Here is a 57,671-nt window from a genome sequence, read left to right as displayed (position 1 = left end):
TGAGTGATACCTGCAAGGCGCGGGTGATCGATGCCGACCAGAAAAACGAATATGTGAAGCGGGGCAATCGCCGAAAAATCCGCTCTCAGGTCGCGATTTACGACTATCTCAAACGTATCGAGTCAAACAATGGACAATAGTCTCTATGCCGCCGTCGATCTCGGCTCCAACAGTTTTCACATGGTGATCGCCCATCTGAGCGAAGGGCGTTTTCGCATCGTCGATCGCATCAAGGAGCGGGTGCGTCTGGCCGAGGGGATGGACGAGCAGAAGCGCATGAGCCCGGAGGCGATGGAACGCGGCCTCGCCTGTCTGTCACTCTTTGCCGAACGGCTCACCAATATCAAACCGGATCAAATTCGTATTGCCGGTACCTACACATTGCGCCGCGCCAGTAACGCCCGTGAATTCGTCAGCGAAGCAGCCAAGGTACTCAACCACCCCATCGAGATCATCAGCGGCCAGGAAGAGGCGCGCCTCATCTATCAGGGGGTCGCCCATACCCAGCATATTGAAGGTCAGGTACTGGTGATCGACATTGGTGGCGGCAGCACTGAGCTCATCATCGGTGAAGGGTTTGAACACAAGGCCCTCACCAGCCGCAAGATGGGCTGCGTCAGCTTTACCCAGAGCTTCTTTGCCAGCGGCAAGCTGAGCGACAAGCACTTCACCAATGCCGTGCTGGAGGCGCAGCACCAGCTCGCCCCCATCGTCAACCAGTACCGCAAGCTGGGCTGGCAGAGCTGTCTTGGCAGCTCAGGCTCGATCCGCACCGTGCGCGACGTGCTGCAGGGTGAGGGGCTGACTGACGGCAGTATTACGCTGGAGGGGCTGGAGCGCCTCAAGGCCCTGATGATCGAACATAAACGGGTCGATAACCTCAAACTGGTCGGGCTCACCGAGGAGCGTCAGGAGGTGTTTGCCGCCGCGGTCGCCATCCTGCTCGGCCTGTTTACCTCGCTGCCCATCGAGCGGCTCGACTACTCTGACGGAGCCCTGCGTGAAGGATTGCTGTATGAGTTCGAGGAGCGCTTGCAGCACCACGATATCCGCGAACGGACGGCGCAAGCCCTCGGCACCCACTACCGGATGGACCGCAAACAAGCCGCCCGGGTGGAGCAGAGCGTGCTGACCCTGTTTGATGCCCTGCAAGAGCCTTGGCAGATGGAGATAGAGCCCTATCGCGCCATCCTCGGCTGGGCGGCGCGGCTGCACGAAATTGGCCTTGCCATCAACTACAGCGGCATCCACCGCCACTCCGCCTATATCCTGCAACACACCGACCTGCCCGGCTTCAACCAGGACGATCAGGCATTGCTGGCCGCGCTGGTACGCTTCCAGCGCAAGGGGCTAAAACTCGCCGAGCTACCGCCCCTGCCCAACCACGACCTGCAGACGGTGCTGCGCTGCATCCGCATTTTGCGCCTAGCGGTAGCCGCGCACCACAAGCGCCAGGACAACCTGCTGCCAGAGTGGAAAGTCGCGGTACAAGGGGATCAGCTGGTAGTAACCCTGCCGATCGACTGGTGCGAGGAGAACCGTCTCCTGATGCAGAATCTGGAGAAGGAGCACCGTTATTGCCAAGAGCAGGGCTGGCCTCTGTTGTTCCAGCTCGGCTGAACCGCAAAGAGAGATATAAAAAAGGCAGCCCGTGGGCTGCCTTTTGCATTCTCAGGTTGTGGTTTACTGCAGTTCGGGCAGCAGCAACTTGGCAATCTCGAAGTAGATGATAAGACCTGTACCATCCACCAGCGTCGCGATAAAGGGAGCCGATACGACCGCAGGGTCGATACGGAAGCGGCGCAGCACCATGGGGATCACCGACGCCACGGTGGCACTCCAGAGCACGATGGCGATGATGGTCAGAGTAACTACCATGCCAATCTGGGGACCCACCCCCAGACTCCAGGCTCGCACCCAGGCCGCCAGCGCAATGGCCGCCGAGATGAGCAGACCGGTAGAGAGCTCCTTCTTCAGCACGGTGCCGAGGTTGCGCAGACTCACCTCCCCTACCGCCATGGCGCGTACTATGGTAGTGGTGATCTGGGTACCGCTGTTACCGCCGGTACCGATCAGCAGAGGGATAAAGAATGCCAGGGCAATGGCCGCTTCCAACTGCTCCTCGAAAGCCCGCAGCACGGTGCCGGTATAGGCTTCGGCCACAAACAGAATGAGCAACCAGCCCACCCGCTTGCGCCACAACTGCCAGGGCGTTGCCTGCAGATAGGGGGTATCCAGCGGCGATGACCCCCCCTGCATCTCGGCATCCTCGGTGGATTCGAGCTCCAGAATATCGGCGGCATCATCAACGTGGAAAATACCGACCAGCCGCCCCTGATCCTCAACCGGCAATACCGACAGGTCGCGGTCGATCAGTAGGCGCGCCGCCAGCTCCTGATCCGCACGGGCGTTGATCCGCACCGTTTCACGGTCCATCAGAGTTGCGACGCTGGCCAGCGGGTCAGCGATCAGCAGAGTCTTGAGCGAGATGCTCCCCTGCAGACGCCCATCCGCGTTGACCACATAGATGTGGCGAAACAGCTGGGCATTGTCCCAGGCATCGTGGATCAGCTGTTTGGCCTTGCCCACGGTATCCTGTTCGCTCACGGCCAGGTATTCATGACGCATGTTGGCCCCGACCGACTCGGTAGGCCAGTCGAGCAGGGAGTAGTACATGGCCTGAGCCTGGGTCGGAAAACGCGCCAACAGCATGGTGCGATCCTGACGGCCGAGCTTGCGCAGGATAGCCACCATCTCGCGACGGGGAATGGCTTCTTGCAAGACACTGACGATACTGCCATGCATGCGCTGCAACAGGCGTCCCGCACTCTCTGCCGAGAGAGAGGCGATAAGTTCAGCCCCCTGCGGCACAGGCAAGGTATCAAAGATGCAGTTGAGCTCTTCCGGACGCAGGGTCAGCAGTTGATCGGCGCGCTGAACCGGATCCAGATTGTGTTCCAACCAGCCTTGCAGGCTGGCGAGATCGAGCAGTTGATGACGGTTGAGAATGGTGTGTGTTTTCTTCATCACAAATAATCCCATGTGATTTCAGGCGAGCCTGAGCGCGAGCGGAGATCCGTTCGCCATCTGAAAGAAAACAGCAATTTGATTGACGAGTAATAGGCAGGAAATGACGCCGTTCGGCGTGTCATCATCCCCACGTACCAGCTTTAGCACTGCATAACGTATCCGGCATGCCGGAAGCCACTTGGGTTTACACCTTAATCCGATGAAAACTGTCCTGATCTTGGGCGTCTCTGGACGTCGTGAGATCAGTGGCCTGTGTTTATACAGGAGCCTCGCCTAACGAGATGCTGCAATTAAACTTGCACAACGCTCTGTTGTGCGGGCGGCATGATTATCCAATCCCACAGGGAGGTCAACCCCGCCTCAACCAGGAAACAGGGTATGGCAACAGCTTGTTACAATTGTCGGAACATATCAGGGGAACTCTGCCGGGGATGCATAGCAAAAAGGCCCCATAGGGGCCTTTTCTTAGCGAATATAGTCAAATAGCGTCAGACGACTTATTTTGCTGAACGAGAGCTGCGAGGCACTCAATGCCGCATCCTCTTTTGACAGTGCTGAAATTACCTCATAGAGATCGGCTTCCGACACCTTGGCTCTCGCCTCGGCATTGAGGGTGCTCAACCCCTCGTTGGAACCCATCACCTGCTCCAGACTGTTCATCCGGCCACCCAGTTCACCCAGCCCATGATCAATGTTCAAACGGGCATTTTTCATATGAACGGTGGCATCGGCCACTTTTTGCTCAAAACTCTCGGCTGAAATATTGGGATCACGCAGAGCCGTAATGAAGTCTGACATCCCGTTCAACACGTTGTCATTCTTGGGAGGATTGAGAGCAAACTGCTGTGCTGCACCACCTGCAGGCTGATCCAGTGTCAGTTCGAGACCATTGAACGGTATTTTGGTACCGGGAGTGTAATTACCTGTCTGCAGGGTATTGCCACCCGCATCCTTGATATCATAGGTATCGGGCGGGCCAATTGTGGTGGAGACTGTGTAGGTGTTGCTGGGCAGTGCCGGGTCGTAACTGGATTTATAGAAATTATCAAAATCCCCCTGATCCCCGACCCCGACCTTGATATTCGCACTGGTGGCACTGGCGGTTCTTCTGGTTGCTACGATTTCAAACAGATCTTGTCCGGAGTCATTGGCAGCAATTTGCACTGTGGGCGATACCTGAATATTTCGCTGGCCAGGATCTCCCTGATAAATGTATTTACCGTTGGCATCTTTCACATAGGGCTGGGTCTTGCTCTGATTGCCCCCGAAAATAAATTCACCCGATGAGTTCTTGCTGTTCATCAGGTCAAACATTTGCTGCTGCAACCCTTCCAGTTCGCTGGCAATGGCCTTTCGGTCATCCAGGCTAATGGCACCATTATTGGATTTCTGGATCAGGGTCTGAGCACTGAGCATCGCAGTATTGAGAGAGTCCAATACTGTCTCTTCATGTCCCAGGCTGTTCTGCAGCAAACTGCCATTCACACTGTACTGTTTGAACAACTCAATCTCTTTGGTCAATGCCATCTTCTGGCTCATGCCTGCTGGATCTTCACCAGCAGTCTGAAACTTGTTGCCGGTTTGCAACTGCTGATAGGCCTTGTCCAGCCGCTCGTTGGTATTGGTCAGGGAGTAAAGATTCCGATCGTAGATCATGTTGGTGGTGATGCGCATGACGTTACCTCACGGACGAAAGCAATGTATCGAAGATGGTTTTGGCCGTACTGACCACCTGGGCGGATGCCGCATAAGATTGTTGGAAACGGATCAGATTGGCCGCCTCCTCCTCCAGATTGACCCCGGAGACGCTCTCATAGATCCCGGTACTCTGGATCAGCTTGGATTCATTGGCTTTAAGCTGAGTTTTTGCCTGGCTCGTATTGTTGCCCACTTCCATCACCAAGCCTGAGTAAGCCTGGTTGAAAGTCATCTTGTCGTTGGTCGTTCCCCCGTTGGTACTCTTGCGCACCAGATCCTTGTTTTGCAACTCCGCCATAGCCAAGCCATTACTGTTGTCAGCAAAACCATTGGTATTGTAACTGAGCTGGAAGCTGTCGGTTTGTACTACTGTGCCGGTAATACTGAACTCGTAGCCCGGGCTCTGTTTAGGGTTGCTATAGACCGCGGGTCCGCTCGGAAAGGGGCTGACGATAGATGCCATCAAATTCTGCCCTTTGCTGGCTGCCGGAGCGATTCCTATCAAGGTAGTCCCATCACCGGCATATACCTCATAGTTGCCGTTGTTGCCGATCTTGACGATCTGGGGCGCGGCGGGATCCAGGCTATTGGTACCAAAACCGGAACCCGTTCCGGTATTGAAGACACCATCCAGTTTAATGTCCGCACTGCCGATGTTGTTGGTTGTCTTCTGCACTTTAAGCGGTGCAGCCAGGGCCAGGTCTTCCGGCCGGGTGATCTGCTGAGCAAGCCCGGCAGCAGCCCCCTTTGCCGGTTGCAGTAGCAGCTTGTCTCCTGCCGCCGGTGTGCCGGTAAGATCGATCGAGATCCCGTGACCAGCCAGTTCAAACGTCGCTGGCGGCGTGGTGCCTGTTGCCACAGAAGTTCGATTTCCTGCTTTGTCCAGCGAGAACACCTCATATCCGGTCGCACTGCTAAAGCGTACTTCATAATCGAAAGGGGTCACTGAGCTTCCTTTGCCTGCGACGAAGCTGACATTCGCCCCGACCGACCCCGTGTTGTCGCCATAAGGCAATCCCTTGCTGGTTGGCAGGGTGAAAATATCGCTGCCCAACTCGTTGTCCAGATCCATCCCGAGACGGTTTTGCTGATTCATGGCATCTGCCATCGCAACGGCCAACTGCCCCAGCTCACGCTTGGTCGGCTCCAGGTCGGTACGCGCCTTGAACAACCCTCCTATGGCTCCCCCAAACGTATCGTGATCAATGAGAGCCTGATTGTCGCCAAGGGTCAGTTGCAACTCCTGATCACGGGAATCAGGGTCTCCTGCCACCACCTTGAACTGGGCAACGCCTCCATCCAGGATCAGCGAATGACCAGTACTCATATTGACCAGCATGCTACCGTTGGGTTGAGCAACGGTGCGAATATCCATCTTCTCGGAAAGCTGTCTTATTGCCTCGTCACGCTGATCAAACAACATCAGGTTCTCTTCGGGTGATCCCTGAGTGCGAATGATCGCCTGGTTGAGATCATTGATACTGGTCAACAAGCTGTTGACCTGCTTGGTTTCATCTTCAATACGGGTATTGAGGGTATCGCTGTGCTTGTCGAGCTGGGCCGATAGTGTGTGAAATCGGTTTACCATACCACTCAACTCCGTCATCACTACCTTGCGGCCCCCGATCTCGGCGGGCGATTCATTTGCCGAATGAAAGGACTTGAAATAAGAGGTAATGGTCTCACCCACACTGTTGCTGGTGTCTCCCAGCAGGCGATCCACATCGGCCAGCTGTTCGTAATGGGTCAGAGATGCGTAAAAGGCAGAGGTATCGCGACGCACCTCTCCCTGCATATAGCTGTTGATCACTCGCTCGGTCTTGATATCACCGGTACCAAGACCGATGGCATTGGTATACACCAGCGTACGCTCGCGCACATAGCCCTGGCTATTGACGTTCACGATGTTGTTACTGGTGCTCTGCAACAGACGCTGCTGGGCCAGCACGCCCGATGATCCAATTCCAAGCAGATCGCTTGCCATATTTACAGCTCCATCTCGTTGTATCGGGCAATGGCATCACTGCGCAATACCTGTTTCAGTTTTCTGGCGTAGTGCGGATCGGTGGCATAACCTGCCTGTTGCAATGCCTCGAAGTAGCGATCCGGACTGTCCACCTTGGCCAGGGCCCCCTTGTAGCGCGAACCCGAGGTGAGAAAGTCCACATAGTCATTGAAGCTCTCTTCAAACGAGCCATACGAACGAAATGCCGCTTTCTGGCGGGATGCGACGCCCTCTTCATATTCCAGGGTGCTGACGACCGCCCTGGGGCCCTCCCAGCGAGGGTCGGCCTTGATGCCAAACAGGTTATGAGTCATCTGCCCCTCTCCATCCTTGATCACCCGCTTGCCCCAACCACTTTCCAATGCCGCCTGAGCCACCAGCACCGCCGGACTCAATCCCAACTTGTCCGCAGCCTTCTTGGCTAACGGCATCAGGTGCTGCACAAACGCTTCCGGACTATCAAACTGTGCGCTCCCCTCCCCATGACTACGATGGTGAGCCACAGGCACCATTGGCGGTACACTACGGTGGGCGCGCGTGGGCATGACGAGCGGGGTTTTCCCCTTTTCCATCTCTTTTTCAGCAAAATCTTTGCCAACTTTTGATGCTGAGATCAAATCAGTGGCTGCCGTCGTGGGTGGTTCGTAGGGTTTATAAACTCGTTCCGTACGCTGCGGCATCTTCAGCACCCGACCATCCTGGTGGACAAATGTCTCCGGTGAGAGCTGCCTGGCCACCATGTCAGCCAATCCAAGCCCCCCCTTGCTGGACATGTCTGCCACTCTCTGTTCATCCAGCATCCCTTCATAGAACTGGGTATAGCTACTGTTCATCGGGTTGTCCTGAGTCAATACCCCGTTGGCCTGACGCATGCTCTGAAACAGCATCTGGGTAAAGATTGACTCGAACTGGCGCGCAGCTCCCTGCAGTGCCTCGGCCTGCCCCTCTTTGCTGTGGCTCATCTGGCGCAGACGGTCCAGGTTCTTGATATCCTGTACCACCCCGAGATTAATGCCGCTGTTGGTGTCAAACTCCGCCATTTTGTTTACCTCATTGCCACCCGTGGCAATCACTTGCCGCCAGTTACAATATGACCAGTTGCCCCTCGATAGCGCCGGCCTGCTGCAGCGCCTCAAGAATAGCCATCAAATCACCGGGGGCGACGCCAACCTGATTGACCGCCCGGACCAGATCGTCCAGGGTCGCACCGGTATCAAACTTGAACATCCGCCCAGGCTCCTGCTGGACATTGATGGTCGAGTTGTTGGTGACCGTGGTCTCGCCCCCCGCCAGCGGGTTGGGTTGAGAGACCTGCTGGTTTTCGGCGATGGTCACCGTCAAACCACCGTGACTGATAGCAGCCGGTTTGAGCTTCACCTGACTGCCGATAACGATGGTGCCTGTACGAGAGTTGACGATGATCTTGGCCGCCTCGTTGGCCGGGTCCACCTCCAGGTTCTCGATAGTCGCCAGATAGGAGACACGCTGGCCCGGATCCCGCGGGGCATAGACCTTGACCGAGGTGGCATCCAGAGCCTGAGCGGTATTGGGCCCCACCAGATCGTTGACTACGTCAGCCAGCCGACGCGCAGTAGTAAAGTCGGGGCGGTTGAGGTTGAAGGTGATCGTATCTCCCTGACTAAATGAGTTGGGCACCTCTCGCTCTACGGTTGCACCATTGGCAATCCGGCCGACGGTCGGAGTATTGACCACTACCTTGGAGCCATCAGCCCCCTCGGCACCCAGCCCGCCTACCACCAGGCTGCCCTGTGCGACTGCATAGACCCGCCCATCCAGCCCTTTCAGGAAACTCTGCAGCAGCGTACCACCGCGCAGGCTCTTGGCCTCACCGATGGCAGAGACAGTGACGTCGATAGTCTGGCCCGGCTTGGCAAACGGCGGCAAATCCGCATGGATCGCCACCGGCGCCACATCCTTGATCTTGGGTTTGATGTTGTCCGGGACCTTGATGCCGAAGTTGTTGAGCATGGTGCGGAAGGTCTGCTCGGTAAAGGCGTTGTTCTTCTCGCCGGTACCTGGCAGGCCCACGACCAGACCGTAACCGATCAACTGGTTGCTACGCACCCCCTCCACTGAGCTGATGTCCTTTATCCGAGCGGCATTCGCCAGCCCCAAGGGCAGCAGACAGCAGAGCAGAGTCAAGAGACGGAGTGACTTCATAACATCTCCTAGAGCGGCCACCAGGGACCATTGAAAAAGCTGGTAAGCCATCCCTGTTCCTGGGTATTGGCCAGATCGCCGGTACCACCGTAATAAATGCGGGCATTGGCGACTTTCTGGGATGACACACTGTTATCCGAGGTGACATCCTCCGGTCTAATCAGGCCGGTGATACGGATATACTCATTGCCATTGTTGAGCATGATCCACTTCTCACCTCGTACCAGCAGATTGCCATTGGGCAGTACCTTGGCCACACTGACCGAAATATTGCCCTGCAAACTGTTGCTTTGATCTGCTTTTGCCTGCCCCTTGAACGCACTGTTTTGACCGATGGATGCGGAGAGATCATAGGGGCTGGCCGTAACCGGTACGCTCCCCAGCGTCACTGGTTCCAGATTAAACTTGTTGTCCTTGCCACTCTGGGTATTGGCCTTCTTCGATGCAGATGTTGATTCCGACAACTCGATGGTGATGATGTCACCCACCTTGTGCGCCTTGATGTCCGAGTAGATGCCATTAACCTGATCCGGTTGAAAAATAGCACCCGTCGGTCTCACCGAGACCGGTTCCGACTCCCCGTATACGGGGGAAAACTCGGGGTCATCAGGCCTGGGTGTATTGGGAGTACTGCTACACCCCCCCAACACCAGCAACCCCAGCATCCATACGCTTTTCATCATGGCTCTCCCCATTAGGTCCGCTGGATCAGGAAGGACATCATGCCATCCACCGCTGAGAGGACTTTGGAGTTCATCTCGTAGACTCGCTGAGCCTGGATAAGATTCACCAGCTCTTCGGTGACGTTAACGTTGGAGCTCTCCAGCATCCCTTGCTTAATGACTCCCATACCATCCGCCCCCGCAGTCCCCTGAATGGCGGCACCGCTGGACTGGGTTTCCAGAAACATGTTCTCACCCATCGGCTGCAGGCCACTGGCATTAACAAAGTCTGACAGGGTGATCTGTCCGACCACCTGAGAGGCACCATCCCCCTTGAGCTGTACCGAGACCTGACCATCAGTGCCGACAGTGACACTCTGGGCATTTTCCGGAATCTGGATTTCTGGCTGCAGAGGATAGCCGTTACCCGGTGTCACTATGGTGCCTTCACTGTTAAGGGTGAATTGCCCATTACGGGTATAGGCAAGGCTGCCGTCGGGCAATTGGATTTCAAAGTAGCCACGGCCACTGATCATCAGATCCAGCGAATTGTCAGTCGTCTGTACGTTGCCCTGGCTGTGGTTTTTCTGGGTGGCCACGACCTTGGCTCCAGCACCGAGCATCAAGCCGGAGGGGAGCTCGGTATCGGCCGACGAACGGCCACCGGGCTGATTAATGTTCTGATAAAGCAAATCTTCAAAAATGGCCCGCGATTTCTTGAAACCAACGGTGCTGGCGTTCGCCAGGTTGTTCGATGTGACCGAAATATTGGTCTGCTGAGCATCCAACCCGGTCTTGCTGATCCAGAGTGCAGGATTCATAGGTAACTCCTCGATTAGCTGATACGCAGCAACTGGGTTTGGGCCTCGTCATTCTCTTCGGCCGTTTTCATCATCTTGACCTGGGTTTCAAACTGTCGTTGTAACCTGATCAGGTTGGTCATCTCATCCACCACATTGACGTTGCTCCCCTCCAGGGAGCCGGCAATCAGGCCAACATTGGCCGAGGCGGGTTCATTCTGGCCATCCTTGCGCCGGAACAGACCATCTTGCCCCTTCTCTACCGCATCTGCAGCCGGGTTAACCAGCTTGATCCGCTGAAAATCTTCCGACAAGTTCGCAGCTGCCCCTTCAGGACGACCACTGATAGTGCCATCCCGATTGATTTCGAGTTTCTCCATCGGCATTGGCAGCACGATGGGTTGACCACCGTCATCCACGACGTTCAGACCGGTCGAGGTTTGCAGGTTACCAGTCGCATTGACCTGCAGATTTCCCATACGGGTATAGGCCTCCCCCCCCTTGGGATCTTGCACTGCAATCCAGCCGGGACCATCCACCGCCACGTCAAGATCCCGCCCCGTGGTCATCAACATGCCATGCTGCAAGTTCTGGCCGGGACGTTCCGTCATGGCAAATACCCGACTGGGCAGCCCCTCACCAAAAGCCTGCATGCTGCGGGCCTGCTCGAAATCTGATTTAAAGCCGGTGGTATTGGCATTGGCGAGGTTATTACCGCGAACAGCCAGGCTGTTCATGTTCTCTTTGGCCCCGGACATGGCGATATAAAGCAGGTGATCCATGGGATTCTCCGTCAAACAGATGACTCTGACAGCAGAGCTGCAATTTGGATGCCAACAGAAGGGGGAATGCCGCACCATTCGGCAGCAGAGATCTATAAAAAAACGGGGCACCCAAGGTGCCCCGTTGCCGGAGAGGAATTAACGGATCTGCAAGATGGTCTGCTGCAGCGAACTATTTACCTCCAGAGAGCGGGAGTTGGCCTGGAAGTTACGCTGGGCAGTGATCAGGTCAACCAGTTCGGAGGTCAAATCCACGTTGGATTGCTCCAGCGCCGACGATTTGATGGTACCGAAGGTGCCGGAGTTGGGCGTTCCCGGCAATGCATCGCCAGAGAGCAGGGATTGCCGCCAGGAGGTATCTCCTATCTGGGTCAACCCTTGTGAGTTGGCAAACTTTGCCATGGCCACCATGGCCACCTTGATGGTTGTCGCGTTACTGTAAGTCGCGGACACAATGCCATCCGGCGTGATCTCGACTTTGGTCAAACGGCCGACTGTGGAACCATCCTGTGACAACTTGTTGACTTCGAACGGTGAGGCATATTGGGTTATTGTGCCCAACGAAATCTCAAAGGTCTGAGTGGGATCAGCACCATTAGTGATGATGCCTGCGCCGCCTGCCCCCAACGCCACTGTTTGAATTGTTGCAGGGGTAGTTGGGGTGATCATTTTACCATCGGCACCAAAGGTAAAACGAGCAGCTAACGGTACAGGATTCACACCTGTTGCCATCTGGGTTTGAACCCCGCTATCAATATCAATAGGCTTGTCGCCCTCATATAAATACATACGCCATGCTGTAGGATCTGCCGGTTTGGTAGGATCCGCATCGCTTGCTTCTTTGACGAAATACTGGGTGATGGTATGGGGTTCACCTAAAGAGTCGTACACCACAACAGACGTGGAAGACGAGTAAGTTTTCGAGTCTTTTGGATCAAAACTCGACAGACTGCCAACCACAGGAGGCACCGCAAGAGGATCCGGCATTGTTCCCGCCGACAAGGGGGTCGCCTTGGAAGGCAAATTGAAGCTCGCTTCAACCTTGCTGGTCTTTATAGGCTCACCCGCTCGATCCGGTATCTGGATCGGCTTGGTCGCATTGATACTCACAGCTTTCGGCGTACCGTCAGCATTAATTTCATAACCTTGCAGATAATGGCCCTGATTGTTAACCATATAACTGTTTTCATTGAGCTTGAACGCGCCAGCCCGAGTATAGGTGCGATCCAGGTTAGTCAAGCTGTCAGAGGTCACAAAGAAGCCATTCCCCTGAATAGCCAAATCCAGCGCGTTATTGGTAAATTGCAGAGCCCCCTGATGAAACTGCTGAGCCACCGCACCGGTCGCCACACCGTTACCAACCTGGGTCTTGGCATTGACAAAAATGGAGTTGGCGTAGACATCCGCAAACTCGGCACGGGACTCTTTAAAGCCCGTAGTATTAACGTTCGCAATGTTGTTAGCGGTGACGTTCAAGTCTTTTTGTGCCGCGTTAACACCGCTCAAGGCATTGTTAAATGACATATCCAGCTCCTTAGATCGATGCTGTCGACGTGGTTTTTGACGGAGTAACCGTCTGGTTTGCATTGGTTCCTGATATTTGAAGGACGGAACTCAGCAGGGTACTGCCCAATCCCTTCAAGTTGAGCAGTGTGGGGTTTGTTGCATTCCCCAAGGCAACGCTATCGACCTTGCCATAAGCGTATGTAGGGATAGTTTCCGCCTTGCCATCCACACTGCCACTGGCCTTGAGCACATATTTTCCAGGTTTGACCCGGTTACCTGCCTTGTCAGTGCCATCCCAGGCGATTTCCACATTGCCCTTCTGCTCTCCTTCCAGGCTAAATTCCTTGATAACCTGGCCAGCTTCATCTTCCACGGTAATCTTTATTCCCGCATATTTATTGGCAGTGCCAACCTGCACTACGCCTGAGATAGGGCCCTCCTTGTCCAGATAGCCAACATTGCTGGGCAAGAGCACATTCTGGCCAACCAGAGAAGAGGCTTGCAGAGCCTGGCTGGAGATCATTTGCTCATTGAGCTTGCCCATCTGGGTAGACAGACTGTTGATCCCCTCCGAGGTCGACATGGAAGCCATCTGGGAGAGCATCTGGGCATTGTCCACCGGCTTGAAGGGATCCTGATATGACAGTTGCATGGTCAGCAGTTTCATAAACGAAGCCTGATCCAGCTCTTTCTTCGGCGTAGTGGTGGTGCCAGTAGTCTGGGCCGTGGTACGGCCAATGCCGTTCACACTGTTGGTGGTATCGACCATGTTGCATCCCTCCTATCAGGATTTGCCAAGCTGAAGCGTCTGCTGCAGCATCTTCTTGGCCGAATCTGCAACCTGTACGTTGGTCTGGTAGCTGCGCGAGGCATTGATCATGTCAGCCATCTCTTCAACCATGTTGACATTTGGTTTGAAGATAAAGCCATCCTTGTCCGCCATCGGGTGGTTAGGGTTGTACTCCTTGAGCAGTGGAGCCTTGCTTTCGACAATGCCCTTCACCTCAACGCCGACCGACCCCTGTTTATCTGACATGGCTTGATCGAGCTGAGCGGCAAAAATTGGCCGCCTGGCGTGGTAAGTGTTTTCCACGCTGGAGCTGACGCTGTCCGCGTTGGCCATATTGCTGGCAACCGTGTTGAGACGCACAGACTGCGCACTCATGGCCGAGCCGGCAATATCAAAGACCTTGAACAAACTCATCACTGCTCTCCTTTCAGGGCTTTAAGCAAGCCACTGATCTTGCGGTTCATAAATTCCAGGGAGGTTTGGTACTCCAGACTGTTGCGCAAGAACTCGCTCCGCTCCTGCTGCACATCCACCGTGTTGCCATCACCCGTATCGGGCTGCAACGGATTGCGGTATTGGACAGTACCGGGGGCATCCATATTCAAGGCAAAGTGCTTTTCACTGGTTGTTACCAGGCCAAAACCCTGTTTATGCTGGGCATCCTGCAACGCCTGTGCAAAGTTGATATCTCTTGCTTTAAAACCTGGCGTGTCCGCATTGGCGATATTACTGGACAACACCTCGGCACGCTTGGCGCGAACACCCAGCGTGTATTGATGGATACCAAATGCCTTGTCAAATGAAAAAGCCATAGCACACCTCCTGCTTGGTATATTTTGCCTGCAAGAGATGTGCCAGACGATTTACAAGACTCTGCTGGCTGTCGAGTCCAGGTATGCTCAACCTTGTGGACGGAATGAAAAGCTCTGCAGTGCGGTATATAGGAACATGGCACAATGCCATCATGAATGGAGCCGAAAAGAGAGAAGGAGGCGCAGTGCCTCCCCTCTTATAAACAGTGTCAACAATCCCGACACCCTCGAATACTAAGGGCTACAACGCTATTTGACCTTGTAAACAATTCCGGGATTGCAGCGTATCATCTCGAATCTGTCGGTCAGTCCCGCAAGTGATTCTGAGGCTCCCAGCATCAAGTACCCACCAGGATTGAGGCTGGAGGCAAACTGGTTGAGGATTTTTGACTTCACTTCCGGTGCAAAATAGATAAGCACATTACGGCAAAAAATGATGTCAAATTTACCGAGCAGACTATAGCTTTCCAGCAGATTAAGCGGCCGGAAGGTGGTCAATTTTCTGACTCGCTCTACCACCCGCATTTTGTTATCACCATAGGGCTCAAAAAACATCTTCTTGCGCTCTGGCGACAATCCGCGGGCCAATGCCAGACTGTCATATACCCCTTCCTTACACTGATTCAGCATAGTAGTCGATATGTCTGTCCCGACAATCTGCACCCCACCAGGCAAGGTACCCGGTTTCTTCATCTGCTGCTCCAGCGCAGTCATGGCGATAGAATAGGGCTCCTGCCCCGAAGACGAAGCGGCAGACCAAATCTTGACAGGACGACCACTTTTACCCAGTTCAGGAAAAATCTTGTCGGTCAACAGCTGGAACGGATAGGTATCGCGAAACCAGAGTGTTTCATTAGTGGTCATCGCATCAACAACCGCCATTTTCAGGTCACGCTCACGCACACTCATTGCACGGGTGACCAGTTCAGACAGACTCTCGATGCCAAACTGCGCCATCAACGGTGAGAGACGGCTCTTCACCAGATACTGTTTGTTATCACCCAGCACGATTCCGCTCTGTACCGCAAGAAAGTTGCTGAACTGTTTGTATAAGTCGTCCGAAAGTGTCTTCATGCAGCTGTTCTTCTTTAATTAGAGTGCGTTTTGTACGGCTTTGGCCAATTCATCAGGCTGGAATTTGGCAATAAAGTTGTTTGCACCAACTTTTTGCACCATTGCCTGGTTAAATACACCACTGAGCGAGGTATGCAGAATAACATGCAAATCTTTGAGATTGGGATTATTCCGGATCTCGGCAGTGAAGGTATAGCCATCCATCTCAGGCATTTCGATATCAGAAATCACCAGCGCAATCTGATCCTTGATAGGGCCATTTTTGGTCATCTCCAGCAACATATTCAATGCCTCGCGGCCATCTTTTGCCAGCACACATTCGACACCGATTGCCTCAAGCGCACGCTGTACCTGTTTGCGTGCAACAGACGAGTCATCAGCAACCAGCACAGGACGCCCCAAGGTCGGATGCTCGACACTGGCTTCCACCAGCTCTTGACTGACCTCGGTAGAAACAGGAGAGATTTCGTTGAGAATGCGCTCAACGTCGAGGATCTCGACCAACTCACCATCAACCTCGGTAACCGCCGTCATATAGTTGATACGGCCGGCCCCCTTGGGGGGAGGCAGAATAGACTCCCAATTCATATTGATAATGCGTTCCACAGAGTGAACCAAAAAACCCTGAATAGAACGGTTGTACTCGGAGATGATAATGAAGCACTTGCTCAAATCTTCAATTGGACGCTTGCCCATCGCCATGCTGAGGTCGATGACCGAGATAGTCTGGCCTCGAATATGAGCAACCCCGCGAATACAGGAGTTCAACTTGGGCATCACGGTCAACGGGGGACACTGCAACACTTCACGCACTTTGAATACGTTGATGCCAAATCTTTGACGTCCATTAAGACGAAACAACAACAATTCCAGCCGGTTTTGCCCCACTAGCTGGGTACGTTGGTTGACCGAGTCCAGGATACTGGCCATAAACACTCCCTAAAAACGCTTGGCATTAATCATGCATGCGTGATGGATTGCGTCAGACTATCGATGTGACAACAAACAGATTCTGAAGCAATCATAGTTAAATATGGTGATATGCGTGAACAACTTATCGACCGACGAGCGAAAATGATTAACCGACTTTTACTCATCAGCCTCTTTTTTGGCTGCATATCTTCCAGCTATGCCTCGGAGGTCACAACCTATCTGAGGGAGCGGGCAGAAGAGTTCGTTTATAGCCAACTCGATCTGCAGCTGGATGCCAGAGCAGAGGTCACAGCTGCGACTCTTGATGAGAGACTCCCACTGACCCGTTGCGAAGATCTGTTGACCATCAGCTTACCAGCAAAAATGGAAATTCGCCGTAATACAACAGTTTACATTAAGTGTGAAGAAGACAAACCCTGGGATGTCTACTTACCTGTAAGGGTCAGTATTCAAAAACCCTTTGTTACCGTCACGGCTCCGATAGCCAAAGGGGATCTGCTGAGTGAAAGCCAGCTGGTAGTAGCGTTTCAGGATCAAACCCTGATCCGCGGCGACTACCTGACTGACACAGCCCCTCTTATCGGAGTCCGCAGCAAGCGGGAGATCAAACCGGGACAGCCCATCCGTTTGAGCCAAGTTTGCGTGGTATGTAAAGGGGATCAGGTCACCCTGACTGCCGAGAACAGCAATTTCCAGATCAAAACCATGGCCCGAGCCTTGCAAGATGGCAGTTTCGGAGAGATCATCAAACTCGTCAATATTCGCTCCGGCAAAACGGTGGAAGGTAAAGTCACAGCTGTCGGTGCCGCATCGGTCACTTTTTGATATCCGGAGCCTGAACAATTTTTTCTAAAGTTTTGACCTGCCGCACCGATAAACAGGTAAGCAAACCTTAAAGCAGACGAAGGTAACTAAAATGGCCATCAACAATATCAACAACTTGGCGAATAATCGGTTGCAAAATACCGCTAATAGCCAGGGGACAGGCAGCAAGTCAGTCACCTCATCGCCCGAAAACAAAGCGACCACTGTCAAGCTGGACTCAGTCTCCTTGACCAGTGAGGCGCAACAATTGCAAAAAATGCAACAGAACCTCAATACCGCCTCAACCGGCAACGAGAGCAAGGTTGAACGACTGAAGAAAGCCGTCGCGAGTGGCGAATATCAGGTTAACAGCGACGCTGTGGCCAAGAAGATGTTCAGTTTCGAGGCCAATCTGGACAAAGTTCTGGGATGATGGATTTACCTTCGTTACTGCACACCCAAGATGATTACCTCAGCCAGATGCAATGCATTCTGGAAGAGGAATTCAGCTTGCTCGAACAGCATCAGGCACTGGCCCTGCCTGCACTGACCGAGCGCAAACAGCAGCTGCTTGCTGCGATAGAAACGCTGGACAAGACCCTCGCAGAGATGCCGGAACTGGCACTGCAGCTGGCAGCCTATCCAGACGAGATGGCGCAGCTTCGTGCAAAACTGGATGCCTGCCAGGCACAAAATGATATCAACGGTCGATTGCTTGAATTGAGCATCGTCTCAAACCGTCGTCTGGCAACCTTTCTGAGTCAACTGCGCGATCGCAACAGCCTGACCTATGACGCCAAGGGTAATACTCGCTCTGGCACCCGCTCCTACGGTATCAAGGCCTGACATCTCTTATCAGGCCTTGCATTTTTGCTCGCAGTTTTAAAGCACCAGTCGCAACAACTCTCGCCCATCCTCACACGCATTGACGCGCAGTATCCCGTCCTCATAGCTCCCGTAACTGGCAGGCAACTCGCCGCGCGGGAAACAGATCGACCCCGGGTTCATCAAGATCCGTTCCCCCTGCCACTCCAGCACCGGCACATGGGTGTGGCCGCTCAGGAACAGACTACCCGGCGGTAGCTGTACCTCGTCCGGGCGATAAAGATGGCCATGGCTGACAAACCAGCGCCGCTCATCGACCAGCAACTGGTTGTAGGGGGCTGTGATGGGAAAGCGCAACAGCATCTGATCCACTTCGGAATCGCAATTGCCCCGCACCGCGATGATCTGTGGCGCCAGCTCGTTGAGCCGATCGGCCACCGCAGCCGGGTTATATCCCTCCGGCAGAGGATTACGCGGGCCATGGTTGAGCAGATCGCCGAGCAGCAGATAGTGATCCGGCTGCCAGGGCTCAAGTTGGGTCAGCACCCGCTCCAGCGCAATGATGCTGCCGTGGATGTCGGAAATGATGGCAAGTTTCATGAAATGCTCCTCACTGCGGGCTGAAATAGAGATCCTTGGTGGCAATCGTCCCTTTCAAATTCTGGCTGGGCAGTCCCCGCAGGGTGGGGTCAACCAGTCTCATCTGATTGTAATGATACACGGGGAGGATCGGCGCCTCCTCAAGCAGCAACTGTTCGGCATGCCGGTAGAGTTCAACCCGGCTCGCGCTGTCCAGCGTATTGGCAGCCTGCTCCAGCAACAGATCAAAGTCGGGATTGCAGTAGCCGCTCTCGTTGCGCAGATCCTGACAACGGAAGCTGCCCAACATGGCAGACGGCTCCACGTAATCGCCAAACAGGAAGCTTCTGGCCACCTGGAAATCACCGCTATCCTTGGCCACCTGATAGGCACCCCACTCCAGACTGTTGAGGGTGACCTGTACCCCCAGCTTCTGCCACATGGCGGCAATGGCCATCGCCATCTGCTTGTGGGTTTCTGCGCTGTTGTAGGTAATGCTCAGCTTGAGTGGATTGGCACTGTTATACCCTGCCGCTGACAGCAACGCTGCCGCTTTGGCCTGGCGGGTTAGCATATCTTCAAGCGCCACAGGCAATATCACCCGGGGGTAACCCGGCATCTCCGGCAACAGCGACCATGCTGCCTGTTCATCCTGCCCGCTCACCGATCCAATGAGCTGCTGTCGATCAACCGCCATGGAGAGCGCCTGACGCACCCGCACATCCTGCAGTTCGGGGCGCTTCAAATTGAACGCATAGAGATAGGTACCAAACAGCGGCAAGCCCCAGAGCCGCTCCGGAGATTCGCGCTTCATCTTCTGGTAATAGCCGAGGGAGACCTTGTTGGTGAGCTGGATTTCACCAGCCTCATAGCGCAGCCGTTCGGCATGTTGCGAAGTGATCGGCAGATAGGTGACCCGTCCGATACGGGTGTGAAGGTCATCCCAGTAGTGGATATTGCGCTCGGCTTCTATCCGCTCGTTTGGCGTCCAACTTGTCAGCCGGTAAGCACCATTGCTCACCAGCTTGCCGGGCTCGGTCCACTGTTTGCCAAATTTAGCTATCGCCTTCTGATTGACCGGCACAAAGGGGCGCTGACTGATGAGCTGCAGGAAATAGGGAGCCGGCCGCTCCAGGGTGATTTTCAAAATCTGATCACTTTGCGCTTCAATGCCCAGATTGCCGAGCTCCAGCGCACCGGCATAGATGGATTGCGCATTGTTGATCCCCGTCGCCAGCAGCAATCCGGCAGAAGGGGAGTTGATGGCCGGATCGAGCAGACGGCGCCAGGCATAGACGAAATCAGCGGCCACCAGCGGCTCGCCATTGGACCATTTCAGTTGAGGGCGCAGGAAGAATCGCCACTCCAGCCCATCGTCACTCACCTCCCAGCGCTGGGCCTGAGCAGGAACGATATTCCCCTGCCCATCATCACTGACCAGCCCTTCAAACAGATCGACCAGTACCGCCTCCCCCGGAAAACCGGATCGCACCAGCGCCGGATCCAGTGACTCCGGCTCGGCACCGTTGCCCTTGACCAGGGTTTGCCGATCGGCAAGCAGAGGCTGCTGCTCAACGGTGGTGGCATGGGCCAGGGGCCCAGCCAGCACGGCAAGCAATAGCGGGGAGAGCCAGCGTTGCGCCAGCTTGGGGAAGAAACCATACCTCATGACAAAACCTCGAATAACACCACTGCAGGAGGGGAAGGCCGACGGCGCGCCTGATGAATGCCTGATGCCGCTCTTGTTATCCCCGAAAACGCCCCGTATTGTATCGGGCTTGCCCGGGAGATGGAGTCTTTCGGGTTAATTTTTTCAGGAGTTTTTATGGGTTATGAGTGGCTGGCCCTCGCGTCGGCCAGTTTATGGGCAGTTGCAGCGCTAATTTCGGTCAAACCGGCCCGTCATCTCGGCGCATTTGCCTACAGCCGCTGGCGCATGTTTCTGGTCAGCCTGATGCTCGGCACCATGAGTCTGCTCACCGGTGGCTGGCAAACCCTCACCGCAAACGCCCTGCCCCTGCTCGCCATCTCGGGGCTGGTCGGCATCTTCGTGGGCGATACGGCGCTGTTTGCCTGCATGAACCGGTTGGGGCCAAGACGCAGTGCCCTGCTTTTTTCCTGCCATGCGCTGTTTTCCGCCCTGCTTGGGCTCTGGCTCTTTAATGAACAGCTGACGGGCTGGCGACTGCTGGGGGCCATGCTGGTCTTTGCCGGCGTGATGCTGGCGATCCTGTTTGGCAGACGCAGTAGCAGCAACGAGTGGGAGCAGATCCGTGGCAATCTGGCGCTGGGAGTTGGCCTTGGCCTGACGGCGGCACTGTGTCAGAGCGTGGGAGCCATCATCGCCAAGCCAGTGATGATGAGTGGTGAGGTGGACGCGGTGAGTGCATCGGGTATCCGGATGGGCAGTGCCCTGCTGGCCCACTGCGTCCTGCGGCTGGGGCGCTTGCCGCTCGCCATGCCGCTCAAACCGGTGAGTCGCCAGATCCTCTCCATGATTGCCACCAACGGTTTTCTGGCGATGGGACTGGGGATGACGCTGATCCTGATGGCGTTGCGGCAAGGCGAGGTGGGCATGGTGGCGATTCTCTCCTCCACCACTCCGGTACTGCTGCTGCCGCTGTTGTGGTGGCACTCGGGGGAGCGGCCATCCGTTGCCGCCTGGGCGGGGGCACTGATTGCCACCCTGGGTACGGCACTGGTGCTGGGTTTCAGCACTCATTGACACCCGGCACCATCCCAGCTCAGAACAGGGCAATCTCCTCAGCGGTCAACTCACGGTATTCACCGGGAGCTAGCGCCTCATCCAGCGTCAGGCCACCAATTCGCTCGCGATGCAGTCCCACCACCTTGTTTCCGATGGAGGCAAACATTCGCTTGACCTGATGGTACTTGCCTTCATGAATGGTCAGCCTGGCCTCACACTCCCCGAGGATTTCAAGCTGGGCTGGACGGGTTTTGTCGGTCTCATTGCGCAGGTAGACCCCTTCGGCGAACAACTCGATCGCATCCTGGCTCACCGGATCGGCCAGCCATACATGATAGGTTTTGGCACATTCACGGCGCGGCGAGGTGATGCGGTGGGACCATTGACCATCGTCGGTCACCAGCACCAGCCCGGTGGTATCGAGGTCAAGGCGCCCCACTACATGCAGCTTGCCCATGGCCGGCTCATCCATCAGGAAGAAGACTGTCGGATGATCCGGATCCTCGTTGGAGCAGACGTAACCTTCTGGCTTGTGCAACATGAAATAGCGGTTGCGCTGCTCCAATGTCAGCAATACGCCGTCAAACTCGACCTGACTCTGCTCATTGATATGAAAGGCGGGCTGCTTGACAACAATACCATCCACCATGACCTCTCCCTGACGGATCAGTTTGCCAGCCAGCGAACGGGTCAAATCGGAACAATCGCACAGAAATTTATCAAGCCGCATGCACAACCTCGGAGTCCAACAAGTAAAGGGGCGTCATTATATCGGGCGGAGGAGACAACGCCACTGTTAAGGAGCTGCCAATTATGACGAACCAACCATCCGATGTTACACTTCTCGGGTGCGAGCCATTCGCACGATACACATAATAATAAGAGTCAGGAAGCCCTCATGAAGTCTCAAGCATCCTACCCCGTCATTCCCGTCAACCAGCTGAAACCCGGCATGTATGTGATTGCTATTGCCAGCCAGACAGGTGGGATGGAGATCGCCCGGATGGGCATGGTGACCAACGTGGCACAAATTGCCAATCTGGTACGTCAGGGGGTGCTCACGGTACGCATCGATCTGGCCCGCAGCAAGCTGGGCAGTGCCGAGAGTGACGCCGTTACCTCCCCCAACCTCAATGCCAACAGCGCCCAGATGGGACGCCGTGCCAGTGCCAACGGAGAAGGTGGGGAACTGAAGATCCGCCGCCTTTACCAAGAGGCACGCGAGCTGCAAGGCAAGTTCATTCGCCACCTCAAGGCGGGTGAGCCCATCGACATTACCCCATTGGCCCAAGTCGCCGAAGAGATGGTGGACACCATGTTCACCCACGGCGATGCCATGCTCTGCCTGGCCCGTATTCGTGCCAAGGATGCTTACCTGATGGAGCACTCCATGAACGTGGCCATTCTGCTGGCCAACTTCGGCCGTTATCTGGGGCTGGAACGCAGCGTGCTCAAGGAGTTGACTCTGGGAGGGCTGTTGCACGACGTGGGCAAGATCATGACGCCGGACGAGGTGCTCAACAAACCGGGCAAGCTGACCGACGAGGAGTTTGCCATTATGCGCCAGCATGTGGTGCATAGCTACGACATTCTCCGCAATACCCCCGGCATCACCCCAACCATGCTGGAGGTAGCCGCAAACCACCACGAGCGGCTCGACGGTACCGGCTACCCGCAGCGGCTGAAGGGGGATGAACTCTCCCTCTATACCCGCATGAGCGGTATTGTCGATGTCTATGACGCAGTGACTGCCGACAGAGTCTACAAGGCTGGCATGCAACCCACCCAGGCCTTCCGCATTCTGCTAAAGGGAGTCAATCAGCACTTTGATGCAGAACTGGTGACCAAGTTCATCAAGTGCATGGGGGTCTATCCGGTGGGAACGCTGGTACAGCTTTCAAACCAGCGGTTGGCCATCGTGATGCAGCGCAACGAGCAGCAGCCGCTCAAGCCGGTAGTCAAGGTGATCTATCACGCTACCCAGCGACACTACCTCGATGTGCAGTGGCTGGATCTGGCCAGATCGAGTGTAAAGGAGAGCATCGAGTGCACGGTCGACCCCAAAGAGTTTGGTATCAACCTCACCAACTTCTTCTAACTCTGTCCTCACGACTGGCGCTGACTATCGAGCCAGTGCCGGATCAAAAACTCCTCATCCAGCGGCGAGAGATCAAAACGCAGGCTGGCCTCTTCAATGGCGGCGATATCGTGCTGGTGATGCTCGCTGAGCCAAAGCACCGCACGACGTAAATCTTCACCATGGGGGAGCAGCAGATGGTCGCTCATGGGATACCTCCAGTAGGCTGCAAGGCGACCAGCGAATGTAGCCACCTCTTTCTAGTCTAGTCGGTCAATCCCTATCACCCGCGCCTCTTCACCCTCCCCCCTCAATCACTGTAATCAGCTTGTCACCGGGATCAGCAACCGAAAGCGCGCTGCCAATCCTGATCAAACTTCGTCAGCGCCGCATCCACCGCCGGCACTCTCAACAGCTGTTCGGCCACGTCGAGCGGCAGAGTGATGGACTGGCAGCCCGCCAGCAGGCAGTCGAGCGCCTGACGGGGCGTGCGGAACGACGCCGCCAGCACCTTGCTACCCGAAACATGCAGCGCAAGCAGCTGTTGCAACTCCTGCACGGTGGCAATGCCATCGCCACCCTGGGCATCCAGCCGGTTAACGTAGGGCGCGACATATTCCGCTCCCGCCACCGCCGCCAGCCAACCCTGCAGCGGGGTATAGACAGCGGTGCCCAGAGTCGGCACGCCGTTGGCGGTCAGGCTCTTGATGGCCGCCAGCCCCTCTGCGCATACCGGGATTTTGATCACCAGATCCGGGTCCAGTTCACGCAGGGCAAACGCCTCACGCACCATCTCGGTTTCGGTTTTGGCCATCACCTGGGCAAACAGGCGCGCCTTGGGCCCTAGTACGTCGCGCAGGGCGGGCAGCAGCTCACAGAGCGGCAATCCCCCGGCGGCGGTAATGGAAGGATTGGTGGTGACACCGGCCAACGGCAGGATCCGTGACCAGCGACGCACTGCCGCCACATCGGCGGTATCGAGATACAGCTCCATCTCTAACTCCTTAACGGGATGTTCAATATGTCGCCATTCTAGCGATAAAACATCTGCAAACAGCTTGATCGAAATCAAATCAACTTTCGAATGAAAGCAAATAGAATGCAAATACAAAAGGAGGCGGTATGATTTTCGACCTGCAACGATATTCAACTCACGACGGCCCCGGCATTCGCACCCTGGTGTTTCTCAAGGGGTGCTCGCTGGCCTGTCTGTGGTGTCAAAACCCGGAAAGCCGCTCTCCCAAGCCGGACATACTACTCGACCGGCGCCAGTGCATCGAGGGATGCCAGCTATGCAGCCAGGCGTGTCCGGCAATCTTGCGTGACAGCGAGGGCATCCAGCTCAGCCGTTCTGCCCTCAAGGCCGATGATATGGAACGGCTGCGCGGCCTCTGCCCCAGCGAAGCGCTGCAGGTGTGTGGTCGGGATGACACCCTGGACACCCTGATGGACACCATCTTGCGGGATCGTCCCTTCTTCGAGCGCAGCGGCGGTGGCGTCACCCTCTCCGGTGGCGAACCGTTTATGCAGCCCGAATTTGCTGCCAACCTGCTGGCCCGCTGCAAGGCAGAAGGGCTGCACACCGCGGTCGAGAGCTGCCTCCATGTGCCCTGGCACCAGATTGAGCCAAGCCTTCCCTCACTGGATCTGGTGCTGGCGGATCTCAAACACGTTGATAAAGAACGTTTCTTCCACTGGACCCGCGGCAAGGTGGAGCTGCCCATCGCGAACCTCAAACGCCTCGCCGAGCACGGCGTGCCGATGCAGATCCGGGTGCCGCTCATTCCCGGCTTCAATGCCGACCGCGCATCGATCAGCGCCATCACCGACACCGCCGCCAGCCTCGGCACGGTGCAGGAGATCCACTTCCTCCCCTACCACACCTTAGGCGTGGGCAAATATGCCCTGCTGGATCTGCCCTATCAGGCGCCGGACACACCGCTCGACGATCCCGATTTACTCCACTTTGCCCATGCATACGCCCAACGTCAGGGGCTGACCCCTGTGACCAGAGGATAAGATCATGACCCAGCTCGACCTCAATACCCTCAGCCCGCGGATCCGCGCCCACAAAGAGAGCCTGATCCACATCGTTCAGCCACCGGTCTGCACCGAGCGTGCCCGCCACTACACCGAGGCCTATCAGGCTCATCTCGCCCGGCCGCTGCCGGTGCGCCGCGCTCTGGCGTTGGCCCATCACCTCAAGGAGCGCACCATCTGGATCAAGCACGACGAGCTGATCGTCGGCAATCAGGCCAGTCAGGTACGGGCGGCGCCACTGTTTCCTGAATACACGGTGAACTGGATTGAGAAGGAGATCGACGAGCTGGCAGACCGTCCCGGCGCCGGTTTTGCAGTCAGCGAAACCGACAAGGCGATCATCCACGCCTTCACCCCCTTCTGGCGCGGCCAGACGGTGCAGGATCGCTGCTTCGGCCTCTTTACCGACGAGCAGAAAGCGCTGCTGGAGAGCGGCATCATCAAGGCCGAGGGCAACATGACCTCGGGGGATGCCCACCTCGCGGTCAACTATGAGCAGCTGCTCACTCTGGGTCTCGATGGCTTCAAGGCCAAGGTGGCCGAGCGGCGCAGTCGGCTGGATTTGGCGGATTGGGCCGATCTGCAGCGCGAGCAGTTCCTGCACGCCGTCGCCATCACTCTGGATGCGGTCAGCGCTCATATCTCGCGCTACGCCGCACTTGCCCATGATATGGCAGCACAAGAATCTCGCCCCGAGCGCCGAAACGAGCTTGAGACCATCGCGCTCAACTGCGCCCACATCGCCCACCAGTCCCCCGAGACCTTCTGGCAGGCGCTGCAGCTCTGCTACTTTATCCAGCTCATCCTGCAGATCGAATCCAACGGTCACTCGGTGTCGTTTGGCCGGATGGATCAGTACCTCTACCCCTGGTATCGCCGCGAGGTGGAATTGTCGGAATCCCTGCCTCGGACACGCGCCATCGAGCTGCTGCAAGGGTGCTGGCTCAAGTTGCTGGAGGTGAACAAGATCCGCTCCGGCACCCACTCCAAGGCCTCCGCCGGCAGCCCGCTCTATCAAAACGTCACCATCGGCGGCCAGAACTGGCGGGATGGTGCAGCCCATGACGCGGTCAATGGCCTCTCCTACGCGATTCTGGAGTCCTGCGGCCAGTTGCGATCCACCCAGCCCAACCTCTCGGTGCGCTACCATGCCGGGATGAGCGAGGATTTCCTCGACGCCTGCATTCAGGTGATCCGCTGCGGCTTTGGCATGCCCGCCTTCAACAACGACGAGGTGGTGATCCCCGAGTTCATCAAGCTCGGGGTGAGCGTGGAGGATGCCCACCACTACGCCGCCATCGGTTGCATCGAGACCGCCGTGCCCGGCAAGTGGGGCTACCGCTGCACCGGCATGAGCTTTATCAACTTCGCCCGCATCCTGCTGGCGGCACTGGATGGCGGCCGCGATGCCACCACAGGCAAGGTATTCCTGCCCCAGCCCCAGTCGCTGCGAGACGGGAGCTTTGGCAACTTTGACGAGGTGATGGCCCGCTGGGACGAGCAGGTGCGCTACTTCACCCGCAAGTCCATCGAGATCGATTGTGTGGTCGACAGCGTGCTGGAGGCTCAGGCCCACGACATCCTCTGCAGCGCGCTGGTGGATGACTGCATCGAGCGCGGCAAGACCATCAAGCAGGGGGGCGCCGTCTATGACTGGGTCTCCGGCTTGCAAGTGGGGATCGCTAACCTGGGCAACAGTCTGGCGGCGCTGAAGAAACTAGTGTTCGAGCAGGGGGTGGTAGATCAGAGTGAACTGGCCGAAGCACTCGAGCAGGATTTTGCCGGGGTCAGAGGCGAGCAACTGCGCCAGCGCCTCACCAACGCCGCCCCCAAATATGGCAACGATCTGGACGAGGTTGACCTGCTACTGGTGCAGGCCTACCAGAGCTACATCGATGAGCTCAAGGGACTGCACAACACCCGCTTCGGCCGCGGCCCCATCGGCGGTACCTACTATGCGGGCACCTCCTCCATCTCCGCCAACGTGCCCTTCGGTGCCGCCACCATGGCCACCCCGGATGGTCGCCATGCCCGCACGCCGCTGGCGGAAGGGGCCAGCCCCTCGTCGGGTTCGGATCGTCTCGGCCCGACGGCGGTGTTCAACTCCATCGGCAAGCTGCCCACGGCGGCCATCCTCGGCGGGGTGCTACTCAACCAGAAGCTGAGTCCGGCGAGCCTTGAGAACGAGCGGGACAAGGCCAAGCTGATGAGCCTGCTGCGCACCTTCTTCGAGGTGCACAAGGGGTGGCACGTGCAGTACAACATCGTCTCGCGGGAAACCCTGCTGGCGGCCAAGGCCAATCCGGATCAGTACCGGGATCTGGTGGTACGGGTGGCGGGCTATTCGGCCTTCTTCACCGCCTTATCCCCCGATGCGCAAGATGATATCATCGCCCGCACCGAGCACAGTCTCTGACGGGGCGCCCCCCATGGCGCCTGTGACGTCATATGATTGGCAAGCCACCCTCGGGTGGCTTGCCGCTATCCACCACCTTGCATGTGAGCGCACCATGAATCCACGCCATCAACTGATCCTCACTCTGGTCCATCAGGCTCGCAAGATGAGCGTGAGTGAACTCTCCCGACATACCGGCGTGTCTGAGGTGACGGTGCGCAACGACCTCACCGCGCTGGAGAAACAGGGACTGCTCAGACGGGTACACGGCTCGGCCATGGCGCTGGAGACCGATGACCCGGATGCCCGGATGAACATCAATTACCTGCTCAAGGAGCGCCTCGCCGAGCGGGCCGCCCAGCTGGTGGAAGATGGCGAGACGGTCTTTATCGAAGGGGGCAGCGCCAACGCCATGCTGGCGCGCCATCTGGCCCTGCACAAACGGGTCACCATCATCACCATCAGCAGCTATATCGCCCATCTGCTCAAAGACACCCCGGCTCAGGTGGTGCTGCTCGGCGGGCTGTTCCAGCATCAGAGCGAGAGCGTGGTGGGGCCGCTCACGCGCCTCTGCATCGAGCAGGTGCACTTCTCCAAGGCCTTTATCGGGGTCGACGGTTTTCATCCCGAGATGGGGTTCACCGGCCGCGACATGATGCGGGCGGACGTGGTCAACAGCGTGCTGGCCAAGGGGATGACCAATGTGGTCATCACCGACAGCAGCAAATTTGGCGCCATCCACCCGAGCCAGCTTGGCGCGCCGGGCCAGATCAACGTGCTGGTTACCGACGATGCCCTGCCCGCCCCCATGCGGGCCACCCTGGCCGCACGCGGCATCACAGTGCACTGCGTCTCTGCCTGAATCGCACCTGGCCCCCGTTGCCGGGGTGCTCCACCACCTGACGGCTTGACGGCGCCCACCCTGGCGGGGGTATGCTCGTCCTCTTTTGGCCTCACATGGCAGAGGCCACAGACCGAAGGACACCGCATGCACACCAAAGACAAGTTTCTGGCCGCTCTGGTCATCCTCTGCTGGGGACTCAACTTCGTGGCCATCAAGTGGGGGCTGGAGGGGATCCCCCCCCTGCTGCTGGGTGCGCTGCGCTTTATCGGTGTGGTCTTTCCCGCCATCTTGCTGGTGCCCAAGCCCGCCATGCCCTGGCGCTGGCTGCTGGCCTATGGCGGCGCCATCAGCCTCGGTCAATTCGCATTTTTGTTCAGTGCCATGAAGTTCGGTATGCCGGCAGGCATGGCCTCACTGGTGCTGCAATCCCAGGTGGTGTTCACCCTGCTTTTTGCAATGATCTGGCTGGGGGAGCGCTGGCAATCCCACCACTGGGTGGCGCTGCCCTTGGCGGGATTCGGCCTCTATCTCATCGCCACTCACGGTGAAGGCAACCTGACCCTGTTAGGGTTTGTCCTGACGCTGTGTGCCGCCGCCTGTTGGGGCCTTGGCAACGTCATCAATCGCCAGATTGGTCTGCGCTACCAGACCACGCTGCCGAGCCTGATCGCCTGGGGCGGTCTGGTGCCCATCCTGCCATTTTTCGCCCTCTCCTGGCTGTTCGAAGGGCCGGAGCTGATGGCCAGCAGCCTGCGCGACTTCAGCTGGCAGGGATTGCTGTGCGTGCTCTATCTCTCGTATGTCGCGACCTGGCTGGGTTACGGCCTGTGGGGACGACTGCTGATGCGCTATCCGGTGACGCAGGTGGCACCGCTCTCCCTGCTGATCCCCTGTGTCGGCGTTGTCACGGCAGCGCTGCTGCTCGATGAACATCCAACACCCTTGCAGTGGCTGGGCTCAGCTCTGGTGCTGCTCGGCTTTGTGGTCCATCTGCTGGGTAGCCGACTGCGCTGGTTCAAACCACAGAGAGCGACATGATGAGCGCCTGCCCATTTACGCTATTTCATTGACCTGACAGGATAAAATTTCCATGATGAGCCAGTCCCCATCGGGACTGACATCACCAGTGTGTGATCTGCAGGAAGCAGACTTCAGGAGAGCAAGGACATGCCATCGACCATCATCGCCGGGGAGCGCCGACTCTCCCCTATCATTCGCGCCACCGCCATCACCCTGACCCTGTGCTGGAGCCCGTTTGGCTGGAGTGCCACGCTGCCCGCTGACTTGAAGTGGGAGAGCAACAACCAGGATCCTCTCTATGCCGATCCGGCCGCCAAGCGCGGCGGCACCTTTCGCACCTTTATGACCAGCTTCCCCCTGACCCTGCGCAGATATGGCCCCGACTCCAACGGCGGCTTTGCCGGTTACGTGCGGGAAACCAACCTGCCACTGCTGAGCACCCACCCCGTCACCGGCAACCCCATGCCGATGCTGGCAAATGAGTGGGCCTTCGGCGCCGACAACAAGACCCTCTATTTTCGCATCAATCCCAAGGCACGCTGGTCAGACGGCCAGCCGGTCACTGCTGATGACTGGCTCTTTACCCTCAAAATGATGCGCAGCAAGGAGATCAACGACCCCTGGTACAACAACTACTACAGCACCCAGATCACCGACATCACCAAGTTTGATGATCACACCCTGGCTATCACCAGCGGCACCGAAAAGAGCCGCCAGGATCTGCTCGAGTCACTGCCCATCAGCCCGGAGCCGAGCCACGCCATCAAGCTCACCGCCAACTGGGTCAAGGAGTACAATTGGAAGGTGTTGCCGGTCACCGGCCCCTATCAGCTCGATCAGGTGAAAAAGGGCAAATCGGTCACCTTCAAACGGGTTGAAAACTGGTGGGGGGATGAAGAGCGCTACTTCCAGCATCGCTTCAATCCTGCACAGATCGAGATCAAGGTGCTCAGGGATCTGAACATCGCCTGGCAGCACTTCCTGCGCGGCGATCTCGACACCTTCCCGCTGGTGATGCCCAACTGGTGGCACGACAAGACCAAAACCGCGGAGTTCGAGAAGGGGTATATCGGGCGCACCTGGTTCTACAATCAGACTCCGCAATCGCCGATGGGGCTCTATCTCAACACCGCCGATCCGCTGCTGAATAATCTCGATGTGCGGCTCGGGATCCAGCATGCCCTCAACCTCGACAAGATGCTTACCACCCTGCTGCGGGGGGATTACCAGCGACTCAACAGTTATGGCTCAGGTCAGGGTGAGTTTACCAACAGCGAGATCAAGGCCCGTCCGTTCGATCCCAAACTGGCACGGGAATACTTTGCCAAGGCAGGCTTTAACAAAGTGGGGCCACAGGGGATTTTGCAAAACGACAAGGGGCAGTCACTGACCCTCGCCATCACCTACACCACCGCAGAGCACGCCCAGCGGCTCACTCTGTTGCGGGAAGAGGCCAAGAAGGCGGGGCTTAATCTGGAGCTCAACCTGATGGATGCATCGGCCGGTTTCAAATCGATGCTGGAGAAAAAGCACCAGAGCGCCTGGATGGCCTGGGCGGGCAGCCGCTATCCCGCTTATTGGGAGTTCTTCCACAAGGTCAACGCCAACAAGCCCCAGACCAACAACATTATGAACATCGATGACGATGCCATCACAGCGCTGGTGGAGCAGTATGACAAGGAGTTCGACTTTGCCAAAAAGGCTGCTCTGTCACGGCAGATCCAGCAGCGTCTCTATGAGCTGGCGAGCTTCGTCCCCGCCTATCAGGTGCCCTACACCCGGGAAAGCGCCTGGCGCTGGATAAAACTGCCAAAAGTACCTGCAACACCCAAGAGCGAGCAGCTCTACTGGCCTCTCGGGGGCGACAACAGCGGTTACAGCTATGGCGGTCTGCTGTGGATTGATGAAGAGCTAAAATCCGAGACCAGGGCAGCTATCAAGAACGGCAAGACCTTCCCGGCCATACTCCTGATTGACACCACTTACCGGCAACAGTAGTTCTGGCCAACCTCCTCTGTTCCTGCAAACGCAGGATGTCCATCCCCAAAAACGACAGACCCCGCACAGTGGCGGGGTCTTGTTTTGCAACCGGGTTGCTTGCAAGCAAAAGAGGCAATTAGCCGCGCTTGGCCTGCTTCTGGGCGATGGCGTCGGCCACATCGGCCGGCTCCAGCACGATGCCTTCCTGATCCGGGGTCGGGAACACAGCCACACACAGTTCATCCTGCTCCATGCCGTCAATCCACCGCTCCAGCCACACCTTGAGGGTGATGGACTGTGGTTTGCAATCTGCCCACTCACCTTCGGCCCACGCCTTGGCGTACTCCGGGTGCGGCCATACCGGGATGCAATCTTCATCGTCGGTGGTCAGCATCATGACGCCATGTTCGTCGGTCAGAACGAAAAGCTCTTCATGCTCGACCAGCTTGCTGATGAAGTGATCGTAACGGTAGTCAGCGTTGAGTTGCAGCGCGGCATTGCGCTCGGTGTCGCTCAGTTCATAGCTCATTGGCCAAGTCTCTCTCTCAATAAAGGGCGCCATGTTCACATCTTGTGGTCAGCTTGTCCAGCTTGCCGCCTCCTGACTCCCGTCGGGGAAACAGCAACGCTCATAAGGATAGAGCAGGGCGCCGAATAAAACGTCTCACCAACCTTCCAGACCTGATTAAAAGGTCGGGGTTATCAGCTCTACATCAGGTTGTTCGCTCAACTTCTGTCGCAGCCAGTAGGCAGACTCTACTTCGACGAAGCAGAGTTGATCCTGACCGTCAGCCGCAGTTTTCATCAACTGCTCAAATCGCTGCTGTTGTTGTTGCTCCCAGAGAACGGCAAGCTTTTCGCCATGGGCCTCATCCACCACTTCGCGACGAAGTTCGAACAAATTATCTGTGATCGGGCTGTTGATCTTGGCTGCGCTGTGCCAGTACATCTGCAAGTTGTCCATCATCTCGGTGTCGTAGTTAGCTAGCGCATCCAGCTCCGCAGTCGCCCCTTCCTGACCAGATATAAAATCGCACCAACCGGCATCGAGATTTGCTAGCTCGCGGGCGCGAGCCCCTTTAGCATGTTTGCGAAGCTGGGTAATGTCGCCCCCCTTGCGGGCAGGTAGCCACACCTCTCCCTCATGGCCCTCTAACAAGGAGGTCAGCAAGGAGACTGGGTAAACAGGGAAAGTGGCGGTGTGTGAATGCAGCAGAGATACCAGCGTGATCTTGACCATGAGCAATACCTTGGACTGGGCGAACAGCCGCCAATGGACCGTCCGATATATAGAATGCCCCTATCCTACCACGTTTGGCCCGGTTCGACCCTTGACGAAGCTGTCAGCCAACCATCTGATTACGCCGAAAAAAACAACATTTGAAACGCAGCATCCAGCCAAAGATCAATAATTTGAGCCAGCGCCCACTAAAGTGGATACGGGGATGCTAGTTTGCATACATCTTTAGCGTAAGGAGTAAATCCATGATTGGGATCGACCAGGTTTCTAACGAATTCGTGAACGATTTGAAAATACTGGCATGCTTTGATCCGGCCAACATGAGCCTGGGGATTAAATTACGCAGCGATATGTCTGAAGAGTTGTGCCAGGCGGCAGCCCGTCTGCATCAGCAGGGGCTCATCAGCGCAGAAGATGGCGGCTATCTCACCCCGTTTGGCATGACCATGGTTGAACACCTGCAACATCTGCTGGTCGCACTCAAACCGCTTTGAGCGGCTGTGGTGCCCAGAGTGAAAAGTTGAGTAGCTCCCAGCGCTCCCCTTGGTGAAGATGACAGGCAAACAGCAAAGGACCTTCGGGTCCTTTTACTTTGCCATCCACCAGCCACTCCCCCTCCCTTTCAGGCACCAGTCGCGCATTCACCTCATCGGGTTGCTGTGCAGTGCCCATCCGGACCTGGACAAATTGCTGGCAGATCACCTGCGCTTCCATCGCGGATTGAACCGGTACCGGCGCATTGGACGTCGGAGTCAAGGTGGCAGCAAGCAGGAGCGATAGCAGCATGATTCAGCACATGGGAGTCAGTAGCAGAAGCCAGATAAACAAAAAGCCGTGGCACCAGAGGTACCACGGCTTTCTTAAATTCTGTAAGAATTACAGAGCGGTTACGTTCTCAGCCTGCGGGCCTTTCTGACCTTGGGTCACAGAGAACTGTACGCGCTGACCTTCAGCCAGGGTACGGAAACCGTTACCTTGAATGGCGCTGAAGTGAACGAAAACGTCCGGGCCGTTTTCTTGCTGGATGAAGCCAAAACCTTTGGTTTCGTTGAAAAACTTAACGGTACCGGTGATCATGTTAGACATATCTTTTAAACCTGTATTCAAAATAATTACTTATGCTTTTCAGCGGGTAAAGCTCAAAAAACGGGATTAACTTATGAACAACAGGACAAGATGTGAAACATCGTATTCATTGACATAACTATCGCCCTTTCAAGCTGGTTTGGATTATACGTGGCTTTGTAGATTACGCAAACAAATTTGTGCCCTGCCAATGACAGGGCACAACCCCTTATAAGGTGGCTGCTTCCAACGCTTCGACCAGCGCTCTGAGAAAACGAGCCGCCTCCCCGCCAGTGCAGGCTCTGTGGTCAAATGTCATCGACAGCGGCAATGCCCTGACGGGACGCGCTTCACCGTGGATGAACACCACTTTTTCGAACAGTTTGCCTGCCCCTATGATGGCCACCTGCGGCGGCGTGACGATGGGGCTGGCATAACGCCCTGCAATGGCACCGAAGTTGGTGAGCGTAATGGTCGCCCCCTGCAACATCTCGCGCGGCACGGCGCGCGCCTTCACATCGGCGATCATCCGATCCAGCCCCTGCCGGATATCTGCCCCCTCCCGCTCGGCCACGTTCTCCATCACCGGCACATAAAGGCCATGCTTTGAATCCACCGCGATGGCTACATTGACCTCTTTGAACAGCCGCCGTGACAGGGTGTCACCATCAAACCAGGCATTCATCGAGGGCTCGGCGCGGCACGCCACGCCAATGGCCTTGATAAGGCGCACCGTCACATCCTCATCAGGCCGCCAGTGACGTAAATCCACCTCGTCGGTGATGCTGACCGGCACCACAGTCTGATGAGAGAGCTCCATCGCCTTGGCCATGGCCCGCCGCGACCCTTTGAGGAATTCGTTGCCACTGCTCTGCTGCGCCTCGAATGCCTGCTGTACATCCAGCTCGGTCACCATGCCGCCGCTGCCACTCCCCTTGATCCGCTCGATATCCACACCCAGTTTTTGTGCAAGCAGGCGCACGGCAGGCATGGCTTGCACCAGCGCGCCACCCGGGGCAATGGCCCCCACCACGAAATGATCCTCGATATGTTGCTGATGGGCGCTCACCTTGCCCACCACGGTCCCATCATCTTCGCCCCCCTCGAACTCCACCAGCGGCGCACCGATATGGAGGATATCCCCCTCGGCGCCGCAGAGACGGGCGATCACCCCGGCCACCGGAGAGGGCACATCCACCAGCGCTTTGGCCGTTTCCACCGACAAGAGCACCTGATCGACCGCAACGGTATCACCGGCGCTCACCTTCCATTCGACGATCTCGGCTTCAGCCAACCCTTCACCCAGATCCGGTAATTTGAAAAATTTCATAGCCACTGGTTCTCCATCAGCTGGTGAGCGGCATCGGCGATATCCTGCTCGGTGATGAGGTAATACGCTTCGTTGCGATAGTAGGGAACGGCTGCATCCACGCCGGTCAGCCGCTTGGGCGGCGCCTTGAGGCAGGGAAGTGCCTGCTCGGTCACTCGCGCCACAATTTCGGCTCCAACCCCGAAGCTGCCACACGCCTCGTGTACCACCAGCAACCTGCCGGTCTTGCGCACCGAAGTGAGGATGGTCTCCATATCCAGCGGCTTGATGGTGGCCAGATCCAGCACCTCGCACTGGATATCCTGCTCGGCCAGCAGGTTCGCCGCCCGCATCACCTCCTGAATGCAGGCCCCCCAGGCCACTACCGTGATATCCCGGCCCGGGCGCAGGGTAAAGCAGACATCCAGCGGCAGGCCGACACCGTCATCCACCACCTCGGATTTCATCGAGCGATAGATGCGATCCGGTTCGAAAAACATCACGGGATCAGGGTCGCGGATGGCCGACAGCAGCAAGCCATAGGCGCGTCTCGGGCTGGAGGGGATCACAACTCGCAGCCCAGGAATATGAGCAAATAGCGCCTCGACGCTCTCGCTGTGGTGTTCCGGCGAGTGAATGCCTGCGCCATAGGGAGAGCGATAGACAAGGGGGCAGGAGAGGCGACCTCGGGTACGGTTTCGCATCCGCGCCGCCTGACAGATGATCTGCTCCATCCCTGGAAAGATGAAGCCCTGAAACTGAAACTCAGCCACCGGCTTGAGCCCCTGGGTCGCCATGCCGACCGCCACCCCGGCGATCAACCCTTCAGCCAGCGGCGTGTCGATCACCCGCTTGAAACCGAATTTGTCGCGCAGGCCAACCGTGGCGCGAAACACCCCGCCGTTGACCCCCACATCCTCGCCCAACACCACCACATCCGGGTCATGCTCCATCTCGTAGTGAAGGGCCATGTTGACCGCCTCCAGCAAACTGATCTCACTCATGGCCAACCTCCTGCTTCATCCCCTTGGCAATCACTCGCTCGCGCTGGGGCAAGAGTTCGGCGGGCAGGCTGGCATAGTGATAATCGAGCATCGCCTCCGGTGGCTGGGGCACCATCGCCTCATAACGGGCGACCGCCTGTTCGACCTCTCGGGTGGCTTCCGCCAGCAGACTCTGCTCCTGCTCTTCATCCCACCAGCCTTTGCTATGCATAAACTGCCGCAGCCGCTTGACCGGCTCTTTCGCCCAGGCGGCCTCGACCTCGGCCCCGTCGCGATAGCGAGTGGCATCATCGGCCGTGGTGTGATCGCCGAGACGATAACTGACTGCCTCGATCAGAGTCGGCCCCTTGCCGCTGCGGGCCCGTTCGACGGCACTGCGGGCAGCATCGTAGACCGCCACCACATCGTTGCCATCCACCTGCTGGCTGCGCACCCCGGCGCCGATCCCCTTCTGGGCCAGCGTAGGGGCGCTCGATTGCAGCTTGCGTGGCACCGAGATAGCCCACTGGTTGTTGTTAACGATGATGACCATCGGCAGGTGCCAGACCCCGGCGCAGTTGAGCCCCTCCAGAAAATCCCCCTTGGAGGTGCCGCCATCGCCGATAGTGACTACGGCGACACGCGGTTGATTACGCAGTTTGAAGGCCGAGGCAATACCGCAAGCATGGGTGATCTGGGTAGCGATGGGGACGCAGATGGGGAGATCTTCAGAGGGGGTCCCATCGGGTTTGAGAAAATAACTGCCCCGCTCGTCACCACCCCAATATTGCAGGTTCTTCTCCATCGGTACGCCCCGCACATAGAGGGTGGGCATGTCCCGATAGTAGGGAACGTAGACATCCTGCGGCTGCATGGCGAGACCAATGCCAATTCCCACGGCTTCTGCGCCGAGATGGGAGGGAAAAGTACCGAGTTTGCCGGTTCGTTGCAGCGCAATCGCTTTTTTGTCATAGCTGCGCACCATCACCATATTGCGGTAGAAAGTGTGCAGTATCGCCTTGTCCAGCCAGGTCGGTAAGGTGGCGACCGGGCACCCTTCCGCATCGAGGTAACGAAGGAAAGGGATGTCGACATGGGTCATAACTGGCTCCTTGCCGTTGTAGGCGTCACCGATGCTGGTGACACTTAGATGTAAATACCTTGTTAAATAAAAAGCAAAGGGATTTACTCAGGTAAGACCAGTAGAAACTTCTTTAAAGTAGCGAAGGAGCTGAATTTTCGGCGATGAGCGGCAAGGTATGCCGTAAATGGTGCAACTTTGCAGTGCTGAATGCAGGATGCCAAATATTGAAAAGGGGAGCCTTGCTCCCCCTTCTGTTACTCAAGCCAGCGGTTACGCCAACCAGCTGTTACGCCAGCCACTGTTGCAGCTGGCTGGCCATGCCAGCTGGCAGCAAGTGAGCGCGACTCAACAAGCGGCTGCGCCAGGGCTCGGCCTGCAAGGTGGGGCAAATTCGCATCTCCCGTCCCCGGTCAGCCACGCGCACCAACCGATCGATGAGGGTCTCCAGCGGCGGATGCGCCGGCCAGTGAGGATAGAGGTCGGCCGTCGCGATCCCGGCCAGCTCGCACACCCGCTCCTCTTCCCCATCTCCCTTCCCATCAACCATTGGCCAGGGGTGAAGCACCTGCAGCCAGCCCGGCCGTGCAGCCTCCAGCAACTGGCCCAGCGTCGGCTGCGCAAAATGGGGATCCCCTGCGGCTTTGAGCAGATGACGCGCCCCCGCCAGCACCACCAAGCCGCGCTGGGGAAGTGTTAGAAGATAGTCGGCCAGCGCCTGATCCCGCCCCCTGTTGTGCTGCTGCCATCGCTCCGGGCTCATCTCCTGCCACTCGAATAAGGGCTCGCATAGATGCACCCGCAGCCGCATATGTTCAGGGCGCACCAGATTGCTCTGGCGCAGAGCGGAAAAGAGAGCCGGAAACTCGGGGGCCATCCAGGCAGGAAAAGCGCAGGAGTCGAGCCAGACCGGATAGAGTCGTACCAGCGTCAGCGGCTCACCCTGCCAGCTCTCCTGCCCCGTCAGCCAGGCATCGAGCAAGCCTTGATGGCGGCGGTTGCCGCACTCCAGCACCAGATCGGTCATGACTCCCCAGAGCGCCGGATCACAGAGCCAGGCGTGCTGGCGCCGGATAAAATCCGGGTGCCAATGCGGCTCCCCCAGCCCCACCAGTTTGCCCGCCAACAAAGCTTCCCTGATAGCGGCAACAGGGGTCATGCGTCCCCCTCCTGCCGGATGTGCGGTTGTTGCCCGACCCCATCGACCCGTTCACAAATAAAAGCGCCGATCTTCGCCAGCCAGTCGGGATGCACCATCTCCTGATGCAGACAGGGGAAGCGCTCATAGCGGATGTCCCCTTTTGTCAGCGACTCCCAACCGCGTCCATCCAGCCAGGGCTGGCGGGAGGCTGACGCCTCGATAAAGATCACCTCCCCGTGGTAGCAGTAGTCGACCGGCTGACGGATTAGCCGGTTGTTGTGGCCCACCAGCTCAATCATCGCGCTCACCACCTGCTCGTCGAGCATGGCCAACGCACTCCCCTCTGCCCCCAGTCGGGCCACCACCTCATCGCGAGTAAGGGAGTCGAGCGCCTCGTCCGCAACCGCAATGCCCCCCATCCGCAGCAGCGCATCGAGCATCCGCTGCTCGTCGGGCAGCGGCTGGGTCTGCCACTGCAGGCAGGGGTAGGCGTCGAGCAGCAGCACCATGGCCACCTCTTGTCCCTGCTCTTGCAGCATGGCGGCCATCCGGTGCACCAGCATGCCCCCGAGGGACCAGCCGAGCAGCCAGTAGGGCCCCTCGCTCTGCTGACGACGCAGCTCGGTCACATAGTCGAGGGCCAGCTCGTCGAAACTGGCGGGCAGCGGCGCATCCGGTTGGCAGAGCGCTCGCGCCTGCAGGGCATAGAGCGCCATGTCGGCTGGCAGATGGGGCACCAGCGGCGCATAACACCAGCCGAGCCCCCCTGCGGGATGGACACAAAAGAGGGTGGGACCCGATGTACCGGCCTGCACACCGGGCGCCCGCAGGGGCAACAGCATGGGCATTGCCTCCCGCTCGCCGCCAAGACGGCGCGCCAGCTGGGCGGGGCTCGGCGCTTCGAACAGGCTGGCCAGAATGAGACCCTGTCCTATTGATTCCTCAATACGCACCACCAGCTGAGCCGCCAGCAGGGAGTGGCCGCCGAGGGCAAAGAAGTTATCGTCGGCGCCGACCCGCGCCAGCCCCAGTATCTCGGCGAAGAGGCGACAGAGCCGCTCCTCCAGCAGGGTTTTCGGCAGTGACTGACCCACCGCCGACGCCATGTCGGGCAGCGGCAACCCCTTGCGATCCAGCTTGCCATTGGGGGTAAGCGGCAGCTCAGCCAGGTTTACCAGGAGCCCCGGTACCATGTAGTCGGGCAACGCCGCGCCAAGGGCGGGTGCCAACTCGGCAAGCGTCAACTCGCCACTATCTGCGGCCACCACATAGGCCACCAGACGGCGATCGCCGGGGGAAAATTCGGGGGCCAGCACCACCGCCTGCGCCACCCGGGGATGGCGCAGCAGCACCTGTTCGATCTCCTCCAGTTCGATGCGCTGGCCGCGGATCTTCACCTGAAAATCGAGGCGCCCCAGATACTCGATGGCGCCATCCTCGCGCCAGGCGGCCAGATCGCCGCTGCGATAGAGCCGTCCCGCCCCGAAGGGGTTGGCAATGAAGCGCTCGGCAGTGAGCTCGGGCTGACCAAAGTAGCCCTCCGCCACCTGTACGCCGCCGATCCAGAGCTCCCCCGCCACACCGGGGGGCACCGGCTGCAACCAGGGGTCGAGAATGTGGATACAGGTATTCCAGACCGGATAGCCGATGGGCACGCTGGTCACCGCCTCGTCTGCCCGGCAGGGATACCAGGTGACATCCACCGCCGCCTCGGTCGGGCCATAGAGGTTGTGCAGGGGGGCTGAAAATGTTCCATACCAGCGTTGCACCAGATCGGCGGGCAGCGCCTCGCCGGAGCAGAAGACCTGCCGCAGTGCCTGGCAACGCGCAGGCTTGGCCTGAGTGACAAAGATCTGCAGCATGGAGGGGACAAAGTGCAAGGTGGTGATCCCGGCCTGCTCAATCAGCTCGGCAAGGTAGGCGGGATCCTTGTGGCCGCCCGGTTTGGCGAGCACCAGCCGCGCCCCGGTCATAAAGGGCCAGAAGAACTCCCAGATGGAGACATCGAAACCGGCCGGGGTCTTTTGCAGCACCCGATCCGCCGGGCCGATGGGATACATGTGCTGCATCCAGAGCAGCCGGTTGACGATGGCGCCATGGCTCACCACCACCCCTTTTGGCCGACCGGTCGAGCCGGAAGTGTAGATGATGTAGGCCGCATCTTCCGGTTTGGGGGCTGGCAGATCACAAGGTGCTATCGTTGCCAACTCTACCGCCGCCAGCTGCTCTGCCACACCGGGGGCATCGAGGCAGACAAGTGGCGCGGCCACATCGAGCGGCATCCGCAAGGTGCGACAGGTCAACACCAGCGTAGGATCGCTGCTGGCGAGAATGTAGCCGATCCGCTCCGCCGGATAGTCCGGATCAACGGGTACATAGACGGCCCCCACCGCCATGATGGCCTGCTGGGCGAGAATAAGCTCGGGAGAGCGCGGGATCACTACCGCCACCCGACAACCGGGGCCCACGCCTCTTCCCGCCAGATAGCTGGCCAGCTGGCGGGTACGCTGGCGCAGCTCTGCCACCGACCAGCGCTCGGTACCACACTCCAGCGCGATGGCGCTCTGATCTGCCGCCGCCAGCCCCTCGGCCAGCAGTGCGCTCAGAGTGGTAGTCGGCAACGGATGGTCGGTCTGGTTCCAGCGCACCAGCTCAGCCTGCTCACAGGACAGCAGCAGCGGCAAGCGCACTGCCTGGGCCTCGTCATCCGCCTCACTCCAGGCCGCCAGATAGGCTACCAGCCGGGCCAGATGACGTTCGCTCTCCTGTTGGCTGAAGCGCCCCTGATGTGCTTCGAGGGTCAGGGTCATAGCGCCTGCCTCCTCGGCTAAATAGAAGGCGCACACCTCCACCGGCCCCGCCGCCAGCACCTGCACCTCGCCACGAACTTCGTTGTGTCCTTCACCAAAGCTGAGGGTACGGGCAAAGGGCATCAGATTGACCTGAGGTCCAAACAGCGGCTGGCCCGGCTGACGCTGCTGCAACCACTCCTGACGGCAGCCCTGATGACGGCGCAGGGCGGCAAATTGCCGCTCAACCTGTGCCAGCAACTCTCCTACCCGGCTGGTGCCGCTCAGTTCAATGCGCAGGGGCACCACATTGACCTTCATGCAGGGGGTATCGGCTGCCGCTGAGCCCAGTCGCCCCATCAGCGGAATACCCAGCACTACCTCGCCGGCGCCGCTCATCCGCTGCACATAGCTGGCCACTGCTGCCAGCAGCAGGCTGTAGGGGTGACAGGCCGAACGACTCGCCCGAGCCACCAGTGCCTGCCACTGGCGGCCAGAAAGGCGCAGTTCAAGGCGATATGTGGGGCCCGGCCCTTGCGCTGGACGGCGGGAGAGCGACGCAGGGCTCTCCACCCCAGCCAGCTGCTGCACGAAGAAATCGCGATCCCGCGCGGCACGCGGCGAATCCTGATAGGCCGCCTCCTCGGCCAGCAACTCCTGCTGGGTCGCATAACGACAGGGGGCTGGCTGCTCGCCCGCACAAAGCGCCTCATACCAGCTCGCCACCCGCTGGCAGAGCAGGCTCAGGCCAAAGCCGTCGATGGCGATATGGTGCACGGCGATAAACCAGGCCCACCGCCCCTCGCCAAGGCGATAGAGGGTGGTGGCAAACAGCGGCCCCCCGGCCAGATTGAAGGGGACGGCCAGCTGCGCACGCATCTCGGCCTGCGCGACTGCGAGCGGGTCGGCCTCGCTGCGCAGATCCCGCTCGGTCAGCTGCCAGCAGGCGGGGTTGGCCACCATTTGCGGGCCATCGGCAGTAGCCACAAAGGCGCAGTGCAGACCGGGGGTCTCGTCAATGGTCTGGCGCACCGCGCGGGTGAAGTGATGAGGAGCCAGCGCCCCCTCCAGCAGCCAGTACTCGCCGGTGTTGCAGGCGGGGCTCTGCGGGTATTTTTGCTGGGCAAACCAGATACCCGCCTGAGCGGTGGTTAGCGGCCAGCGCGGGTGCTCACCACGCTGGTGGGTGGCGCGCATCGCCATTGTCTGTTCCATGGGAATGTCCTTGCGCAAACATCGAGCGGGCAGCGGCTTGCCCCTGCCCGCATGGCTGAGAAGCGAGGAGGCCAGGCCTCCTCCATAAAGAGAGTGTCACGCCTGCCCGATCGGCAGTGCGCGGGCTAGACCCCCAGGGTGGCACCGCCATCGACCACCAGATCCTGCAAGGTGATATGGCTGGCGGCATCGGAGGCGAGAAACAGCACGCAGGCAGCCACCTCGTCGGGTGTTCCCAATTTGCCAAGGGGGATCCCCAGCTTGAACTGCCCGGGCAGGCCCGCGATGGTGCGCAGCTCTCCTTCCTGCTGCACCGCATCCCCCTCCTGCCACATGCCGTACAGCATCGGGGTACGGGTCGAGCCCGGCGACACAAGATTGCAGCGCACCCCATAGGGGGCAAGTTCCAGCCCTGCCGTTTGAGTAAGGCTGGTCAGCGCCGCCTTGGAGGCACCATAGATGCCCATCCCCACTCGCGGCACCCGACCGGCATTGGAGGAGACATTGACGATGGCGCCCCTGCGCCGCCCCTGAAACCAGGGGGTCAGGGCCCGCATCAGATAGAAGGGGGCGAAGGTGTTGATGGCGAAGGTGCGCTGCAAGAGGGCATCATCCACCTCATCGAGCCTGCCGGTCGCCAGTACGCCGGCGACATTGACCAGCACATCGGGCCCCACCCCCTCATCCAGCAGCTGTTCGCAGCCGCGGGTCACGGCTTCGCTGTCGCTCACGTCGAGAGTCACCTCCCTCACGTTGCCGGGCAGCGCCTCGGCCAGTTGCCGATCGAACGCCACCACGCTGGCCCCCGCCTCGGCAAAGGTGCGTGCCACCGCATGGCCAATTCCCTGCGCTGCGCCGGTCACCCAGACGGTTCTGCCTTGCCACTCACTCATAGGGTGCACTCCGGTTCGCTGACGTGCTCTTCGTTGGCCTGATAAGCCGTGGCCTGACTGACGTGAAGCTGACGGGAGAGGAGCGCCCACCAGTGAGCCAGGGTCGGCGTGCGGGCCAGCTCGGCCAGCTCCACCACCAGCCCCTGCTGACGCCACTCTTCCACCAGCCCCATCACAGCCAGCGAGTCGAGACCGTAGTCGAGCAGGTTGTCATCCTCGGTGGGCTGCTCCTGCTGCATCTCGGCGGGCAGCCGCGCCAGCACCTGAGCACGCAGCGACTCCCGGGTCAGAGGGCGTTTGCTGACCGCCATCACCTCGGCCACGGTGATCACCCGACCGGCATTGCGGCTGACATAGGAGAGCGCCAGCAGATGATCCTCGCGGGAAAAGTCGGCGATGGCATCAGCCACCAGGAAGGGGCGGATATCACGCATAAAGGCATCGACCGCCGTCTGCATCACCCCGATATGACCGTAGATGCCACAGATCACCAGCTGATCCCGCCCCCATCCGGCCATCAGCTCCGCCAGCGGTGAGCGACAAAAAGCGCTGTAGCGCCACTTGGTCAGCACCGTATCCTGCGGCTCGGGTGCCAGCGCCGGAACAATCGGCTGACGCTCCGGCGCCCGGGTCAGTCCCGGCCCCCACATGTCGTTAAGTAGCGCCCGATCGGCCAGGCTCTGCTCGGCAGGCTGGGCGGTATAGACCACCGGCATGCCAAGAGCTCGCGCCTGACGGATCAGGGTGGCGATATGGTCGATGACCTGATTGATCAGCGGATTGTCCGGCCCGTAGAAATCGACGAAATAGTGCTGCATATCGTGGACCAGCAAGGCGGCGCGGCCCGGTTCGAAGGGCCAGTTCACCCGCCCGGTTGGCAGCTCCTCAGCGGTAGGCAGCGGGTAGGCGGCGAGGGATTGAATGGTCATGCACACTCCTTGGCGAGCTGCTCGCGCAGCGTCTGTTTGTCTATCTTGCCGACCGGGGTGTGGGGCAGTTGCTCCACCAGCACCAGGCGATCGGGCAGTTTGTAATCGGCCACCCCCTGCTCGCGCAGGAAACGGCGCAAGCGGGGCAGATTGAGGGGCTCGCGGCACATCAAAAAGGCGCAGCTGCGCTCCCCGAGCATGGGATCCGGCATGGCGACCAGCGCCGCCTGCCGCACCTCCGGGTGGGTCAGCAACAGCTCTTCAATCTCGAGGGCGTCGATCTTCTCCCCACCCCGGTTGATCTGATCCTTGTTGCGCCCCACCACTATCAGATGACCGCCGGGCAAGCGGCAGACCAGATCGCCGGTGCAGTAGAAACCGTCCCGGTCGAAGGCACGCTGATTGTGGGCATCGGCCTTGAAGTAACCGCGAAAGGTGTAGGGGCCACGCGTCCAGAGCTCGCCGCACTCGCCATCAGGCAAGGGGTGCCCGTCGCTGTCTCGCACCTCCACCTCGTCGCCCGGGCTCATCGGACGGCCCTGGGTATTGACGATGTGCCACTGGTCATCCTCGATGCGGGTGTAGTTGACCAGCCCCTCTGCCATGCCAAACACCTGCTGCAAACGGCAACCAAGGCGGCTCGCCACCGCCTCGGCATGAGCCGGGCTGAGGCGCGCACCGCCCACCTGCACACACTCCAGAGAGGTCTGCGGATAGTGGCTGGCCGCCTCCAGCCAAAGCGCCAGAGCCGGTGGCACCAGTGCCGCCCAGTTGACCTGATGGCGCTGCACCAGCGGCAGACAGGTTGCTGCGGAAGGATCCTTTGCCAGCACCACGCAGCCACCGCCATAAAACACTCCGAGTGCCCCGGGGGAGCTCAGGGGAAAGTTGTGGGGCGCCGGCAGGGCGCAGAGATAGATCACCCGCTCATCCCAACCACACACCGCCACGCTCTGGCGCACGCTGTAGCCATAGTCATCGTGGGTACGGGGGATCAGTTTGGGAGTGCCGGTGCTGCCGCCGGAGAGCTGGAAAAAGGCGACCTGATCGGCTGGGGTAGGAGTTGGCGCGATGGCCGTCAGCGGCGAACCATCAGCACGGGCTATGGGGTCAGGCTGACACCATGCAAATCCTGACTGAAGATCGGAGCCTTCTGCCTGCTCGAACAGCAGTGTCTGGCAGGAGGGATATACCCGCTCATCAAGGGCCGCGAGGCTCCCCGCTTCACCGGCAAAGCCGGGATGCGAGGGGCTGAGTACCAGCAAGGCGGGCTCAATCTGGCGGGCAAAGGCCACCAGCTCGCGCCGCTGGTGGCTGTAGAGGGCATGCACCGCCACCACACCGCAGCGGATCAGGGCAAACCAGCAGATATAGAACTCGGCGCAGTTGGGCAACTGCACCAGAGCGGTATCGCCATGGCCCAGCCCGCGCACTGCCAGCCGCACCGCCAGCGCATCGACCTCACGCTTTAACTGGCCATAACTGAGAGTGCGTTCCCCGCAGATCAGGGCCGTGCGCTCGGGATAACGTTCGGCAGATTCATCGAGCAGGGCGGTGAGCGGTTGTCCGCGCCACCACCCTTGTGCCCGGTAGTGGGCTGCCAGCTCGGCGGGCCAGGGGGTAAAGGGCACCAGCGGCTTCATGCAGTTACCTCCGGCTCCCGGCTTTCGAGGCCAAACGCCCGCAGCATGGTGCCGAGTTTGGCGGCGGTCTCTTGCCACTCTGCTTCCGGCGAGGAGCCCACCACCACCCCGGCACCGGCATAGAGCCGCAGCTGCTTGCCGGCCAGCACGCCACAGCGGATGGTGACCACCCACTCGCCATTGCCATCGGCATCCATCCAGCCGACGGCACCACAGTAGAAACGGCGATCGTACCCCTCAAGCCGGGCGATGGTCTGACGCGCAGCCGAGAGCGGCGTGCCGCATACCGCCGGTGTCGGGTGCAGCGCCAACGCCAGTGCCAGCACGGGAGAGGGGTCATGGAGCCGCCCGGCGATGCGGGTCGAGAGGTGCCACATGGTAGGAGTGGCGATCACCTGCGGCTCCAGAGGGACATCCAGCTCGCGGCAGAAGGGAGCTAGGGCCTCAGCGACCGCATCTGCCACCAGCGCATGTTCATAGCGATCTTTCTGGGCCCCCAGCAGTTCGGCACTGGCTGCCTGTTGATCGGAAAACGCGTGGCGCGGACGGGAGCCCGCCAGCGGATTGCTCACCACCGCCATCTCGCTGCGCGATACCAGCAGCTCGGGGCTCGCACCAAGCAGGGTCTCCCCCTCCGGCAGCGGGATCTGGAACACATAGGCGCCCGGATTCTGGGCCAGCAGAGAGCCATAGGCGTGTGCGGGTGAGGTCTGCTCTGCGCTCTGCACGTCGATGGCGCGCGACAGCACCACCTTCTCGAGCTGACCCTCGCTGAACTGCTGCAGCGCCGCTCGCACCGCCCCCTGATAGTGGGCAGCGCCCGTTACTTCGCTCACCTCGCCATGGAGCTGGCAACAGCGGGTGGGTAACAGTGCATCCCGTTTGACCCACTGCGATTGCGCCGGAATCACCAGATGCCAGGGGTATTGGGTATCAAACGGAATGGCGCCGATGGCGATGGGATTGACCATCCCCTGCTGGCGCAACTGACGCAGATGGGCGAGCAGCTTCTCCGGCGGGATGCCGGTAAAACTGTCGTGGATACCGGAGGCGACCAATACCCTGTCACCGCTTGCAAAACAGCACACTTTATCCAGCCCGACCGCTGTGGCGGGCCACTCTCCTTCCAGTGCATGGTCACACATGACGGTGCTACTCCTTGGAATGAATCACTGCCTGACACGACTTAAGGTGAGTCATTTGACTCACCAGATATCAGGGTGAACGGCATCCTAACAAGGAGCGAAAAAACGATCAATACAAATGAGAATCAATTTCATTAACTTCTTTTTAGTCAAAAGAGGGTGACGAACGAAACTGAGCTTCGCCGATAAAAAAGAGTTGCGATCGGAGCAAATTCAACTTGATAATGATAACGCTTATCATTTGTATATTATGGAAGATGTAAATAATGAAATCCTCAACCTCCCGTTTTATTGCTCCCAGCCTGCTGGCCACCACCATCGTCACTCTGCTGACCCAGCAAGCGATCGCCGCCAGCAACGCCCCTCAAGCCGATGAGGTGATCACCGTCACCACCACGGCGCACAATACCCGCTCGGCACCGGCCTCTATCTCTGTCATCACGGCCGAACAGATCGCCGCCGCACCGGTCAATGACCTTGCCGACCTGCTGCGCCACGAAGTGGGCATTCAGGCAGAAGCGGACACCAATGGCCGCAGCGATATCGGCATTCGCGGCATGTCCGGCAAGTACACCCTGGTACTGGTGGATGGCAAACGCCTCTCCTCCTCCAATGCCCTGTGGCGCGGCGGCAACTTCGACAACACTCCCGTGCCCCTTGGCATGATCCAGCGGGTCGAGGTGATCCGTGGCCCCATGTCGGCACTTTATGGCTCCGATGCCATCGGTGGCGTCATCAATATCATCACCAAGCAGCCGGGAAAAACCTGGCAAGGGGCGGCCGATGCCGACTTCAAGGCCATCGAGGGCAAGGATGGCGGCGATCAGCACAGAACCAACCTGGGCTTTACCGGCCCGCTGACCGACAACCTGCTGATCCGGATGAACGGCGAGGTGTATGACCGTCAAGCCTGGACCCCCACCGAAGCTGCTGACGGCATCCCCCTTATCGAAGCCAAACAGACCCGCAACTTCGCCTCCACCCTGAGCTGGCTGGTGGATGAGCAGCAGCGCTTCGAGCTGGATTACCTCTACAACCAGGATGAGCGGCCTCTCGATATCTTCCGCAAAACCGGCAACAAGGTGCACAGCCGCCAGCAGCAAAACGATCGCAACCTGTTTGGTCTGACCCACAAGGGGAACTGGAGCTGGGGTGACACCACCGTCATGGCCAACTACGAGACCTCCCAGATCGACGACTTCAACACCAGCTACTCTGCCCCGCAGCAACGGGAGCTGGAAGAGAACACCCTGACCCTCAAGGGCTACACCAACCTGGCGCTGGCCAACCACTACCTGACCCTGGGTGGTGAATATCTGGATCGGGAGCTGGTGGATGCGGTGAGCTACAAGGATATCGGCGGCAAAGAGAGTCACTCCCAGGAGGCGCTGTTCGCTCAGGACGAGATCGGCCTGACCGACAGCCTGACCTTCACGCTGGGCGGCCGTTACGATCACCACGAGATCTACGGCAGCCACTTCACCCCGCGCGGCTATCTGGTCTATGAGATGAACGATGTGGTGACTGTCAAGGGCGGGGTCAGCCAGGCCTTCAAGGCACCGGCACCACACCAGTACTCCAACGGTTACAGCATCGAGAGCTGCGGCGGCAGCTGCCGCATCTATGGCAGTGACAAGGTCAAGCCGGAAACCAGCACCAACTACGAGCTGGGTGTCATCGCAGGAGAAGGGAGCTGGGAAACCAGCGCCACCCTGTTCTACTCCGACATCGACGACATGCTCACCTTCAAGCAGTTGCCGAGCTCCACTGACCGCACCTGGTACAACCTGGAGAAGGCCACCACCAAGGGGCTGGAGCTGACCGGCAAGCTCGATCTGACCGACGATATCAACCTCGGCGCCAACTACACCTACCTCAAGGCTGAAGGCGATCAGGGTCAGGCTCTGCCCGAGCGGCCGGAGCACAAGGCCAACGCCAAGATCACCTGGCAGGCCACCGAGCGGGTAAATGCCTTTGTCGGCACCACCTACACCGGCACCCAGTTTGCCGAGCAGACCGTCAACAAGGTTGTCGTACTGCACAAGCTGCCCAGCTATCAGACCTTTGATCTCGGCACCGGCTTCAAGGTCACAGAGAACTTTGACCTGCGACTGGGGATCAACAACCTGACCGACGTGCGCCTGCAAGAGAAAGACACCCTCTTCCAGAACGTCGAACCGGGTCGCAGCTACTACGTCAGCGGCTCAGCCCGCTTCTAAGGTAGCCAAGACCTGTATAACAGAGCGCGGGCCCATGCCCGCGCTCTGTTAACCAAGAGAATAAGGGGAAGATCCCCACTGGACAGCAAAGAGCATGCAGATTTCCATTTTCATCAGGATCGCTCATGTTCACCTCACTTCTGAATGCTTCACCCCTTGCCACCCTGCCCACCCCTGACGAGATGTTAAAGGCCAGACCCTGTCCGGCACGGCTCGCTCGCCAGATCACTCGCAGCCGCCAGCAAGCCCGCCATATTCTGCAGGGAGAGGATGATCGCCTGCTGCTGGTGATCGGCCCCTGCTCCATTCACGATCCGGCTGCCGCCCGCGACTATGGTGGCCAGCTCGCTGAACTGCAGGGCCAATACGGGGAGCAGCTGCAACTGGTGATGCGCACCTATTTCGAAAAGCCGCGCACGACGCTCGGCTGGAAAGGATTTATCTTCGATCCCGACCTCGATGGCAGCGATCGACTGGAAAAAGGCCTATCCCAGGCCCGGGAGTTACTGCTGGCACTTGGACAGGAAGGGCTCGTCTGTGCCACCGAATTTCTCGATCTCACCAGCATGCTCTATCTGGGGGATCTCATCAGCTGGGGTGCCATCGGCGCCCGCACCACCGAATCCCAGCTCCACCGCCAACTGGCCTCCGCCCTCCCCTGCCCCATCGGTTTTAAAAACGGCACCGACGGCAATATCCGGATCGCGGTCGAGGCGATCCTCGCCAGCCGGGCAGCCCACCTCTATACCCAACCTTCAGGTGATGGCCAGCTGGCACTGGTGCGCAGCCATGGCAACCCCGATGGTCACCTGATCCTGCGCGGTGGCAGCCATCCCAACTATCAGAGCCATCATGTGGCTGAGGCTGGTGAGCTGCTGCGCCAGCACCATCTATCCCCTCGCCTGATGGTCGATTGCAGCCACGGCAACAGCCAGAAACAACATGCCCGCCAGCTGCTGGTTGCCCAAGATATCGCCGACCAGCTGGGCGCAGGTAGCAATGCCATCACCGCCATCATGGTGGAAAGTTTTATCTGCGAAGGACGTCAGGAGATTGACAGCAAACCGCTGCGCTACGGCCAGTCGATCACCGATAGCTGCATCGGCTGGGAACAGACAAGGCGGCTGCTCGATATGGTGGCAGAAGGGGTAGAGGCACGCCGCCAGCAGCGGATCGCCCTGGCGGGATAAACGGCGGATTATTCAGATAACGCAGAAAATAGTGTGGCCCCGATGGGGCCACCTTGTTGTTCACTGTCTGACGCACGTCAGGCGACTGACTCACGCTCCACCAACTGGGCTTCAAACTTGAGCGCCAGGCCGTCCACCGGCTTGTGATCGAGCAGGCGCAGCGCCAGCTCGGCAGCACGGCTGCCCATCTCCTCGATGGGGTAACGTACCGTGGTGAGCTTGGGATAGATGTAGCGGGCGTAAGGGATATCGTCGAACCCCACCACCGATACCTGCTGCGGGATCTTGTAACCCCGCTCAAGCAGACAAGAGATCGCCCCCGCCACCATACCGTCGTTGAAACCGAGCACGGCAGTGAACTCGACACCACGGGCCAGCAGTTCACTCATCGCCACATAGCCGCCATTTTCGTCGGCAAAGGCGCGGCTGACGAGAGCGGGATCAAAAGCGATCCCGGCTCTGGCCAGGGTCTGGGTGTAACCGGCCATCCGCTGCTGACCATCGACAAACTCTTCATCATCGGAGGTGATAAAAGCGATCTTGCGATGACCGGCATCCAGTAAGTGCTGGCACGCAGTGGTGATCCCCGCCTTGTTGTCGAGCCAGACGCAGCGATCCTCAAAGCCCGGCACCTGACGGTTGATGAAAACGATGGGGGTAGAGCCAGCCGCCAGCTCACTTAGCTCCTCGTCCGGGAGCGCCTTGCTGTGGAGGATCAGCGCATCGCACTGGCGCTGCAGCAGCGCCTGAATGGCGTGACGCTCGCGGGCGATATCGTGGTTGCCAGACATGACGATGGTGAACTTGTTGGCCTGATCGACCATGGTTTCGATGCCACGCATCATCTGGGCAAAGAAGGGGCCGCCGCAGAGGTCACCAACCAGCACGCCAATGCAGTTGGAACGCTTGCTGACCAGAGCCTGGGCAAAACTGTTGGGTCGAAAATTCAGTTCCTTCATGGCCGCCAGTACGGCCTCACGCTTTTCCGGTGCTACCTGTGCCGTGTTGTTGATAACCCGCGACACGGTGGAGATAGACACATTTGCCAGCTGAGAAACGTCTTTAATCGTTGCCACTATCCATTCCTTTATTGTGGGGGAACCTGTCGGTGCCGACGCCTGAGTATACCCTGCGGCCTGATGCAATTCCCGGAGCCAGGTCACCGGGCATGTTTCCTTTGGTAACAAAACCTTACCCGATGATACCCGTCGGCAGGGCAATTTGAAAACAGGGGCCGGCTGGCGGCCCCCGACTCAATAGGCGTGATTGAGCTCCCGATCTGACATAAAGCGCAGCGGCTGCTGCAACTTGTGCTGATAGATGAGATCGAACGACAACACGTTTTGCACGTAGTTACGGGTCTCCTTGTAGGGAATGCTCTCGACCCACACGTCCATCGGCTTGTTGTCACTCTGCTCTCGCCAGCGTTTTACCCGTCCCGGCCCGGCATTGTAGGCGGCCGCTGCCAGGATCCGGTTGCCGTCATAGACATCCAGCAAGCGCTTGAGATAGGCGCTCCCCAGACGAATATTCATGGTCGGATCAAACAGTTGCTGCTCGTTGCGATAGGGCACCCCCAGCTTGCCGGCGGTCTCTTTGGCAGTCGCAGGCATCAGCTGCATCAGACCGCGCGCCCCCACCGGCGACTGGGCCAGCGGATAGAGGGCACTCTCCTGACGGGAGATGGCATAGAGCAGACTGGTGTTCATGGTGCGCTCTTGCGCCATCTGGGAGAAGGTGCGTTTGAGCGGCAGCGGGAAGCGCAGGTCGAGAGCATCCCACGCTTCGGCGCGAATGCTGGCGAGAATGGCCAGCTCATGCCACCCCTGATTGAGGGCGATATGACCAAACTCGATACGCTGGGCCACCGGATTGCGATCCATGTTGTGGATCCACTCCGAGCGGGCCGCTGCAATCTCGTTCATCGACAAAAGCTCGCGCACCCGCAACAGGAAGGGCCAGCGCTGGCTGGCAGTACGCCAGTCCGGTACATGCTTGACGCTCTGGTTCTTGATGCGATAGGGCACCCCAGTGCGCTGGGCCGCCATGAAACCGTAGAAACCGCGCAGGTTGGCAGTCTCCAGATAGAGATCCCGCGCCGGTTTTTGCTGCCCCTGCACTTCAAGGGAGCGCGCCATCCAGTAGCGCCAGCGATCCTCTTTCTGACGGGCCATCGGCATCATCTTCACCCAGCCGGAGAGGCCACGCCAATCCTGCTCCCAGATGGCCAGTCGCGCCCGCAGCTCGGTAATGTCGGGATCCGCCAGCTTTTTCACCGTGCTATTGACCCAGCTGCGCTGGGCAATGGAGCGATCCAGCAGCAGGCGGCGGGCAATGGCACGCTCTACCGGTTTCACCTCGGCCTGGGTCAGGCCAAAACGGGTGCGAAACAGCGCCAGCTGGCGCAGCACCGACTCCGGCTCCTGATTGGCATAGCGAGTCAAACCGAGGGAGAGCAGCTTGCGGGAATAGGGGTTATTGCTGAAATAGGCCGGGTTCATCGCCTTTGCGGGCTGTTCGAACAGGGTCACCATCTGATCGCCATAGCTTTGCAAGCCGCTACCCAAGGTCGCGCCAAGGTGGCGGATCAGGTTGGGGTTTTCCGCCTCGAACGCCAGCGTCATCCGCTGCCAGATCTTCTCCTGGGTACGCTGACCGGATGCCTGCCACAGCTGGAACAGCGGGGAGCAGGCATCGGGGCGCGATTGACCACTCATCCAGATCTTGCCCGCCCCCTGCAACGCCTCTTTCGGCTTGCCGGTATAATAGAGCGCCTGATAGTGCATGCAGAGCAGGTCGGTGGAGCTCGGCTTGGCCGGATAGAAGCGCAGGAACTGCGACCACTGCTGGCTCTGGGCCAGATAGGTCAGATAACTGCGCTCCAGCCGGTTGGACTGGGGGGTATCCCCATGCTGGCGGATAAAGCGGGTCACATCGTTGTAATCCGCCGCCCCCGGACGAAAGGCGAGCTGATAGTAATCGAGGTAAGGGAGCAGGGGGTAGTGGGTCAAACGGGCACGAATTTGCTGGAAACGGGCCTGATCATTGGCCCGTACGGCGTCATACGCCTGACGGTAGAGCGTCTGGTCGGCAGTCTGTGCCATCAGGGTCGGCACGAACAGCGCCGACAAAACAATTCCCCATACAGCTTTCACTGAGCATCTCCATTGAGGGCAATACACCGCCCGGTGGCGGCGGGTCTACTGCCACTCATTCTACCCGTTGCCGGGCAGTGCTACAGCGGGGAGAAGGGACTATTTTTCTGCATCGCTCATCTGCATTTCGCGTAGCTGTTCCGGTCTGGTCAGCCGCTGTACATATTTCTCCAGATAGGGCACCGGCAGCGGCTTGGAGGCGAGATAGCCCTGATAGAAGCTGCACCCCTGCGCCTTGAGAAACTCCAGTTGCTGACGGGACTCCACCCCTTCTGCCGTGACGTTGAACCCCATGTGCCGAGCCATGGCGATCACCGCCTCGACGATGGCCATGTTGTCGCCATCTTTCGGGATATCCTGAATGAAGGAGCGGTCGATCTTGAGCTCATCGGCTGGCAGCCGCTTGAGGTAGCTCAGGGAGGAGTAGCCGGCACCAAAATCGTCGATGGCAAAGCTGATGCCGAGTCCCTTGAGCTCGGTCATCTTGCTGATGGTGTCCTCGGCATGACCCAGTACCACGGATTCGGTGATCTCCAGATTGAGGCAGGCCGGATCCATGCCGGTTTGCGCCAGCACATCATGGATCCGCTCGACAAAATCGGTGGCGTGGAACTGCTTGGCGCTCACGTTGACCGAGATCTGCGGAATGTGGATACCATTCTCTTCCCACAGCACATACTGGGCGCAGGCCTCATAAAGCACCCAGTTGCCGATGTCGACAATCAGGTCCGTCTCCTCGGCGATGGGAATAAACTCGGCTGGCGAGACCAGCGAGCGACCGGCAGGTTGCCAGCGGATCAGCGCCTCGACACCAATGATGTCACCGCCGTCCACCATATGCTGCGGCTGATAGTAAAGGGTCAGCTCCTGCTGACTGAGGGCGTTACGCAATTCGTTGTGAATAAGCAGACGGCGATCCGCCTGTTGCTGCATCGAGGCATCGAAGAAACGACGGGTCTTGCGACCAGCGGACTTGGCCTGATACATGGCAGTATCTGCCTGCTTGAGCAGATCATCGACCCCCTGCTCCCGATCCGGAAACAGGGTGATACCGACGCTGGCGCCGATGTGCAGCACCTGACCTGCATAGGTATAAGGAGCGGCAATCTCGGTGATGAGACGCTCGGCAATAATATCAGCCTGCATCTCTGCCTGGGGCGGGCTGGCCGAGAGCGATGGCAGCAGCAGTACAAACTCGTCACCGCCGAGACGCGCCAGGCAATCCCCTTGCCGCACCAGCCGTTTGAGACGGGCGGCGACCTCTTTGAGCAGCCAGTCACCGGTGGCGTGGCCGAGGGAGTCGTTGATGGTCTTGAAGTGATCGAGATCGATAAAGAGCAGCGCGCCAATCAGGCCGTTTCGGATCGCCTCATTGAACGTCTGTACCAGGGTTTCATGCAATTGACGACGATTGGGCAACCCGGTCAGCTCGTCGTAATAAGCGAGATCCTGAATGCGTCGCTCGGCCGCCTTGCGCTCGGAGATATCCTCGAAGCAGATGACAAAGTGGCTGATCACCCCTTTTTCATCCTGCACCGGCGTCACTATCTCCCACTGGGGGTAGGTGTGACCATCGGCATGACGACGCAGAGTTTCTCCCTGCCAGCGGTTGAGAGGGTTGAGCTCGTAGCCCAGCCCTCCAAGATTGGGCCAGAGATCCTCTTCCAGCTGCAGACCCAGTACGGAGTGGCTGTCAAAACCGGTGATCTGGCTGAAGGCGTTGTTGACCCGCAGGATCTTGAACCCCGGATCCGTGATGATGATCCCTTCGTGGGTCTCGAATGCAACGGCAGAGAGGCGCATCTGGGCATCGGATTGCAGTCGCTCCAGCTCGGCTACCATCCGTACCGAGAAGGTATTGAGCACCGAGGTGAGGTTGCTGGTATCTGCCGGGGCCGAATAGAGCAGCGCCAGATGGCCCAGAAGTTGGCCTCTGGCATCAAATAGCGGCTGACCATAATAAGTCTGCCCGGCCGCCAGCCAGGGTTGATACTCCTGCGACTCGTCAATCACCTCGAAACAGATGGCCCCTTGCTTGTAGAGCTCCTGACAGGGGGAGCCCGCCAGCGGGTAGTCTTTAAGCGTCAGCCCGTCGGCAGCCAGCACTTTGACCCGGTCGGCACCGCACAACTCCCCCACCCAGACCGCATCCACCTTGAGGATATGGGCCAGCTGACTGACCAGGGTATTGAAGAAATCGAGCCCGGTGCGGGCAGAGAGCGCCTGCGCCAACTGGGTTAGCAGGGTGGTTTGCAGCAACGGCAAAGAGAGGTTGAGAGAGGAGACCGCACTGTTGGCGGTATCAAGAGGGGCCAGCCAGCCACAGCAGATCTGCTGGGTGGGCACAAACTGCCCGCTCCAGAGCACATGGTTGAGCTGCCCCCGATCATCCTTCAGATGACCGATGAACTGTTCAGGCAGATGTGATTCATGAAGCCGGACAAGAAAATCGGCAAAGCCTTCCTCATCTTCCGGTAACAGGCGAGCGGCCCAGGGATGATTGCCCTCCCCTTGCCACTGCTGGTAGGCCCCCTGATCAGAGAGACTCCACTGATCATGTTGCCGATCGAAAAACCACATGACTTGCGTGGCTTGCTGCTTCATTTACCACTCCAACACAACAACCAACCACGTTTGATGTCCAATCAGGCATAGCAACGCCCCCTGCATCCGCTCATCAGATCAGAGGTTGCGAGGGAAGAGTACAAACATGCGATATCAAGCAGTGAAAACCGGACATGAGGTCGACACGAAGTGCTGCCAAGAAGGGACAGAAACGATCCTATTCCCGTCATACTGCCTGCCAGTTTCATGGAGCTCAAGCTGTTTTTGGCACGAAACCGGAAAAGATCACAATTTATAAGTTGCTGAATAGCCAAGGGAAGTTTATGTGACATAGATCACATTTCAATCTTTGCCAATGAGTAATCTGAAGGTGAAGACACAAGCAAGACGACCCGAAGGGGGCCAATATGAAAATCGAAATTACCAGCAAAATCATCGACATCACCCCGGCTATCCGCGAGCGCATCGAATCCCGTTTTGAAAAGCTCGAACGTCTTCAGGTGCCTCTCATCACACCCCATGTGATTGTTTCCAAAGAGCGTCTGATGTTCATTGTCGAAGCCAGTGCTGGCATCCCCAACGGCAAACTGTTTGCCCAGGCAGAACATGAGGATCTCTACGCCGCCATCAACGAACTGGGGCAAAAACTGGAGCGCCAACTTAATCGTCACACCGAGAAGCCGATTGCCCGTCGTGCCAACGCAGCGCTCAAAGAGCAGCCACAACCGGATGAAGCTGACGCTTGATAGCATGCCGCAAGGCTAAAAATTCTAAAGAGCATAAAGGCGGGGTCACCCGCCTTTTTGTTGCCTGTGATTTACCGACAAGCACAGCACTACGCCAGTGAATAGGCGCCATCAACTGAGCCAGTGCAACCGGGCATCCACCCCCTCTTGCAAACGATCGAGGAGCGGCAACAATACCAGCGGATCCTCCTGGCGTGGCATATCGGCCAGCTTTCCTTGTAACCGCTCCCGCGCCAGCGGCGACAGGTTGTCGTAGACAGCATCATCCAGCAGCGGCTGTTTGACCGCCAGCGGCGGTGTTTGCAGCGCCAACCAGAGTCGTACATCCACCATACTCCCCCCTTGCTGCAACCGCTCATTGATGGCACTGCAGTCACTCCCCGCCCCTTCAGCCACCAGCACCTCTGCCGGTCTCAGCGCAAAGTGCAGACGCCAGTCACGACTCTGGGGTGTGGCCGCCGGTTTGGCATCAAACCAGGGCTGCTCCTCCACCGCATCAGTCAGCAAGGCCAGATGCAACCGGAAATCCGCCCGATCACCATGCTGCAGGTCATGGTTGAGGCGCTGCCCCAACTGGCCCTCATCAACGAGCAGGTGATTACGGATTGAACTGGGCAGCATGAGATAACTCTCGAAAATGGCGATTTCATTGGTTATCGGCCACAAATCCAATTCTTTTAATGGAAAAATCCTGCTTGGGGGTTTCCAAAATCAGAAGATCTGTTAGTATGCGCCTCGCACTTGTGGAGGGGTTCCCGAGCGGCCAAAGGGATCAGACTGTAAATCTGACGGCTCTGCCTTCGAAGGTTCGAATCCTTC

Annotated in this window: 52 protein-coding genes and 1 riboswitch (1 of these 53 running past the window's edge); of the genes, 16 read left to right on the top strand and 36 right to left on the bottom strand. The window is 58.5% G+C overall.

Translation table 11 applies throughout. The annotated features are described in order from the left end of the window. Both ppk1 and ppx read left to right on the top strand, forming a co-directional pair. Window positions 1-140 carry the 3' portion of a polyphosphate kinase 1 gene (gene ppk1, locus G5149_RS16665; protein WP_421213051.1) on the top strand. Its footprint begins 1,930 nt before the window's first position, so 140 of the gene's 2,070 nt are visible here — the last part of the coding sequence; its start codon lies off the left edge, out of view; the stop codon is at window positions 138-140. Then, window positions 130-1,620: an exopolyphosphatase gene (gene ppx, locus G5149_RS16660; protein WP_159158627.1), complete on the top strand. Its 1,491-nt coding sequence runs from the start codon at window positions 130-132 to the stop codon at window positions 1,618-1,620. Before ppk1 ends, ppx begins: the two co-directional genes overlap by 11 nt. A gap of 63 nt (window positions 1,621-1,683) precedes the next feature. Here the strand turns inward: ppx and mgtE are convergent, their stop codons facing one another. From mgtE to G5149_RS16590, 14 genes are all read right to left on the bottom strand, one after another. After that, window positions 1,684-3,027, bottom strand: coding sequence for a magnesium transporter (gene mgtE / locus G5149_RS16655; protein WP_279008733.1), 1,344 nt, complete (start codon window positions 3,025-3,027; stop codon window positions 1,684-1,686). A gap of 121 nt (window positions 3,028-3,148) precedes the next feature. Beyond that, window positions 3,149-3,318, bottom strand: a riboswitch (M-box (ykoK) riboswitch). A gap of 177 nt (window positions 3,319-3,495) precedes the next feature. Then, entirely contained in the window at window positions 3,496-4,704 is a 1,209-nt protein-coding gene (flgL, locus tag G5149_RS16650) for a flagellar hook-associated protein FlgL (protein WP_421213049.1), read from the bottom strand. Between the two features lie 4 nt (window positions 4,705-4,708). Next, window positions 4,709-6,712 carry a FlgK family flagellar hook-associated protein gene (locus G5149_RS16645; protein ID WP_421213047.1) on the bottom strand — a complete coding sequence of 668 codons (2,004 nt, stop codon included), beginning with the start codon at window positions 6,710-6,712 and terminating at the stop codon, window positions 4,709-4,711. 2 nt (window positions 6,713-6,714) lie between these two features. After that, on the bottom strand, window positions 6,715-7,773 hold the full coding sequence (gene flgJ / locus G5149_RS16640; protein ID WP_216979073.1) for a flagellar assembly peptidoglycan hydrolase FlgJ: 1,059 nt from the start codon (window positions 7,771-7,773) through the stop codon (window positions 6,715-6,717). 43 nt (window positions 7,774-7,816) lie between these two features. Beyond that, window positions 7,817-8,914 (bottom strand): flagellar basal body P-ring protein FlgI, encoded by a 1,098-nt coding sequence (locus G5149_RS16635; RefSeq protein ID WP_421213045.1) that lies wholly within the window; start codon window positions 8,912-8,914, stop codon window positions 7,817-7,819. Window positions 8,915-8,922: 8 nt separating this feature from the next. After that, window positions 8,923-9,594, bottom strand: a complete 672-nt coding sequence (flgH, locus tag G5149_RS16630) for a flagellar basal body L-ring protein FlgH (RefSeq protein ID WP_421213076.1) — start codon at window positions 9,592-9,594, stop codon at window positions 8,923-8,925. 14 nt (window positions 9,595-9,608) lie between these two features. Beyond that, a complete protein-coding gene (gene flgG, locus G5149_RS16625; RefSeq protein WP_005344532.1) occupies window positions 9,609-10,397 on the bottom strand; it encodes a flagellar basal-body rod protein FlgG in 789 nt (262 codons plus the stop codon). 14 nt (window positions 10,398-10,411) lie between these two features. Beyond that, complete coding sequence (flgF, locus tag G5149_RS16620) at window positions 10,412-11,158, bottom strand: flagellar basal-body rod protein FlgF (protein WP_005344530.1); 747 nt, start codon at window positions 11,156-11,158, stop codon at window positions 10,412-10,414. A 138-nt stretch (window positions 11,159-11,296) separates the two neighbouring features. Next, window positions 11,297-12,682: a flagellar hook protein FlgE gene (gene flgE / locus G5149_RS16615; protein ID WP_216979074.1), complete on the bottom strand. Its 1,386-nt coding sequence runs from the start codon at window positions 12,680-12,682 to the stop codon at window positions 11,297-11,299. Between the two features lie 10 nt (window positions 12,683-12,692). Then, entirely contained in the window at window positions 12,693-13,433 is a 741-nt protein-coding gene (locus tag G5149_RS16610) for a flagellar hook assembly protein FlgD (RefSeq protein ID WP_005344528.1), read from the bottom strand. 15 nt (window positions 13,434-13,448) lie between these two features. Beyond that, window positions 13,449-13,868, bottom strand: coding sequence for a flagellar basal body rod protein FlgC (gene flgC / locus G5149_RS16605; protein ID WP_005344527.1), 420 nt, complete (start codon window positions 13,866-13,868; stop codon window positions 13,449-13,451). Next, on the bottom strand, window positions 13,868-14,266 hold the full coding sequence (gene flgB, locus G5149_RS16600) for a flagellar basal body rod protein FlgB (RefSeq protein ID WP_005344526.1): 399 nt from the start codon (window positions 14,264-14,266) through the stop codon (window positions 13,868-13,870). Before flgB ends, flgC begins: the two co-directional genes overlap by 1 nt. Before the next feature lie 249 nt (window positions 14,267-14,515). Then, window positions 14,516-15,340 carry a CheR family methyltransferase gene (locus tag G5149_RS16595; RefSeq protein WP_005344525.1) on the bottom strand — a complete coding sequence of 275 codons (825 nt, stop codon included), beginning with the start codon at window positions 15,338-15,340 and terminating at the stop codon, window positions 14,516-14,518. A gap of 18 nt (window positions 15,341-15,358) precedes the next feature. Further along, entirely contained in the window at window positions 15,359-16,270 is a 912-nt protein-coding gene (locus G5149_RS16590) for a chemotaxis protein CheV (protein WP_005344523.1), read from the bottom strand. A 144-nt stretch (window positions 16,271-16,414) separates the two neighbouring features. Here G5149_RS16590 and flgA point away from each other — a divergent pair, with 144 nt between their 5' ends. The 3 genes from flgA (at window position 16,415) to G5149_RS16575 (ending at window position 17,923) form a co-directional block, all read left to right on the top strand. After that, window positions 16,415-17,098: a flagellar basal body P-ring formation chaperone FlgA gene (gene flgA / locus G5149_RS16585; protein WP_005344521.1), complete on the top strand. Its 684-nt coding sequence runs from the start codon at window positions 16,415-16,417 to the stop codon at window positions 17,096-17,098. Window positions 17,099-17,189: 91 nt separating this feature from the next. Further along, a complete protein-coding gene (flgM, locus tag G5149_RS16580; RefSeq protein WP_005344518.1) occupies window positions 17,190-17,510 on the top strand; it encodes a flagellar biosynthesis anti-sigma factor FlgM in 321 nt (106 codons plus the stop codon). Further along, window positions 17,507-17,923 carry a flagella synthesis protein FlgN gene (locus G5149_RS16575; protein ID WP_041234173.1) on the top strand — a complete coding sequence of 139 codons (417 nt, stop codon included), beginning with the start codon at window positions 17,507-17,509 and terminating at the stop codon, window positions 17,921-17,923. The genes flgM and G5149_RS16575 overlap by 4 nt, the downstream gene beginning before the upstream one ends. A 36-nt stretch (window positions 17,924-17,959) precedes the next feature. Here the strand turns inward: G5149_RS16575 and yfcE are convergent, their stop codons facing one another. Beyond that, a complete protein-coding gene (yfcE, locus tag G5149_RS16570) occupies window positions 17,960-18,502 on the bottom strand; it encodes a phosphodiesterase (RefSeq protein WP_216979075.1) in 543 nt (180 codons plus the stop codon). 10 nt (window positions 18,503-18,512) lie between these two features. Beyond that, a complete protein-coding gene (locus G5149_RS16565) occupies window positions 18,513-20,150 on the bottom strand; it encodes a peptide ABC transporter substrate-binding protein (RefSeq protein WP_421213042.1) in 1,638 nt (545 codons plus the stop codon). Between the two features lie 156 nt (window positions 20,151-20,306). On the opposite strand from G5149_RS16565, the gene G5149_RS16560 reads away from it, so the two are divergent. After that, a complete protein-coding gene (locus tag G5149_RS16560) occupies window positions 20,307-21,206 on the top strand; it encodes a DMT family transporter (protein WP_421213040.1) in 900 nt (299 codons plus the stop codon). Between the two features lie 19 nt (window positions 21,207-21,225). On the opposite strand, the gene rsuA is transcribed toward G5149_RS16560, so the two are convergent. Then, window positions 21,226-21,918: a 16S rRNA pseudouridine(516) synthase RsuA gene (gene rsuA / locus G5149_RS16555; RefSeq protein WP_005344508.1), complete on the bottom strand. Its 693-nt coding sequence runs from the start codon at window positions 21,916-21,918 to the stop codon at window positions 21,226-21,228. Window positions 21,919-22,086: 168 nt separating this feature from the next. Here rsuA and G5149_RS16550 point away from each other — a divergent pair, with 168 nt between their 5' ends. Continuing rightward, window positions 22,087-23,286, top strand: coding sequence for an HD-GYP domain-containing protein (locus tag G5149_RS16550; RefSeq protein WP_421213037.1), 1,200 nt, complete (start codon window positions 22,087-22,089; stop codon window positions 23,284-23,286). 8 nt (window positions 23,287-23,294) lie between these two features. Here the strand turns inward: G5149_RS16550 and G5149_RS16545 are convergent, their stop codons facing one another. After that, entirely contained in the window at window positions 23,295-23,474 is a 180-nt protein-coding gene (locus tag G5149_RS16545) for a hypothetical protein (RefSeq protein WP_005344504.1), read from the bottom strand. A 131-nt stretch (window positions 23,475-23,605) separates the two neighbouring features. Next, window positions 23,606-24,259, bottom strand: a complete 654-nt coding sequence (gene fsa / locus G5149_RS16540) for a fructose-6-phosphate aldolase (protein WP_421213035.1) — start codon at window positions 24,257-24,259, stop codon at window positions 23,606-23,608. Between the two features lie 128 nt (window positions 24,260-24,387). Here fsa and G5149_RS16535 point away from each other — a divergent pair, with 128 nt between their 5' ends. From G5149_RS16535 to G5149_RS16515, 5 genes are all read left to right on the top strand, one after another. Continuing rightward, the gene (locus G5149_RS16535) at window positions 24,388-25,284 is read left to right on the top strand and encodes a glycyl-radical enzyme activating protein (RefSeq protein ID WP_421213033.1); all 897 of its coding nucleotides are present in this window, start codon (window positions 24,388-24,390) and stop codon (window positions 25,282-25,284) included. 4 nt (window positions 25,285-25,288) lie between these two features. Then, complete coding sequence (locus G5149_RS16530; protein ID WP_421213031.1) at window positions 25,289-27,721, top strand: formate C-acetyltransferase/glycerol dehydratase family glycyl radical enzyme; 2,433 nt, start codon at window positions 25,289-25,291, stop codon at window positions 27,719-27,721. Between the two features lie 94 nt (window positions 27,722-27,815). Further along, entirely contained in the window at window positions 27,816-28,562 is a 747-nt protein-coding gene (locus G5149_RS16525; RefSeq protein ID WP_216954124.1) for a DNA-binding transcriptional regulator YciT, read from the top strand. A gap of 126 nt (window positions 28,563-28,688) precedes the next feature. Continuing rightward, the gene (locus G5149_RS16520) at window positions 28,689-29,582 is read left to right on the top strand and encodes an EamA family transporter (RefSeq protein WP_421213029.1); all 894 of its coding nucleotides are present in this window, start codon (window positions 28,689-28,691) and stop codon (window positions 29,580-29,582) included. A 129-nt stretch (window positions 29,583-29,711) separates the two neighbouring features. After that, window positions 29,712-31,562: an extracellular solute-binding protein gene (locus G5149_RS16515; RefSeq protein ID WP_421213027.1), complete on the top strand. Its 1,851-nt coding sequence runs from the start codon at window positions 29,712-29,714 to the stop codon at window positions 31,560-31,562. Window positions 31,563-31,680: 118 nt separating this feature from the next. Here G5149_RS16515 and G5149_RS16510 read toward each other — a convergent pair whose 3' ends face one another. Together G5149_RS16510 and G5149_RS16505 are read right to left on the bottom strand one after the other, a co-directional pair. After that, a complete protein-coding gene (locus G5149_RS16510; RefSeq protein ID WP_005344491.1) occupies window positions 31,681-32,073 on the bottom strand; it encodes a DUF2750 domain-containing protein in 393 nt (130 codons plus the stop codon). A 156-nt stretch (window positions 32,074-32,229) separates the two neighbouring features. Then, window positions 32,230-32,784, bottom strand: a complete 555-nt coding sequence (locus G5149_RS16505; RefSeq protein WP_337072987.1) for a hypothetical protein — start codon at window positions 32,782-32,784, stop codon at window positions 32,230-32,232. Between the two features lie 245 nt (window positions 32,785-33,029). Between G5149_RS16505 and G5149_RS16500 the strand changes: the two genes are divergently transcribed. Further along, the gene (locus G5149_RS16500) at window positions 33,030-33,278 is read left to right on the top strand and encodes a TIGR02647 family protein (RefSeq protein WP_005334209.1); all 249 of its coding nucleotides are present in this window, start codon (window positions 33,030-33,032) and stop codon (window positions 33,276-33,278) included. Here G5149_RS16500 and G5149_RS16495 read toward each other — a convergent pair. The 11 genes from G5149_RS16495 to G5149_RS16445 form a co-directional block, all read right to left on the bottom strand. Further along, window positions 33,265-33,570, bottom strand: a complete 306-nt coding sequence (locus tag G5149_RS16495; protein ID WP_167558021.1) for a hypothetical protein — start codon at window positions 33,568-33,570, stop codon at window positions 33,265-33,267. The two genes, G5149_RS16500 and G5149_RS16495, sit on opposite strands and share 14 nt — an antisense overlap. 90 nt (window positions 33,571-33,660) lie before the next feature. Further along, complete coding sequence (locus G5149_RS16490; protein WP_005302803.1) at window positions 33,661-33,870, bottom strand: cold-shock protein; 210 nt, start codon at window positions 33,868-33,870, stop codon at window positions 33,661-33,663. 208 nt (window positions 33,871-34,078) lie between these two features. Next, complete coding sequence (locus G5149_RS16485) at window positions 34,079-35,179, bottom strand: dihydrolipoamide acetyltransferase family protein (RefSeq protein WP_421213025.1); 1,101 nt, start codon at window positions 35,177-35,179, stop codon at window positions 34,079-34,081. Continuing rightward, a complete protein-coding gene (locus G5149_RS16480) occupies window positions 35,176-36,162 on the bottom strand; it encodes an alpha-ketoacid dehydrogenase subunit beta (RefSeq protein ID WP_041209833.1) in 987 nt (328 codons plus the stop codon). Before G5149_RS16480 ends, G5149_RS16485 begins: the two co-directional genes overlap by 4 nt. Then, window positions 36,155-37,243 carry a pyruvate dehydrogenase (acetyl-transferring) E1 component subunit alpha gene (gene pdhA / locus G5149_RS16475; RefSeq protein WP_421213024.1) on the bottom strand — a complete coding sequence of 363 codons (1,089 nt, stop codon included), beginning with the start codon at window positions 37,241-37,243 and terminating at the stop codon, window positions 36,155-36,157. The genes G5149_RS16480 and pdhA overlap by 8 nt, the downstream gene beginning before the upstream one ends. Window positions 37,244-37,511: 268 nt before the next feature. Beyond that, a complete protein-coding gene (locus G5149_RS16470) occupies window positions 37,512-38,381 on the bottom strand; it encodes a hypothetical protein (protein ID WP_421213022.1) in 870 nt (289 codons plus the stop codon). Next, window positions 38,378-42,367 (bottom strand): amino acid adenylation domain-containing protein, encoded by a 3,990-nt coding sequence (locus G5149_RS16465; protein ID WP_421213021.1) that lies wholly within the window; start codon window positions 42,365-42,367, stop codon window positions 38,378-38,380. Before G5149_RS16465 ends, G5149_RS16470 begins: the two co-directional genes overlap by 4 nt. Window positions 42,368-42,492: 125 nt before the next feature. Then, window positions 42,493-43,260 carry a 2,3-dihydro-2,3-dihydroxybenzoate dehydrogenase gene (gene dhbA / locus G5149_RS16460; RefSeq protein ID WP_421213019.1) on the bottom strand — a complete coding sequence of 256 codons (768 nt, stop codon included), beginning with the start codon at window positions 43,258-43,260 and terminating at the stop codon, window positions 42,493-42,495. Then, window positions 43,257-44,189 (bottom strand): isochorismatase family protein, encoded by a 933-nt coding sequence (locus G5149_RS16455; protein ID WP_042052713.1) that lies wholly within the window; start codon window positions 44,187-44,189, stop codon window positions 43,257-43,259. The genes dhbA and G5149_RS16455 overlap by 4 nt, the downstream gene beginning before the upstream one ends. Next, window positions 44,186-45,832 carry a (2,3-dihydroxybenzoyl)adenylate synthase gene (locus tag G5149_RS16450; protein ID WP_421213017.1) on the bottom strand — a complete coding sequence of 549 codons (1,647 nt, stop codon included), beginning with the start codon at window positions 45,830-45,832 and terminating at the stop codon, window positions 44,186-44,188. Before G5149_RS16450 ends, G5149_RS16455 begins: the two co-directional genes overlap by 4 nt. Next, window positions 45,829-46,977, bottom strand: a complete 1,149-nt coding sequence (locus G5149_RS16445; RefSeq protein WP_421213015.1) for an isochorismate synthase — start codon at window positions 46,975-46,977, stop codon at window positions 45,829-45,831. Before G5149_RS16445 ends, G5149_RS16450 begins: the two co-directional genes overlap by 4 nt. A gap of 266 nt (window positions 46,978-47,243) precedes the next feature. Here G5149_RS16445 and G5149_RS16440 point away from each other — a divergent pair, with 266 nt between their 5' ends. After that, a complete protein-coding gene (locus tag G5149_RS16440; protein WP_421213013.1) occupies window positions 47,244-49,196 on the top strand; it encodes a TonB-dependent receptor domain-containing protein in 1,953 nt (650 codons plus the stop codon). A gap of 125 nt (window positions 49,197-49,321) precedes the next feature. Beyond that, window positions 49,322-50,386, top strand: a complete 1,065-nt coding sequence (locus tag G5149_RS16435) for a 3-deoxy-7-phosphoheptulonate synthase (RefSeq protein WP_076492017.1) — start codon at window positions 49,322-49,324, stop codon at window positions 50,384-50,386. Window positions 50,387-50,463: 77 nt separating this feature from the next. On the opposite strand, the gene G5149_RS16430 is transcribed toward G5149_RS16435, so the two are convergent. The 3 genes from G5149_RS16430 to G5149_RS16420 form a co-directional block, all read right to left on the bottom strand. Continuing rightward, window positions 50,464-51,462 carry a LacI family DNA-binding transcriptional regulator gene (locus G5149_RS16430; protein ID WP_421213011.1) on the bottom strand — a complete coding sequence of 333 codons (999 nt, stop codon included), beginning with the start codon at window positions 51,460-51,462 and terminating at the stop codon, window positions 50,464-50,466. Window positions 51,463-51,639: 177 nt separating this feature from the next. After that, window positions 51,640-53,541: a transglycosylase SLT domain-containing protein gene (locus tag G5149_RS16425; RefSeq protein ID WP_288729132.1), complete on the bottom strand. Its 1,902-nt coding sequence runs from the start codon at window positions 53,539-53,541 to the stop codon at window positions 51,640-51,642. A 99-nt stretch (window positions 53,542-53,640) separates the two neighbouring features. Then, on the bottom strand, window positions 53,641-56,145 hold the full coding sequence (locus G5149_RS16420; RefSeq protein WP_421213009.1) for a putative bifunctional diguanylate cyclase/phosphodiesterase: 2,505 nt from the start codon (window positions 56,143-56,145) through the stop codon (window positions 53,641-53,643). A gap of 368 nt (window positions 56,146-56,513) precedes the next feature. Here G5149_RS16420 and hpf point away from each other — a divergent pair, with 368 nt between their 5' ends. Further along, window positions 56,514-56,852 carry a ribosome hibernation-promoting factor, HPF/YfiA family gene (gene hpf, locus G5149_RS16415; protein ID WP_005344457.1) on the top strand — a complete coding sequence of 113 codons (339 nt, stop codon included), beginning with the start codon at window positions 56,514-56,516 and terminating at the stop codon, window positions 56,850-56,852. A gap of 111 nt (window positions 56,853-56,963) precedes the next feature. On the opposite strand, the gene G5149_RS16410 is transcribed toward hpf, so the two are convergent. Continuing rightward, window positions 56,964-57,473, bottom strand: a complete 510-nt coding sequence (locus G5149_RS16410; protein WP_421213006.1) for a VC2046/SO_2500 family protein — start codon at window positions 57,471-57,473, stop codon at window positions 56,964-56,966. Between the last annotated feature and the right edge of the window lie 198 nt (window positions 57,474-57,671).

The sequence above is a fragment of the Aeromonas sp. 600479 genome, assembly GCF_049175515.1.
Classification (GTDB): Bacteria; Pseudomonadota; Gammaproteobacteria; order Enterobacterales; family Aeromonadaceae; genus Aeromonas; species Aeromonas veronii_A.
The sequence above is the reverse complement of the archived record's forward strand: the minus strand, read 5'-3'. Positions and strand labels throughout refer to the sequence as shown.

Bases quoted from the DNA above. Each gene is read 5' to 3' on its own strand.
- ppx (WP_159158627.1), top strand. From the start codon at position 130: ATGGACAATAGTCTCTATGCCGCCGTCGATCTCGGCTCCAACAGTTTT.
- mgtE (WP_279008733.1), bottom strand. From the start codon at position 3,027: ATGAAGAAAACACACACCATTCTCAACCGTCATCAACTGCTCGATCTC.
- flgL (WP_421213049.1), bottom strand. From the start codon at position 4,704: ATGCGCATCACCACCAACATGATCTACGATCGGAATCTTTACTCCCTG.
- G5149_RS16645 (WP_421213047.1), bottom strand. From the start codon at position 6,712: ATGGCAAGCGATCTGCTTGGAATTGGATCATCGGGCGTGCTGGCCCAG.
- flgJ (WP_216979073.1), bottom strand. From the start codon at position 7,773: ATGGCGGAGTTTGACACCAACAGCGGCATTAATCTCGGGGTGGTACAG.
- G5149_RS16635 (WP_421213045.1), bottom strand. From the start codon at position 8,914: ATGAAGTCACTCCGTCTCTTGACTCTGCTCTGCTGTCTGCTGCCCTTG.
- flgH (WP_421213076.1), bottom strand. From the start codon at position 9,594: ATGAAAAGCGTATGGATGCTGGGGTTGCTGGTGTTGGGGGGGTGTAGC.
- flgG (WP_005344532.1), bottom strand. From the start codon at position 10,397: ATGAATCCTGCACTCTGGATCAGCAAGACCGGGTTGGATGCTCAGCAG.
- flgF (WP_005344530.1), bottom strand. From the start codon at position 11,158: ATGGATCACCTGCTTTATATCGCCATGTCCGGGGCCAAAGAGAACATG.
- flgE (WP_216979074.1), bottom strand. From the start codon at position 12,682: ATGTCATTTAACAATGCCTTGAGCGGTGTTAACGCGGCACAAAAAGAC.
- G5149_RS16610 (WP_005344528.1), bottom strand. From the start codon at position 13,433: ATGGTCGATACCACCAACAGTGTGAACGGCATTGGCCGTACCACGGCC.
- flgC (WP_005344527.1), bottom strand. From the start codon at position 13,868: ATGAGTTTGTTCAAGGTCTTTGATATTGCCGGCTCGGCCATGAGTGCG.
- flgB (WP_005344526.1), bottom strand. From the start codon at position 14,266: ATGGCTTTTTCATTTGACAAGGCATTTGGTATCCATCAATACACGCTG.
- G5149_RS16595 (WP_005344525.1), bottom strand. From the start codon at position 15,340: ATGAAGACACTTTCGGACGACTTATACAAACAGTTCAGCAACTTTCTT.
- G5149_RS16590 (WP_005344523.1), bottom strand. From the start codon at position 16,270: ATGGCCAGTATCCTGGACTCGGTCAACCAACGTACCCAGCTAGTGGGG.
- flgA (WP_005344521.1), top strand. From the start codon at position 16,415: ATGATTAACCGACTTTTACTCATCAGCCTCTTTTTTGGCTGCATATCT.
- flgM (WP_005344518.1), top strand. From the start codon at position 17,190: ATGGCCATCAACAATATCAACAACTTGGCGAATAATCGGTTGCAAAAT.
- G5149_RS16575 (WP_041234173.1), top strand. From the start codon at position 17,507: ATGATGGATTTACCTTCGTTACTGCACACCCAAGATGATTACCTCAGC.
- yfcE (WP_216979075.1), bottom strand. From the start codon at position 18,502: ATGAAACTTGCCATCATTTCCGACATCCACGGCAGCATCATTGCGCTG.
- G5149_RS16565 (WP_421213042.1), bottom strand. From the start codon at position 20,150: ATGAGGTATGGTTTCTTCCCCAAGCTGGCGCAACGCTGGCTCTCCCCG.
- G5149_RS16560 (WP_421213040.1), top strand. From the start codon at position 20,307: ATGGGTTATGAGTGGCTGGCCCTCGCGTCGGCCAGTTTATGGGCAGTT.
- rsuA (WP_005344508.1), bottom strand. From the start codon at position 21,918: ATGCGGCTTGATAAATTTCTGTGCGATTGTTCCGATTTGACCCGTTCG.
- G5149_RS16550 (WP_421213037.1), top strand. From the start codon at position 22,087: ATGAAGTCTCAAGCATCCTACCCCGTCATTCCCGTCAACCAGCTGAAA.
- G5149_RS16545 (WP_005344504.1), bottom strand. From the start codon at position 23,474: ATGAGCGACCATCTGCTGCTCCCCCATGGTGAAGATTTACGTCGTGCG.
- fsa (WP_421213035.1), bottom strand. From the start codon at position 24,259: ATGGAGCTGTATCTCGATACCGCCGATGTGGCGGCAGTGCGTCGCTGG.
- G5149_RS16535 (WP_421213033.1), top strand. From the start codon at position 24,388: ATGATTTTCGACCTGCAACGATATTCAACTCACGACGGCCCCGGCATT.
- G5149_RS16530 (WP_421213031.1), top strand. From the start codon at position 25,289: ATGACCCAGCTCGACCTCAATACCCTCAGCCCGCGGATCCGCGCCCAC.
- G5149_RS16525 (WP_216954124.1), top strand. From the start codon at position 27,816: ATGAATCCACGCCATCAACTGATCCTCACTCTGGTCCATCAGGCTCGC.
- G5149_RS16520 (WP_421213029.1), top strand. From the start codon at position 28,689: ATGCACACCAAAGACAAGTTTCTGGCCGCTCTGGTCATCCTCTGCTGG.
- G5149_RS16515 (WP_421213027.1), top strand. From the start codon at position 29,712: ATGCCATCGACCATCATCGCCGGGGAGCGCCGACTCTCCCCTATCATT.
- G5149_RS16510 (WP_005344491.1), bottom strand. From the start codon at position 32,073: ATGAGCTATGAACTGAGCGACACCGAGCGCAATGCCGCGCTGCAACTC.
- G5149_RS16505 (WP_337072987.1), bottom strand. From the start codon at position 32,784: ATGGTCAAGATCACGCTGGTATCTCTGCTGCATTCACACACCGCCACT.
- G5149_RS16500 (WP_005334209.1), top strand. From the start codon at position 33,030: ATGATTGGGATCGACCAGGTTTCTAACGAATTCGTGAACGATTTGAAA.
- G5149_RS16495 (WP_167558021.1), bottom strand. From the start codon at position 33,570: ATGCTGCTATCGCTCCTGCTTGCTGCCACCTTGACTCCGACGTCCAAT.
- G5149_RS16490 (WP_005302803.1), bottom strand. From the start codon at position 33,870: ATGTCTAACATGATCACCGGTACCGTTAAGTTTTTCAACGAAACCAAA.
- G5149_RS16485 (WP_421213025.1), bottom strand. From the start codon at position 35,179: ATGAAATTTTTCAAATTACCGGATCTGGGTGAAGGGTTGGCTGAAGCC.
- G5149_RS16480 (WP_041209833.1), bottom strand. From the start codon at position 36,162: ATGAGTGAGATCAGTTTGCTGGAGGCGGTCAACATGGCCCTTCACTAC.
- pdhA (WP_421213024.1), bottom strand. From the start codon at position 37,243: ATGACCCATGTCGACATCCCTTTCCTTCGTTACCTCGATGCGGAAGGG.
- G5149_RS16470 (WP_421213022.1), bottom strand. From the start codon at position 38,381: ATGACCCCTGTTGCCGCTATCAGGGAAGCTTTGTTGGCGGGCAAACTG.
- G5149_RS16465 (WP_421213021.1), bottom strand. From the start codon at position 42,367: ATGGAACAGACAATGGCGATGCGCGCCACCCACCAGCGTGGTGAGCAC.
- dhbA (WP_421213019.1), bottom strand. From the start codon at position 43,260: ATGAGTGAGTGGCAAGGCAGAACCGTCTGGGTGACCGGCGCAGCGCAG.
- G5149_RS16455 (WP_042052713.1), bottom strand. From the start codon at position 44,189: ATGACCATTCAATCCCTCGCCGCCTACCCGCTGCCTACCGCTGAGGAG.
- G5149_RS16450 (WP_421213017.1), bottom strand. From the start codon at position 45,832: ATGAAGCCGCTGGTGCCCTTTACCCCCTGGCCCGCCGAGCTGGCAGCC.
- G5149_RS16445 (WP_421213015.1), bottom strand. From the start codon at position 46,977: ATGTGTGACCATGCACTGGAAGGAGAGTGGCCCGCCACAGCGGTCGGG.
- G5149_RS16440 (WP_421213013.1), top strand. From the start codon at position 47,244: ATGAAATCCTCAACCTCCCGTTTTATTGCTCCCAGCCTGCTGGCCACC.
- G5149_RS16435 (WP_076492017.1), top strand. From the start codon at position 49,322: ATGTTCACCTCACTTCTGAATGCTTCACCCCTTGCCACCCTGCCCACC.
- G5149_RS16420 (WP_421213009.1), bottom strand. From the start codon at position 56,145: ATGAAGCAGCAAGCCACGCAAGTCATGTGGTTTTTCGATCGGCAACAT.
- hpf (WP_005344457.1), top strand. From the start codon at position 56,514: ATGAAAATCGAAATTACCAGCAAAATCATCGACATCACCCCGGCTATC.
- G5149_RS16410 (WP_421213006.1), bottom strand. From the start codon at position 57,473: ATGCTGCCCAGTTCAATCCGTAATCACCTGCTCGTTGATGAGGGCCAG.